The organism is Enterococcus sp. HMSC061C05, assembly GCF_001814765.1.
Lineage (GTDB): Bacteria > Bacillota > Bacilli > Lactobacillales > Enterococcaceae > Enterococcus_B > Enterococcus_B lactis.
The window spans coordinates 149,403-205,578 of record NZ_KV817733.1 but is presented as its reverse complement, the minus strand read 5'-3'; the positions used below and the strand labels follow the sequence as shown (position 1 = coordinate 205,578).

Annotated in this window: 57 protein-coding genes, 1 tRNA gene, 1 other RNA gene and 2 pseudogenes (1 of these 61 running past the window's edge); 43 read left to right on the top strand and 18 right to left on the bottom strand. The window is 37.9% G+C overall.

The window, feature by feature from the left end; genetic code table 11:
• The 3 genes from budA to HMPREF2988_RS04920 form a co-directional block, all read left to right on the top strand.
• Positions 1 to 544, top strand: partial view of an acetolactate decarboxylase gene (gene budA / locus HMPREF2988_RS04930; RefSeq protein ID WP_070770099.1) — the 3' portion only. Its footprint begins 167 nt before the window's first position; only the last 544 of its 711 coding nucleotides appear in the window; its start codon lies off the left edge, out of view; the stop codon is at positions 542 to 544.
• Between the two features lie 129 nt (positions 545 to 673).
• Positions 674 to 1,171 (top strand): GAF domain-containing protein, encoded by a 498-nt coding sequence (locus HMPREF2988_RS04925; RefSeq protein WP_070770098.1) that lies wholly within the window; start codon positions 674 to 676, stop codon positions 1,169 to 1,171.
• A 185-nt stretch (positions 1,172 to 1,356) separates the two neighbouring features.
• On the top strand, positions 1,357 to 1,617 hold the full coding sequence (locus HMPREF2988_RS04920; protein WP_002289617.1) for a hypothetical protein: 261 nt from the start codon (positions 1,357 to 1,359) through the stop codon (positions 1,615 to 1,617).
• A gap of 411 nt (positions 1,618 to 2,028) precedes the next feature.
• Here the strand turns inward: HMPREF2988_RS04920 and HMPREF2988_RS04915 are convergent, their stop codons facing one another.
• From HMPREF2988_RS04915 to HMPREF2988_RS04905, 3 genes are all read right to left on the bottom strand, one after another.
• The gene (locus HMPREF2988_RS04915; RefSeq protein WP_083314600.1) at positions 2,029 to 2,565 is read right to left on the bottom strand and encodes a VanZ family protein; all 537 of its coding nucleotides are present in this window, start codon (positions 2,563 to 2,565) and stop codon (positions 2,029 to 2,031) included.
• An 880-nt stretch (positions 2,566 to 3,445) separates the two neighbouring features.
• Positions 3,446 to 3,812: a transfer-messenger RNA gene (ssrA, locus tag HMPREF2988_RS04910) on the bottom strand.
• A gap of 170 nt (positions 3,813 to 3,982) precedes the next feature.
• Positions 3,983 to 4,756: a Cof-type HAD-IIB family hydrolase gene (locus HMPREF2988_RS04905; protein ID WP_070770096.1), complete on the bottom strand. Its 774-nt coding sequence runs from the start codon at positions 4,754 to 4,756 to the stop codon at positions 3,983 to 3,985.
• 143 nt (positions 4,757 to 4,899) lie between these two features.
• Here HMPREF2988_RS04905 and HMPREF2988_RS04900 point away from each other — a divergent pair, with 143 nt between their 5' ends.
• The 3 genes from HMPREF2988_RS04900 to HMPREF2988_RS04890 are packed head-to-tail and all read left to right on the top strand — an operon-like array spanning position 4,900 to position 7,395.
• Complete coding sequence (locus HMPREF2988_RS04900) at positions 4,900 to 5,250, top strand: SdpI family protein (RefSeq protein ID WP_002308810.1); 351 nt, start codon at positions 4,900 to 4,902, stop codon at positions 5,248 to 5,250.
• A complete protein-coding gene (locus HMPREF2988_RS04895) occupies positions 5,231 to 5,947 on the top strand; it encodes a response regulator transcription factor (RefSeq protein ID WP_002290404.1) in 717 nt (238 codons plus the stop codon). Before HMPREF2988_RS04900 ends, HMPREF2988_RS04895 begins: the two co-directional genes overlap by 20 nt.
• Positions 5,947 to 7,395 carry a sensor histidine kinase gene (locus tag HMPREF2988_RS04890; protein ID WP_070770095.1) on the top strand — a complete coding sequence of 483 codons (1,449 nt, stop codon included), beginning with the start codon at positions 5,947 to 5,949 and terminating at the stop codon, positions 7,393 to 7,395. Before HMPREF2988_RS04895 ends, HMPREF2988_RS04890 begins: the two co-directional genes overlap by 1 nt.
• 73 nt (positions 7,396 to 7,468) lie before the next feature.
• Here the strand turns inward: HMPREF2988_RS04890 and HMPREF2988_RS04885 are convergent, their stop codons facing one another.
• The 3 genes from HMPREF2988_RS04885 to HMPREF2988_RS04875 form a co-directional block, all read right to left on the bottom strand.
• Positions 7,469 to 7,978, bottom strand: coding sequence for a hypothetical protein (locus HMPREF2988_RS04885; RefSeq protein ID WP_070770094.1), 510 nt, complete (start codon positions 7,976 to 7,978; stop codon positions 7,469 to 7,471).
• Positions 7,968 to 8,693, bottom strand: coding sequence for an FtsX-like permease family protein (locus tag HMPREF2988_RS04880; RefSeq protein ID WP_070770093.1), 726 nt, complete (start codon positions 8,691 to 8,693; stop codon positions 7,968 to 7,970). Before HMPREF2988_RS04880 ends, HMPREF2988_RS04885 begins: the two co-directional genes overlap by 11 nt.
• Before the next feature lie 172 nt (positions 8,694 to 8,865).
• Entirely contained in the window at positions 8,866 to 10,986 is a 2,121-nt protein-coding gene (locus tag HMPREF2988_RS04875; protein WP_002338864.1) for an LTA synthase family protein, read from the bottom strand.
• A 228-nt stretch (positions 10,987 to 11,214) separates the two neighbouring features.
• Here HMPREF2988_RS04875 and HMPREF2988_RS04870 point away from each other — a divergent pair, with 228 nt between their 5' ends.
• The 3 genes from HMPREF2988_RS04870 to ybaK are packed head-to-tail and all read left to right on the top strand — an operon-like array spanning position 11,215 to position 13,675.
• Complete coding sequence (locus tag HMPREF2988_RS04870) at positions 11,215 to 12,393, top strand: class I SAM-dependent rRNA methyltransferase (RefSeq protein WP_002335832.1); 1,179 nt, start codon at positions 11,215 to 11,217, stop codon at positions 12,391 to 12,393.
• Between the two features lie 15 nt (positions 12,394 to 12,408).
• Positions 12,409 to 13,167 carry a type I 3-dehydroquinate dehydratase gene (gene aroD / locus HMPREF2988_RS04865; RefSeq protein ID WP_002290410.1) on the top strand — a complete coding sequence of 253 codons (759 nt, stop codon included), beginning with the start codon at positions 12,409 to 12,411 and terminating at the stop codon, positions 13,165 to 13,167.
• A 22-nt stretch (positions 13,168 to 13,189) separates the two neighbouring features.
• Positions 13,190 to 13,675 (top strand): Cys-tRNA(Pro) deacylase, encoded by a 486-nt coding sequence (gene ybaK / locus HMPREF2988_RS04860; protein ID WP_002290411.1) that lies wholly within the window; start codon positions 13,190 to 13,192, stop codon positions 13,673 to 13,675.
• A gap of 70 nt (positions 13,676 to 13,745) precedes the next feature.
• Here the strand turns inward: ybaK and HMPREF2988_RS04855 are convergent, their stop codons facing one another.
• Positions 13,746 to 14,999 (bottom strand): BaiN/RdsA family NAD(P)/FAD-dependent oxidoreductase, encoded by a 1,254-nt coding sequence (locus HMPREF2988_RS04855; RefSeq protein WP_070770092.1) that lies wholly within the window; start codon positions 14,997 to 14,999, stop codon positions 13,746 to 13,748.
• Positions 15,000 to 15,115: 116 nt separating this feature from the next.
• Here HMPREF2988_RS04855 and gdhA point away from each other — a divergent pair, with 116 nt between their 5' ends.
• Together gdhA and HMPREF2988_RS04845 are read left to right on the top strand one after the other, a co-directional pair.
• Positions 15,116 to 16,465: an NADP-specific glutamate dehydrogenase gene (gene gdhA, locus HMPREF2988_RS04850; protein WP_070770091.1), complete on the top strand. Its 1,350-nt coding sequence runs from the start codon at positions 15,116 to 15,118 to the stop codon at positions 16,463 to 16,465.
• A 111-nt stretch (positions 16,466 to 16,576) separates the two neighbouring features.
• On the top strand, positions 16,577 to 17,923 hold the full coding sequence (locus HMPREF2988_RS04845; protein WP_002290415.1) for a glucose-6-phosphate isomerase: 1,347 nt from the start codon (positions 16,577 to 16,579) through the stop codon (positions 17,921 to 17,923).
• Between the two features lie 292 nt (positions 17,924 to 18,215).
• On the opposite strand, the pseudogene HMPREF2988_RS04840 reads toward HMPREF2988_RS04845, so the two are convergent.
• The 3 genes and pseudogenes from HMPREF2988_RS04840 to HMPREF2988_RS13750 form a co-directional block, all read right to left on the bottom strand.
• Positions 18,216 to 19,433, bottom strand: a pseudogene (locus tag HMPREF2988_RS04840) (IS110 family transposase).
• Between the two features lie 412 nt (positions 19,434 to 19,845).
• Entirely contained in the window at positions 19,846 to 20,232 is a 387-nt protein-coding gene (locus tag HMPREF2988_RS04835) for a YxeA family protein (protein ID WP_010718161.1), read from the bottom strand.
• Positions 20,233 to 20,502: 270 nt separating this feature from the next.
• Entirely contained in the window at positions 20,503 to 20,652 is a 150-nt protein-coding gene (locus HMPREF2988_RS13750; protein ID WP_002293931.1) for a hypothetical protein, read from the bottom strand.
• A gap of 447 nt (positions 20,653 to 21,099) precedes the next feature.
• Between HMPREF2988_RS13750 and HMPREF2988_RS04825 the strand changes: the two genes are divergently transcribed.
• Entirely contained in the window at positions 21,100 to 21,312 is a 213-nt protein-coding gene (locus HMPREF2988_RS04825) for a hypothetical protein (protein WP_002329372.1), read from the top strand.
• 277 nt (positions 21,313 to 21,589) lie between these two features.
• On the opposite strand, the gene HMPREF2988_RS04820 is transcribed toward HMPREF2988_RS04825, so the two are convergent.
• Together HMPREF2988_RS04820 and HMPREF2988_RS04815 are read right to left on the bottom strand one after the other, a co-directional pair.
• The gene (locus HMPREF2988_RS04820; RefSeq protein WP_070770090.1) at positions 21,590 to 23,389 is read right to left on the bottom strand and encodes a glycerophosphoryl diester phosphodiesterase membrane domain-containing protein; all 1,800 of its coding nucleotides are present in this window, start codon (positions 23,387 to 23,389) and stop codon (positions 21,590 to 21,592) included.
• Positions 23,390 to 23,515: 126 nt separating this feature from the next.
• Entirely contained in the window at positions 23,516 to 24,112 is a 597-nt protein-coding gene (locus HMPREF2988_RS04815; RefSeq protein WP_002329369.1) for a TVP38/TMEM64 family protein, read from the bottom strand.
• Between the two features lie 369 nt (positions 24,113 to 24,481).
• Between HMPREF2988_RS04815 and HMPREF2988_RS04810 the strand changes: the two genes are divergently transcribed.
• On the top strand, positions 24,482 to 24,826 hold the full coding sequence (locus tag HMPREF2988_RS04810; protein WP_070770089.1) for a carboxymuconolactone decarboxylase family protein: 345 nt from the start codon (positions 24,482 to 24,484) through the stop codon (positions 24,824 to 24,826).
• On the top strand, positions 24,827 to 25,246 hold the full coding sequence (locus HMPREF2988_RS04805) for a cupin domain-containing protein (RefSeq protein ID WP_002338852.1): 420 nt from the start codon (positions 24,827 to 24,829) through the stop codon (positions 25,244 to 25,246).
• A gap of 89 nt (positions 25,247 to 25,335) precedes the next feature.
• On the opposite strand, the gene HMPREF2988_RS04800 is transcribed toward HMPREF2988_RS04805, so the two are convergent.
• Together HMPREF2988_RS04800 and HMPREF2988_RS04795 are read right to left on the bottom strand one after the other, a co-directional pair.
• On the bottom strand, positions 25,336 to 25,689 hold the full coding sequence (locus HMPREF2988_RS04800) for a hypothetical protein (protein WP_002338851.1): 354 nt from the start codon (positions 25,687 to 25,689) through the stop codon (positions 25,336 to 25,338).
• Positions 25,655 to 26,986 (bottom strand): DUF1576 domain-containing protein, encoded by a 1,332-nt coding sequence (locus tag HMPREF2988_RS04795; RefSeq protein ID WP_002338850.1) that lies wholly within the window; start codon positions 26,984 to 26,986, stop codon positions 25,655 to 25,657. Before HMPREF2988_RS04795 ends, HMPREF2988_RS04800 begins: the two co-directional genes overlap by 35 nt.
• A gap of 255 nt (positions 26,987 to 27,241) precedes the next feature.
• On the opposite strand from HMPREF2988_RS04795, the gene HMPREF2988_RS04790 reads away from it, so the two are divergent.
• The 4 genes and pseudogenes from HMPREF2988_RS04790 to asnB all read left to right on the top strand — a co-directional run bounded on the left by HMPREF2988_RS04790 (position 27,242) and on the right by asnB (position 30,586).
• Positions 27,242 to 27,808, top strand: a complete 567-nt coding sequence (locus tag HMPREF2988_RS04790; RefSeq protein ID WP_002308856.1) for a TetR/AcrR family transcriptional regulator — start codon at positions 27,242 to 27,244, stop codon at positions 27,806 to 27,808.
• 143 nt (positions 27,809 to 27,951) lie between these two features.
• Positions 27,952 to 28,039, top strand: a tRNA-Ser gene (locus HMPREF2988_RS04785).
• Between the two features lie 194 nt (positions 28,040 to 28,233).
• Positions 28,234 to 28,347: pseudogene (locus HMPREF2988_RS13620) on the top strand (linear amide C-N hydrolase); the annotation flags it as partial.
• A 343-nt stretch (positions 28,348 to 28,690) separates the two neighbouring features.
• Positions 28,691 to 30,586 carry an asparagine synthase (glutamine-hydrolyzing) gene (gene asnB, locus HMPREF2988_RS04780; RefSeq protein ID WP_002335776.1) on the top strand — a complete coding sequence of 632 codons (1,896 nt, stop codon included), beginning with the start codon at positions 28,691 to 28,693 and terminating at the stop codon, positions 30,584 to 30,586.
• 80 nt (positions 30,587 to 30,666) lie between these two features.
• Here the strand turns inward: asnB and HMPREF2988_RS04775 are convergent, their stop codons facing one another.
• Entirely contained in the window at positions 30,667 to 31,113 is a 447-nt protein-coding gene (locus HMPREF2988_RS04775) for a DUF2188 domain-containing protein (protein ID WP_002329361.1), read from the bottom strand.
• A 212-nt stretch (positions 31,114 to 31,325) separates the two neighbouring features.
• On the opposite strand from HMPREF2988_RS04775, the gene rpmG reads away from it, so the two are divergent.
• Both rpmG and HMPREF2988_RS04765 read left to right on the top strand, forming a co-directional pair.
• Positions 31,326 to 31,490, top strand: coding sequence for a 50S ribosomal protein L33 (gene rpmG, locus HMPREF2988_RS04770; RefSeq protein WP_002320810.1), 165 nt, complete (start codon positions 31,326 to 31,328; stop codon positions 31,488 to 31,490).
• 87 nt (positions 31,491 to 31,577) lie between these two features.
• Positions 31,578 to 32,096 (top strand): dihydrofolate reductase, encoded by a 519-nt coding sequence (locus HMPREF2988_RS04765; protein WP_070770088.1) that lies wholly within the window; start codon positions 31,578 to 31,580, stop codon positions 32,094 to 32,096.
• Between the two features lie 72 nt (positions 32,097 to 32,168).
• Here HMPREF2988_RS04765 and HMPREF2988_RS04760 read toward each other — a convergent pair whose 3' ends face one another.
• Complete coding sequence (locus HMPREF2988_RS04760; RefSeq protein ID WP_002338846.1) at positions 32,169 to 33,125, bottom strand: ABC transporter substrate-binding protein; 957 nt, start codon at positions 33,123 to 33,125, stop codon at positions 32,169 to 32,171.
• A 165-nt stretch (positions 33,126 to 33,290) separates the two neighbouring features.
• Here HMPREF2988_RS04760 and HMPREF2988_RS04755 point away from each other — a divergent pair, with 165 nt between their 5' ends.
• The 10 genes from HMPREF2988_RS04755 (at position 33,291) to HMPREF2988_RS04710 (ending at position 41,424) form a co-directional block, all read left to right on the top strand.
• Positions 33,291 to 34,097 (top strand): ABC transporter ATP-binding protein, encoded by an 807-nt coding sequence (locus HMPREF2988_RS04755; protein ID WP_070770087.1) that lies wholly within the window; start codon positions 33,291 to 33,293, stop codon positions 34,095 to 34,097.
• A complete protein-coding gene (locus HMPREF2988_RS04750; RefSeq protein WP_002329357.1) occupies positions 34,094 to 35,083 on the top strand; it encodes a FecCD family ABC transporter permease in 990 nt (329 codons plus the stop codon). Before HMPREF2988_RS04755 ends, HMPREF2988_RS04750 begins: the two co-directional genes overlap by 4 nt.
• Entirely contained in the window at positions 35,080 to 36,084 is a 1,005-nt protein-coding gene (locus HMPREF2988_RS04745) for a FecCD family ABC transporter permease (RefSeq protein WP_070770086.1), read from the top strand. The genes HMPREF2988_RS04750 and HMPREF2988_RS04745 overlap by 4 nt, the downstream gene beginning before the upstream one ends.
• A gap of 142 nt (positions 36,085 to 36,226) precedes the next feature.
• Entirely contained in the window at positions 36,227 to 36,760 is a 534-nt protein-coding gene (locus HMPREF2988_RS04740) for a 5-formyltetrahydrofolate cyclo-ligase (protein WP_373887764.1), read from the top strand.
• A 19-nt stretch (positions 36,761 to 36,779) separates the two neighbouring features.
• Complete coding sequence (locus HMPREF2988_RS04735; RefSeq protein WP_070770084.1) at positions 36,780 to 37,478, top strand: rhomboid family intramembrane serine protease; 699 nt, start codon at positions 36,780 to 36,782, stop codon at positions 37,476 to 37,478.
• Positions 37,479 to 37,498: 20 nt separating this feature from the next.
• Entirely contained in the window at positions 37,499 to 37,711 is a 213-nt protein-coding gene (locus tag HMPREF2988_RS04730; RefSeq protein WP_002293902.1) for a YqgQ family protein, read from the top strand.
• Positions 37,711 to 38,673 carry an ROK family glucokinase gene (locus tag HMPREF2988_RS04725; protein ID WP_070770083.1) on the top strand — a complete coding sequence of 321 codons (963 nt, stop codon included), beginning with the start codon at positions 37,711 to 37,713 and terminating at the stop codon, positions 38,671 to 38,673. Before HMPREF2988_RS04730 ends, HMPREF2988_RS04725 begins: the two co-directional genes overlap by 1 nt.
• Positions 38,674 to 38,690: 17 nt before the next feature.
• Positions 38,691 to 39,086 carry a rhodanese-like domain-containing protein gene (locus tag HMPREF2988_RS04720; RefSeq protein WP_002308872.1) on the top strand — a complete coding sequence of 132 codons (396 nt, stop codon included), beginning with the start codon at positions 38,691 to 38,693 and terminating at the stop codon, positions 39,084 to 39,086.
• Between the two features lie 164 nt (positions 39,087 to 39,250).
• Positions 39,251 to 39,616, top strand: a complete 366-nt coding sequence (locus tag HMPREF2988_RS04715) for a DUF488 domain-containing protein (RefSeq protein WP_002338839.1) — start codon at positions 39,251 to 39,253, stop codon at positions 39,614 to 39,616.
• Entirely contained in the window at positions 39,613 to 41,424 is a 1,812-nt protein-coding gene (locus HMPREF2988_RS04710) for an FAD/NAD(P)-binding protein (protein ID WP_070770082.1), read from the top strand. The genes HMPREF2988_RS04715 and HMPREF2988_RS04710 overlap by 4 nt, the downstream gene beginning before the upstream one ends.
• A gap of 62 nt (positions 41,425 to 41,486) precedes the next feature.
• Here the strand turns inward: HMPREF2988_RS04710 and HMPREF2988_RS04705 are convergent, their stop codons facing one another.
• On the bottom strand, positions 41,487 to 41,654 hold the full coding sequence (locus HMPREF2988_RS04705; protein ID WP_002288457.1) for a DUF3042 family protein: 168 nt from the start codon (positions 41,652 to 41,654) through the stop codon (positions 41,487 to 41,489).
• A 246-nt stretch (positions 41,655 to 41,900) separates the two neighbouring features.
• Here HMPREF2988_RS04705 and galE point away from each other — a divergent pair, with 246 nt between their 5' ends.
• The 8 genes from galE (at position 41,901) to HMPREF2988_RS04665 (ending at position 49,381) form a co-directional block, all read left to right on the top strand.
• Positions 41,901 to 42,890: a UDP-glucose 4-epimerase GalE gene (gene galE / locus HMPREF2988_RS04700; RefSeq protein WP_002329353.1), complete on the top strand. Its 990-nt coding sequence runs from the start codon at positions 41,901 to 41,903 to the stop codon at positions 42,888 to 42,890.
• Between the two features lie 11 nt (positions 42,891 to 42,901).
• Positions 42,902 to 44,386, top strand: a complete 1,485-nt coding sequence (gene galT, locus HMPREF2988_RS04695) for a UDP-glucose--hexose-1-phosphate uridylyltransferase (protein ID WP_002314797.1) — start codon at positions 42,902 to 42,904, stop codon at positions 44,384 to 44,386.
• Positions 44,387 to 44,409: 23 nt separating this feature from the next.
• Positions 44,410 to 45,390 (top strand): LacI family DNA-binding transcriptional regulator, encoded by a 981-nt coding sequence (locus tag HMPREF2988_RS04690; protein WP_070770081.1) that lies wholly within the window; start codon positions 44,410 to 44,412, stop codon positions 45,388 to 45,390.
• A 193-nt stretch (positions 45,391 to 45,583) separates the two neighbouring features.
• Complete coding sequence (gene tsaB / locus HMPREF2988_RS04685; protein WP_033603063.1) at positions 45,584 to 46,306, top strand: tRNA (adenosine(37)-N6)-threonylcarbamoyltransferase complex dimerization subunit type 1 TsaB; 723 nt, start codon at positions 45,584 to 45,586, stop codon at positions 46,304 to 46,306.
• Positions 46,290 to 46,832, top strand: coding sequence for a ribosomal protein S18-alanine N-acetyltransferase (rimI, locus tag HMPREF2988_RS04680; protein WP_002329349.1), 543 nt, complete (start codon positions 46,290 to 46,292; stop codon positions 46,830 to 46,832). Before tsaB ends, rimI (HMPREF2988_RS04680) begins: the two co-directional genes overlap by 17 nt.
• A 6-nt stretch (positions 46,833 to 46,838) precedes the next feature.
• Positions 46,839 to 47,303 carry a ribosomal protein S18-alanine N-acetyltransferase gene (rimI, locus tag HMPREF2988_RS04675; RefSeq protein ID WP_002308883.1) on the top strand — a complete coding sequence of 155 codons (465 nt, stop codon included), beginning with the start codon at positions 46,839 to 46,841 and terminating at the stop codon, positions 47,301 to 47,303.
• Positions 47,300 to 48,316 (top strand): tRNA (adenosine(37)-N6)-threonylcarbamoyltransferase complex transferase subunit TsaD, encoded by a 1,017-nt coding sequence (gene tsaD, locus HMPREF2988_RS04670; RefSeq protein WP_002308884.1) that lies wholly within the window; start codon positions 47,300 to 47,302, stop codon positions 48,314 to 48,316. Before rimI (HMPREF2988_RS04675) ends, tsaD begins: the two co-directional genes overlap by 4 nt.
• 375 nt (positions 48,317 to 48,691) lie before the next feature.
• Positions 48,692 to 49,381, top strand: coding sequence for a CpsD/CapB family tyrosine-protein kinase (locus HMPREF2988_RS04665; protein ID WP_070770112.1), 690 nt, complete (start codon positions 48,692 to 48,694; stop codon positions 49,379 to 49,381).
• Positions 49,382 to 49,442: 61 nt separating this feature from the next.
• Here the strand turns inward: HMPREF2988_RS04665 and HMPREF2988_RS04660 are convergent, their stop codons facing one another.
• Positions 49,443 to 50,144: a Crp/Fnr family transcriptional regulator gene (locus HMPREF2988_RS04660; RefSeq protein WP_002329347.1), complete on the bottom strand. Its 702-nt coding sequence runs from the start codon at positions 50,142 to 50,144 to the stop codon at positions 49,443 to 49,445.
• Between the two features lie 460 nt (positions 50,145 to 50,604).
• On the opposite strand from HMPREF2988_RS04660, the gene arcA reads away from it, so the two are divergent.
• From arcA to argS, 5 genes are all read left to right on the top strand, one after another.
• A complete protein-coding gene (gene arcA, locus HMPREF2988_RS04655) occupies positions 50,605 to 51,834 on the top strand; it encodes an arginine deiminase (RefSeq protein ID WP_002308888.1) in 1,230 nt (409 codons plus the stop codon).
• A gap of 90 nt (positions 51,835 to 51,924) precedes the next feature.
• On the top strand, positions 51,925 to 52,944 hold the full coding sequence (gene argF / locus HMPREF2988_RS04650; RefSeq protein ID WP_002288437.1) for an ornithine carbamoyltransferase: 1,020 nt from the start codon (positions 51,925 to 51,927) through the stop codon (positions 52,942 to 52,944).
• A 114-nt stretch (positions 52,945 to 53,058) separates the two neighbouring features.
• The gene (gene arcC / locus HMPREF2988_RS04645; RefSeq protein WP_002313642.1) at positions 53,059 to 54,006 is read left to right on the top strand and encodes a carbamate kinase; all 948 of its coding nucleotides are present in this window, start codon (positions 53,059 to 53,061) and stop codon (positions 54,004 to 54,006) included.
• 217 nt (positions 54,007 to 54,223) lie between these two features.
• A complete protein-coding gene (locus HMPREF2988_RS13860) occupies positions 54,224 to 54,352 on the top strand; it encodes a hypothetical protein (protein ID WP_257243300.1) in 129 nt (42 codons plus the stop codon).
• Positions 54,353 to 54,429: 77 nt separating this feature from the next.
• A complete protein-coding gene (gene argS / locus HMPREF2988_RS04640) occupies positions 54,430 to 56,121 on the top strand; it encodes an arginine--tRNA ligase (protein ID WP_002335772.1) in 1,692 nt (563 codons plus the stop codon).
• Positions 56,122 to 56,176 lie beyond the last annotated feature (55 nt).

The following is a 56,176-nucleotide window of genomic DNA, read 5'->3' as shown; positions in this document are numbered from 1 at the left end:
AGGAAGATCAGATGGCTCAGTTGTCCAATTAGATGGAAGTGAACTTACCCCCTATGCAGCAATTACAGATTTTACGCCAGATACTAGTTTTTCTGTTTCAGAATCTGCAGATGGAGAACAATTGAAAAAAGACATCTTAGTAAAAGAAGATGGGGAAAATCTATTTTTAGCAGTGAAGATAACTGGATTATTCAAAAACATGCATATCCGTATCATGCCGAAACAAGAAAAACCTTATCGAAGACTAGCAAAAATTTCAGAGTCTCAACCAGAATTCCATCAAAGCAACATTCATGGAACATTAGTCGGGTTCTTTACGCCTGAATTATTCCAAGGAGTTGCTGCAGCGGGATTTCATCTGCATTTTATCGATGATACACATACATTTGGCGGACATGTAATGGATTTTGAAGTAACTGAAGGAAAAGTTGAGATTAGCCGCATCTCGTCCCTTGTACAGCACTTTCCAGTTGATGATCCGACTTTTGTTCATGAAACGATTGATTATGCTGATTTAGCAGCAGAAATCCAACAAGCAGAATAGAAAAAGACAGCGAGATGCGTTCAAGGTGATCAACCTGACGTATCTCGTTTTTTTGAGGAGGAAACCTAGCGTTTACCAAAAAACTGAGCTATAATCTTCTCCATAGATCAAAAAGGAGCGGTTTTTATCATGTGGACAGAAAAACAGAAAAAAGATGCATACGAAATTCTATTATTACAGCAACAAGGATTATTAGAAGCAGAAGATAACTGGTTAGCAAATTTAGCAAATTCATCTGCATTGCTGAATGAAACTTTACCTGAGACCGTCTTTGCAGGATACTACTTATTTGATGGCAATGAATTGATTTTAGGACCGTTCCAAGGCCGAGTTTCCTGCACACGTATCAAGTTGGGAAAAGGAGTTTGTGGAGAGTCAGCTGAAAAACAAGCGACATTGATCGTTGACGATGTCAAAAAACATGAAAATTATATTTCCTGTGATTCAGCCGCACAATCAGAAATCGTTGTACCAATGGTAAAAGAAGGTCATTTAATCGGTGTTTTAGATATCGATTGCGGAGTAACGAAAGGGTATGATGAAATCGATCAAGCATTTCTAGAAAAATATGTAGATCTTTTATTAGCAAATTTTAATATAAATGCTTTTTCATTTATTAATAACTAAAATTGACTATTGAAACAAAAAAGAAGAGAAATCAAAAATAAAAAGAGCCGGAAAGACAGTGGGCATATCTGTTTTTCGGTTTTTTTATTTTTTTATAAAATCACAAGTGTTATTGGTTTTCATAATCATATTTTAATGGTATTATCATTTTAAATAATGAAAAACACATTAAGGATGGATGAAATATGAATAACGAAACTATCATTTTAGGAAAAAAATATATTTGCCAACCTATTGGCTTGAAACAAAAAGTGGTTGGAGAAGTAATCAGTAAATTAGAAAATTGTGTTGTGATCTGCGTAGACGAATATCATGACGTCGATCGCAATGAAATATTAGAAAAATGCGGAAAAGTAGTGGCAAAATACACTCACGTTTATGAGTTGGAAACGACAGAATATCTATATAATTACAGCAATAAATATGAACATACTTTAGTTTCATAAAGATTTTAAATAAAGTGCCTTCAAAAGCGAGGAGTCCAAGCTTTTGAAGGCACTTTATTTAGTTGGCGTTGTTTTTTATATGTCTCTTTTCTTTTTAAGTGGCACAATAATTGTAAATTTTCTTTAATTGATTCTCTATGCAACCTGAATCTAGTTCAGTATATAAAAACTAGTTTCGTTTGCTTCACTGTCAGAAATTCTCCTTCGCTTCTTTTAGATTATATACAAGGTATCTCTAAAGTCCTTTTAGTTGCCAAAATTTAATAACAAATAAAGTATAATGATTATAGCTTCTCTAATTTCACTTTATTTAATTGTAGACATTATTTTTAAATAACAAACATAATCATTAAAAAAGTTTTTGTCATATCCTCAAGTACTTGTTCTAGCTTCCAGTATATGTTTCTATTTTTATCTTATTTTTTTATTTAAACTAAAAGACGTAATTTCAAATGAAAATTTATTGAATAAAGATTCCATTATTATAGTGCCCACAACGAAACCAGCAGCATTTGCAATAATATCCCCTACATCAAATATTCCTAAATGAAAAACATATTGTGCTATTTCAATTAACCAGATACCCAAAACCACTATGCCTAGATGTTTTTTATTTAATGATAGTATCCAGCCTAATGGTATAAACATGATTATATTCAGCATCACGATTATCGCATCCCCATTGATAAAATCAGAAAGAAATGATAAAGGATTGGATTCTAGTCCTCTTATTCCAATGCTTTTTAAAAAGAGCAGATAAATTAATACTAAAAAATAAAGAATATAAAATCCAATGATTACTTCCTTATAAATTTTCTTTGTAAAAAAACTTAGTAAAAAAATATAGAGAAAAAAAGTAATAATTATTATTTGGATAAATGGAATCCAAAAATCAACATCTCCACTAGGAGGAAAAATAGAGAGTGAGTAAAAATAAAGATATTTCATGTAAAACCATCTGGAAAACAAAAACGATAAACATAGTAATGAAACATTTAAAAATAACAATTTTATTTTAATTTTTATGCTATTAATAGTAGAATTCTCCTTTCAAATTTGTTTCTATTATTATAACAAAAAAACATAAAGGAGCTATACTATGAAAAATATATGAAAAAAACTATCGCTCGCATTTTTAATACTAAGTTTTTTTTCTGCAACAGTTGTAAACGCTGCTACCGCTATGACATATAGTGGGACTGGTATTTGGTCATGGAGATCTGTCAACAGTGGTCTACTTCAACTACACGTTCGTATACTGTTAGGCATAATCTAACTAGACGGAGTGCTGGAGCATCTACTGTGTTGAATGTTGCTATTGCACGGCAGAATCTGATAGGCTCAACTATAGTTTCTTCTAGGAATTTTTCTGGAACTAGCAACGGTACTTTCACAAGTTCATTAACTTCTGGCACGTATTTTCTTCAATTTGAAAGTAATGAGCGGACCAAAACATTTGACATAAATGGAAGTGTCACGTATTAATAATATTCTATCTCCTTAAAAAAATTCTATAAATGACCAGTAAAAGTACAATTGGCCGTTCATTTTACTGGTTATTTCTAATGTTTTCTAGATAGATACTCATTATTTATGGTAATTTCTGATTGGTATTTTTTTATAGGAACTAATAAAGTTAAAACGGATAAATCTATAAAGAAAATTATTGAAGGAAAGACTGTTGACAAAGAAAAACTAAGTGTGACAATATACGCGAAATTCTAATTGTTAAATAAAAAGCAAAAAATTCAAATTTATTTTAAGCCAAAATAAAAAAACGTTGATTTATCAACGTTTTTTACAGTATCTATTAGTCTCAACCATACATATATGGAGACGGCGGGAGTCGAACCCGCGTCCAAACACATCGCCACTTAAAAATCTACGTTCATAGTCAACTCATTTGAGGTTTCGCTTTACAGCTTGCCGAGTGACAGGCATTCTGTATCGCTAGTCTGATATTCTCTTTTTCAACTTACAGACGGAAAGTTGAAACGTATCCCACTAAAGTTAGGACCCTTACTCGAGCACATGGGCGATGCCGAGAGGATCTACGCTAACTGTTTTTAGGCAGCTAAAGCGTAAGAGTTGTTTTCGTTTTTAGCAGTTATATTTAACTGTAACGTTTTTACGTAGACGTAACCTACGAAACGCAATTCAAGCTCGACTGTGCCTGTCGAATCCGTAACGTCCCCGTTAGCTAACAAGGGTTACGTGTATTTTTCATACAAAATCAGTATAGCACATCTTGGGATAAATTCAATAAAAAAGCGGATGATACCCCATTATTTATATAAAAACTGTCCCTTTCTTAAGAAAAAATAAGTGATTTTTTAAGAAAGGGTCCAGTTTCGAAAAAATATCCTTAAATCAGATCAAAATGCTTCAATGCGTGGACAATCCCGCCTTCTGTATTTTTCTTTGTGATGAAAGTAGAAAGCTCTTTTAATCCATCATAGGCATTGCCCATAGCGATTTTGTTGTCGCAAGCTTCCAACAAGGCAAAATCATTCGGACCATCGCCAAATCCAAAAGTAGGAACTTCTTCTAATTGAAGTTCTTTTTTCAGTCGTTTGACACCTGCGCCTTTTGAGATTCCTTTCTTCACTGTATCAATCGAGTAAGGACCATTCCGATAAAAAGTTAGCTCAGGAAAATGTTCATGATAGTATTCGTCACCCGATTGAGATAAGATAAGTAACATATTTACTGTATTGTCTTTAAAGCCTAGAGGATCTATTTTCGGCACATCTGAATGGATAAAGTCATAAGCATCAATCATTGTTTGGCTATGACCGGTACACCAGATTTTCTGGTCGTTATAGTAAGAAAGTTCGTGCCCATTCAACTGTACATGATCATACATTTTTTGACATTCTTCTGAAGAAAATGTCTGAGAGTAGATTTCTTCACCGTTTACTCGAATGAAAGAACCGTTCATGGTGACTGCAGAAGTAATGCCCGCATCTTCCATGATCGAGTGGATTTCTGCTTCTGTACGTCCTGTGGCGATGACGGGAAGAACGTTGTTTTCTTTTAATGCGTTCATAGCTTTTGCCACTTCGGGTGTGATTTTTGACTTCGCATCTAGTAATGTTCCATCAAGATCAAAGAAAGTGATTGCACGATAATTTGACACAAATAAAACTCCTTTTTTATTGGAATAAGTTTATCTTAACAAAGAATGAACAAAAGACAAACCTTTCGTGAAGAATTCCTGAACATATTGGTTCAGTCAACAATATAGAGTATACTATAAGAAGAGAATTTAGGAGGGAAAGAATGATTTTTTTCAGTATTGGTATCTTATTCTTAATAATTGGCAGTCTTTTTCGGATTCTGCCCTCAAAAGGAAACCTGCCTTTTTATGGGTACCATTCGCCTCTTGCCGCAAAAACAGACGCTCATTGGCGACTAGCACAAAAGACAAGCGGGAACTGGTTTTTCCTTATGGGCTTACTGATGACATTGATCGGTTATTATTTAAAGATATCTGGACATACGAATTATTTTTTGATCGAAATGCTATTATTGGTATTTCCAATTATGCCCATTTTTATTATGACAGAAAAAAAATTACAGAGATATGACCTGGAAACTGGAGGGAACGATAATGAATATTTTAATGATTGAAGATAATCAATCTGTTTCTGAAATGATGCAGATGTTTTTCTTAAATGAAGGTTGGGAAGCAACCTTCAAATATGATGGAAAAGAAGGGCTCGACGCCTTTTTAGAAAACCCCCAACACTGGGACATGATTACATTGGACTTGAATTTGCCTACAATGGACGGCATGCTAGTAGGAAGAGAGATCCGCAAAGTTTCAAGCACAGTGCCGATTATCATGCTGACAGCTAGAGATTCTGAAAGTGATCAGGTGATCGGCTTAGAGATGGGGGCAGATGATTATGTGACAAAACCTTTCAGTCCGCTGACGCTTATTGCTCGAATGAAAGCTTTACATCGCCGTAGCGAGTTGGCAGAAGCAAGAGAAGAAGCAGCGGTTTCAGATGACCATTTTGATATTGAGACCAGTCATTTCAAGATGAATACGAAAACACGAGAAGCATATCTGGACAATCGGCCCATCGAAGGCTTGACGCCTAAAGAATTCGATCTATTGTTTACTTTAGCAAAAAAACCACGACAAGTATTTTCTCGGGAACAGTTGCTTGAACTAGTCTGGGATTACCAGTATTTTGGTGATGAACGGACAGTAGATGCCCATATCAAGAAATTGCGTCAAAAAATTGAAAAGGTCGGACCACAAGTTATCCAAACTGTTTGGGGAGTCGGCTACAAATTTGATGATTCTGGTGTTGCCTAATGCGTTATTTGTATCAGCAACTCTTAGCTTTTTGCGGAATGGTCGCGTTGATCTTATTGATCGTCGGAGTTTCTTTTACGCAACTGACAAAACAGACGATTGAAGAAAACAATTATCAGCAACTGTTTGGATATGCTGAATCAGTTGAAAAGACAACGCAAACATATGCAAACAGAATGTCACAACCTAATCAAGATCTGGCATTTCAAAATGCATTGCTGTTGACGGAGCAAGTACTGACAGAACAAAATGTGAATTTTATATTCATCGATAAAAATGAACGAATCATTTATCCTATTGATACAGCGATGCTAGACTTTTCTCTGACAAGTGATCAATGGGAAAATCTAAGAAACAGTCGTCAAGAAAAGTTTACATCAGATAAAAATATCTTGGGGCAGAAGCAAGCAACCTCTTATGCACTGATTCCATTTTATTTAGATAATGAATTTTACGGAGCTTTAGTAGTTAGTCAACCCGCGCGGAATATCGATAACAGTGTTCGTCCAATTACACTGAATCTGTTCAAAGGTTTCATTTTTTCCAGTATTGTGGCGGTCATTGCTAGTTATGCTTTTGCAGCATTCCAAGTCAAGCGGATCAATCGTTTAAGGAATGCGACGAAAGAAGTGACGAATGGTAATTTTGATGTACAGCTTCCCGTACATGATAAAGATGAATTTGATGAGTTAGCAGATGATTTCAATAAAATGACGAATTCACTGAAAGAATCTCAAGCAGAAATCGAAGAACAGGAGAATCGTCGAAGACAATTCATGGCCGATGCTTCCCATGAGATGAGAACACCTCTTACAACGATCAACGGTCTTCTGGAAGGGTTGGAATACAATGCGATCCCTGAGAATCAGCGAGAAAACGCGATTAAATTGATGAAGAATGAAACAGAGCGTCTGATCCGTTTAGTGAATGAAAATTTGGATTATGAAAAAATCCGTACGAATCAAATCAGTATGGTCATTAAAAAATTCAATGGTACAGAAACATTGAGGAATATTGTTGCCCAGTTAGAAGCTAAAGCAGAGGCAGCAGGGGATACGTTGACACTGAAAGCCGATGATGATATCGATGTTTACGCGGATTATGACCGTTTTGTCCAAATCATGGTCAATATTATTCAAAACGCGATACAATTTACTGAAAACGGCCAAATCACAGTCACTCTGGAAAAAGGTTATCTTGAAACGATCATTACGATCGAAGATACGGGAATTGGAATGTCTGAGCAACAAATGAAAAGTATCTGGGATCGCTATTATAAAGTAGATCCTTCAAGAAAAAATACAAAATATGGTGAATCAGGATTAGGATTACCAATCGTGCAACAGCTTGTAAGATTGCATAAAGGTAAATTAGACGTAAAAAGTGAACTAGGAAAAGGAACGAAATTCACCGTCCGTTTGCCTGACGTAGAAATCAAAGAAGAGTAAAAAAAACAAGTGATATAAAAGATCATGAATCGATCTTCTATATCGCTTGTTTTCTTATAATAAAAGGACTGATTTAACCCGCAGGCTCTAAACGATCAATGTAAGGACTCTGGGCAATAGTAGCGTCATGCGTAAAGAGTAAGATACCTTGATTTTCTTCATGAGCTAAATAAGAAAGCAAGTGGAGCAGTTCTTGGATCTCCAATATGCTAAGTTCATCAAATGTATCTTCAATAACAATATTGTTTCGTTTGGAAAGCAACGCATGAAGCAATTGAAGCTTTACTTTCTCAAAAGGCGTAAGCTCAGTCGCCGCACAATTAAGTAACGAAGAAGAGATATCAAGTTTTTCTTGATAGGCTAAACGATCTTGTTTGATTCCCTTTTCTGGTAAATCTAACAGCACATGGTCTTTGAGCTTTAGGTAAGGAAACATTGGCCAATCTTTTTGAACGATGGCGAAATTTTCCAGATTAGCAACTAGAACTTCTCTTTTTAAATGTTCCAATATCTTATCCTGTTTTTCGAGGGGACACAAGATAACGGTCAAATGGTCAGCGTTAATCAAATATTCAGGTTTCATTACGTTTAGACCTCCTGCTTTGCAAGTGATGGATAAAAAAAGTGAATGGGAATAGGCTGAGAATCAGACAGCACCCGCTAAGTCCAACAAGTGTTTGGGCAAAGCCTCTAAGGATATCTGTGAAAAACAGATCATTTTGAAAATCGATAGTAAAGAAAGTCTGCTGATCCATCGGAATCGTAAGTCCGCTTACTGAAGTCAAGATATCACGGATATCTGGCAGCTCAGCAGTCTTTAAGACAAGAAAATTGATCCTTTGAAGCAGTGTTTCATAAACCGACTGGAAGCTGACGATCCACAATAAAACCAAGATACAACAAAGAAAGAGAGGAAAGAACAGCTGCCAAAAAATAAAAAGGAACAGTTTGGCTTTAGAAAGACCAGTCAGGCGCCAATTCATCAATTCTTGCTGGTTTTGCCTGAGTGAATAGTAAAAGAAAAAGATAAAAAAGAAGGCAAACAGAAAAAATAAACTGAATATGCCTTTTAGATAAAATCGGCTAGCTAATTCTAAAGCCGGAAGAAGCTCCGTAGATGCAGAAGCACCAATAAATGAAAGCCGATCTTGGACTTGATTCGCTAAAGCCGATTGCAAATGGTAGAGAGTCAGGCATGCTATCAATAAAAAAGCAGAAAAGCTTGAAAATAAACAATAGAGTATTGTCTGCTTTTTGTAATAAATTAATCGAGCAGTAGCATAGCGGATCATTTTCATACTTTTCACCTCTATAAAAAGTATAAAAAATGAATATGAATAAAGTATGAAATTCCTTTAGTAAAATCACGAATTAAAACCAAAACCAGAAAACCTCTTGCTTTTTGCAAGAGGTTGTGAAAAAAGGAGCTGCGACAAGATGTTTGTCGCAGCTCCTTTCAGATTTGTTTTATCATTCGGAAGAACTTGTGGTCGTTCCGTGAAGTTCTTGATACGTTTGTGTTTTATAAAGATCAACAGTTGATTGTCCGTTGTGTTGACTAAAGACACTAGTTGATTTGTCACCAAGAGATTTTTCAGCTTCTTTTAATTTTTCTAAGCCATTCTTGTAGTCATAATCACTGGTATCAATTGGGTCTAACCCACTGTTCGTATAGAACCGAAGAAGATCACCGTTATTGATTTGATCAGAAACAGCTAACTGTTTATCAACTTTTTCTTTGAGTGAATCAATTTCATTCTGTACTTCCTCAGTAGGTTCAGTAATGGCTTCACCAGTTTCGTTACTGTAGATGGTACCACCGTAGTAAGTATATTTTGGAGTAACAAAATCGCCATCACGGAAAGAAACAAGCTGTTCATGATCTTTCGAGAATAGATCTTGTCCTAACTGAATATAATTTTTTGTATCTACACCTAGTAAATGGAGCAGTGTAGGCAAAGCATCAACTTGGCCGCCATAAGTGTGATTGATCCCGCCTTGTGTTTGTCCAGGAATATGGATCATATAAGGGACACGCTGCATTTGTGCATTGTCATAATTTGTCCAAGTAGAACTTGTTTTTCCAACTAGTTCAGCTAGATTTTTATTTCTAGAATTCGAGACACCATAATGGTCACCGTAAAGAACGATAACTGAATTATCATACAAGCCGCTTTCTTTCAAATAGTTGAAGAATTCTTGTACGGCAGTGTCTAAATAATTGGCTGTCGCGAAGTAACCGTTAATCGTCTCATCGTTTGTATTGGCTAACGGGAATCCAGCTTCGTCATTGGTGAATTTCGAATAAGGATAATGGTTAGATACAGCAATGAATTTTGAATAAAATGGTTGTTGCAGACGTTCCAAGTATTGTACAGATTGTTGGAAAAATGGTTTATCATGCAAACCGTATTGGAACGAATTGTCATCATTAACGTCATAATAAGAAGAATCGAAGAAATAATCATATCCTAAATTCTTATAGGTCTCGTTTCGATTCCAGAATGTGCCGGCGTTCCCATGGAACACGGCACTCGTGTAGCCTTCTGTTTGACTTAAAATATCAGGTGCAGCTTGGAAAGTATTTTTTCCGCCTAATTGTGTGAACAAGGAGCCTTGATTCAAGCCAAACAATGAATTTTCCATCAGCGTTTCCGCATCACTTGTTTTTCCTGCTTTTACTTGATGGAAAAAGTTGTCAAAACTGAACGTGCTATTGCTGTGGTAAAGACTATTGATGAAAGGTGTAACTTCATGTTGGACACCATTCTCATCTGTCAATTTATAATCGATCAAGAATTGTTGGAAGCTTTCTAAATGGATATAAATCACATTTTTTCCTTTAGCGAGTCCAAACAAATCATCATTTGGTGCTGCGTAATGTTCTTTTACATAATTTTCTACTTCTTTCATATCATTGGGGCTTGCTTCTGCCCGCACTTGGTTTGTCTGGTAAGTTTGAACGCCGTCGTAAACCATGAAAGCATTCAAGCCAAGATATTTGACCAAATAATCCCGAGAGAATGTACGAGTCAATAATTCTGGACGATCAGCTTCCGCCATAAAAAGATTTCCTGAGAAAATCATAACGGCTAATGTAGAGATCGCAAAAGCCATTCTTGCTCGAATCGGACGAGGGTCCAACTTGATTTTTTTGGCGATCAGTAGAACAGTCAAGATAATGAAATCGATCCAATAGATCACGTCATATGGGCGAAACAGTCGAATGGCACTTTCTCCCAGACCACTTGCTACTTTCCCAGCACCTAAAATCGTGTTGATCGTAATGAAGTCCGTGAATTCTCGATAATAAGTGACATTCGAAAAAACAAGCAATGTCAAAAGAAAATAAATGACCATCATCGTGATATAAGCAACTCTAGGGCGTCTGATATAAAGAGCAATTCCAAGTAATAACAGTGTAGTTGCAATAGGATTGATAAACAAGATAAAGTATTGAATGCCACTTTCAATTCCGAGATGGAAATCGACCAAATAGGCAAAAATCGTTTTCAACCAAAGTAAAACGACTAGTAAAGAAAAAAATCCGAGCCTCTTATTCAAAAAGGCAGGTGTTTTTATATATTTCAAGATAATCTTCCTTTCTGCACTTCTTAATCACAGAAGTGTCATGAAACCATGTTACACAGCTCACTTATTCTCATTTATTTTACTAGTATGACAATATAGTGTCAATTGAAACCAGAACTTTGTGCTGTTTCATTAAGTTTTTCTTTAAGCTTGATGAAAAAGGAGCAGTAAGACAAGACCTATGTTTTTTGTTATACTTGAGAAGAGAAAGCTAAAGCAGGTGAAGGAATGAAAGTACAAGTAAAAAAAAGAGCAAGCAGTCGATTAAAAAAAGGATACCCACTGATCCAAAAAGAAGACCTTGCACATCCCCAAAAAGAAACCACGCAATGGGTGGAATTAGTTGATCCGCAAAACCAATTTATCGCAAAAGGATATCTAGGAAAGCAGAATAAAGGGATCGGTTGGGTATTGAGCCAGCAGGATATCCCATTTGATCAATCATTTTTTGAAGAACTTTTTGTGAAGTCAAAAGAAAAAAGAACTTTCTTTTTTTCAGATGATTCTACTACCGCTTTTCGTATATTCAATGGAGAAGGAGACGGAATCGGCGGTCTGATTATTGATTATTATGCAGGTTATGCTGTTTTTTCTTGGTATAACGAGACGTTATATACACATCGTGAATTATTGATTCAAGCTTTTCGTGAAATCTATCCGGAAATCATCGGCGGATATGAGAAAATTCGTTTTGAATCAGTGAATCTGCCTGAGAGCCAGTTCATTTACGGAAAAGAGGCACCGGAGCCCTTGGTCGTAAAAGAAAACGGAGTAAAATTTGCCGTTTATTTGAATGAAGGATTGATGACTGGTATCTTTCTAGACCAAAAAGAAGTACGGGGATCATTAGCAGAAGGTTTCGCTTCTGGGAAAACAGTTTTGAATATGTTTAGTTATACCGGCGCCTTTTCTGTTGCTGCCGCAATGGGAGGGGCAATCGAAACGACAAGTGTCGATCTAGCAAAACGCAGTTTGAAAAAAACACAGGAACAGTTTGAAGTGAATGGCCTGGATGTCGATCAGCAAAAAATCATTGTTATGGACGTATTCGAGTATTTCAAATACGCAAAAAGAAAACAATTTTTATATGACATGATTGTATTGGATCCACCAAGTTTTGCCAGAAACAAGAAAAAAGTCTTTCGCGTAGCAAAAGATTATGGGGAACTGATCAAGGATAGTCTGGATATTTTAGCAGAAGATGGGATACTTATTGCGTCTACAAATGCTGCGAATGTCTCGATCGAACAATTCCAAACAATGATCGAAGAGGAATTCCATGCCAAGAATGTTTCTTTTGAACAACTTGCTTTATATCGTCTGCCAAAAGATTTCCAGACGACGGATACCTTTTTAGAAGGCAATTATCTGAAAGTGTTTGTTTATCAAATTAAAAATAACCATTAGAAGGAGCGATGCAGAGTGGTTCGGATAAAGGGATTGAATATAGGAAGCGGTAGACCAAAGATTTGTGCGCCTCTTATCGGAGCCGTCCGAGAGGAAGTATTACGTGAAGCAGTTCTTGCACGTGAAGCAGGGGCCGACTTAGTCGAATGGCGAGTCGATCATTATCGTAAGGTTTTTTCTTTTGATGAAGTTGCAGAAACATTGGTTCTTATCCATGAGATGCTTGATGGATTGCCGTTATTATTTACGTTCCGTACCTTAGCTGAAGGCGGAGAACAAGACATATCGATCCGTCAGTATCGCGATCTTTATGAACATGTGATACACACTGGATTAGTAGATATGGTCGATATCGAGTTGTTCAAAGTTGAAAGTTTAGGGAAAGGACTGATAGAGGAAATCAAATCTTTAGATATCCCTTTGATCATCAGTAGTCATGATTTTAAAGAAACACCAGCTGACCCTGTCTTGCTTTACCGGTTGAATGTCATGGAACATTTTGGCGCTGATATCGGAAAGTTGGCAGTGACTCCCAACAATGAACGAGATGTTTTGCGGTTGATGGAGTTGACTAGACGGGCAAATGCTTTTGTCTCCATGCCTATCATTACGATGTCTATGGGCGATCTGGGGAAAATTTCTCGTCTGGCTGGCGGAACGACAGGATCTGTCATGACGTTTGGTTCCTTAAGCAGTGATTCTGTTTCTGCTCCAGGACAATTACCGGTCAAAGCATTGAAGCAAATTATCCAATTATTAAATGAACCGTTGTAGAACAAGTTTGAGGTGATATTTTTTGGCAAAGAAAAAAATAGTAAAAACGAATGCGATCCGTATGGTCGAACAAAAAAAGATTCCCTATACAGAACACGAATATGAATGGGACGAAAACCACCTAAGTGCGTCCTCTGTCGCCGAACAGCTCCCAGAGAGCCAATCTCGTATATTTAAAACACTGGTTGCTGTGGGCAATGTGACGGGGCCTCTTGTTGCTGTGATACCAGGAGAAGCCGAATTGAATCTAAAAAAATTAGCAAAAGTTTCAGGGAATAAAAAAGTAGAAATGCTTCATTTGAAAGATTTGGAAGCAACGACCGGATACATACGTGGTGGCTGCTCGCCTATAGGAATGAAAAAACTATTTCCTACTTATTTAGATCAAATCGCAGAAAACTATGATCAAATCATTGTATCAGCTGGCAGAAGAGGGCTGCAGATGGAATTAGCTCCTCAAGATATCTGTGCATTAACGAGCGGACAATTTGCAGATATAAAACAATAAATCATACGTATAAAAGAAAGAAGGAGGCCGGGATGTTGTTTGCCCAGTCTCCTTCTTTCTTTTTTATACATTATGCTCTTTGCCCAGCATTCATTCCTGCTACATGTCCTGTAGCGAAAGCCGCTGTGATATTAAAGCCGCCAGTATAACCATTGACATCCAGTAATTCTCCGGCAAAATACAGACCATCAATGATTTTACTCTCCAACGTTTTAGGATGAATTTCCTTTAGAGAAACCCCTCCGCCAGTTACAAATGATTTCTCAATAGGAAAAGTCTTGTTGATTGATAGCTTAAACTCTTTGCATAATTGAACGAAATCTTGAATTTGTTTTTGAGAGGCTTGTTGTCCTGTTAGGCTGTCCATTTCAAGCCGCTCAAGAAAGAAAACCAACAATCGCTCAGGTAATAGACCGTGCCAAGCATTTACTAAGTTCTTTTTGGTGGCTTTACTTTTTTCTGTCAATAAATGAATAAGCTCTTGTTTGGTTTGTGTAGGGAAACAATCCAGAGAAAGGGTCACTGGTTCTCCCGTTTTCTCTAATTCTTTATTGACAAAACTTGAACAACGCAGTGCAGCCGGACCAGAAATACCGAAATGGGTGAAAAGCAAATCCATCGTATGTTCAGTCAATACACGGCCTTTTTTATTTAGAACACGTAAAGTGATGTCCTGTAAAGAAAGCCCTTGAAGTGTTTTCTCTTGAATATACGGTTCATCCGATATCAAGGGGGACTCTGTCGCATAAAGAGGCGTCACCGTGTGACCTACTCGCTTCACGATCTTGTACCCATCTCCAGTAGAACCAGTAGAGGGATAAGTCCGACCACCAGTCGTTAAGATAACGGCAGGAGCATGGAACTCTTCGAATTCCGTGCGTATACCGTAAATTTTATGTTCTTTGTGGATCAATTTCTCTACTCGAGTAGAGAATAGGATCGTCACATCTAGTTCTTTCAGACGATTAAGTAATGCTTCGATAATCGTTTTTGATTTATTTGTCACAGGAAACATCCGTCCATGATCCTCTTCTTTTAAATGTACGCCTTGTGATTCAAAGAAGTTCATGATATCGAAATTATTCCATTGTGCAAATGTACTATATAAAAACTTTCCATTTCCAGGAATATGTGCGATTAAATCATCAACAGGACGATTATTCGTGACGTTGCACCGACCACCACCTGTCATCAGTAGTTTTTTCCCTGCTTTTTTGTTTTTTTCGATCAAAAGTACGCGTGCGCCTTGTTCAGCTGCACTGATCGCTGCCATCATCCCGCTTGTTCCAGCGCCGGCTACGATCACATCATACAGTTTTTCCATTCCCTCACCTCAAGGAAAGTGTAGCATATTTGAAGAAAGAAAACAGAAAAAAATGTTTTGAGCCAAAAGAGAAAATGAGCTAAAATGAGGGAAGATAAGCAAAGGAGCGTGGAACGATGACAAACGCAACAGAATATGTTCAAGCAATTCAAGAAAAGCTACATCAAAAGGATCAAGGACAAGAAGAATTTTTACAAGCAATCGATGAATTTATGCCCACAGTAATGTCTTTTTTGGACACTCATCCCGAATATATCGAAAAGAATATTTTAGAACTTTTAACAGAACCAGAAAGAATTATTCAATTTCGAGTACCTTGGCAAGATGATAAAGGAAACTGGCGAGTAAATAGAGGCTATCGTATCCAATACAATTCAGCTATCGGCCCTTATAAAGGTGGATTACGCTTCCATCCCAGTGTCAACCTAAGTATCTTAAAATTTTTGGCTTTTGAACAGATTTTCAAGAATAGTTTAACTGGTCTGCCAATCGGTGGAGGAAAAGGTGGGAGTGATTTCGATCCTAAAGGGAAATCTGATAATGAAATCATGCGTTTTTGTCAAAGTTTCATGTTGGAATTGTCAAAACATATCGGGCCATCGATTGATGTTCCTGCGGGAGATATCGGTGTAGGAGCTAGAGAAATCGGCTATTTGTTCGGCGAATATAAACGATTGAAAAAATATGATACTGGTGTGTTGACAGGTAAACCTCTAGATTTCTGGGGAAGCAAGATACGTACAGAAGCGACTGGATATGGATTAGTGTATTATGTCAAACATCTATTGAACGAAGAAAAAGATTCATTTAATCAAAAAATAGTTTTTGTTTCCGGAAGTGGGAATGTAGCCATTTATGCAATCGAAAAAGTGCAAGAACTAGGTGGAAAAGTGGTTACATGTTCAGATTCCAACGGGTATATCTATGATCCAGAAGGAATAGACGTGTCACTATTGAAAGAAATCAAAGAAATCAAGCGCCAACGTTTAACAGAATACGCGAACCAACGTCCTTCTGCTGTTTATCATGCTGGAGAATCTGTTTGGACATTGAAAGAAAAGGCGGATATCGCTTTGCCATGTGCCACTCAAAACGAAATAGACGAAAGCTTGGCTGAAATCTTAGTAGAAAATGGGATCAAAATCGTAGCAGAAGGCGCTAATATGCCATGTACAGTAAAAGCTGTTTCTGTTCTTCATGAAGCAGGCGTGTGGTATTGTCCAGGAAAAGCTGCTAATGCTGGAGGAGTGGCAGTATCTGCTTTAGAAATGAGTCAGAACGCCCAGCGATTGACTTGGGAAAGAGAACAAGTGGATGAGCAGCTGGATCAAATCATGGAAACGATTTACCATACGTGTCGCCAAACAGCCGCTGAGTATGGCGATGAAAAGAACTTGCTTCTTGGAGCAAATGTTGCTGGATTTGAAAAAGTTGCCAAAGCAATGGCAGCAGAAGGTTTAGTTTAAAAAATGAAACTTTCTTGGAAATATTGTCAGCATTTTGTTTATTTGCTTGAAAAATAATAAAAAAAAACGTAAAGTATTACCTGTAGAGTAAACCTATAAGGAGGAGAACAAATGGCACACATTCATTTTGACTATTCAAAAGTAGCACCGTTTGTCAATGAACATGAGTTAGGGTACATGCAAAGCCAAGTAACAGCAGCCCACAACGAATTACGGGAAGGAACTGGCGCAGGAAGCGACTTCCGCGGCTGGATCGATTTACCAACGAACTATGACAAAGAAGAATTTGCACGTATCAAAGAAGCAGCTAAAAAAATCCAATCTGATTCTGAAGTATTAGTTGTTATCGGTATCGGTGGTTCTTATTTAGGCGCTCGTGCAGCGATCGACTTCTTGAATCACACATTCTTCAATCTATTAGATAGCGACACACGCAAAGCACCACAAATCTTCTTTGCCGGAAATTCAATCAGTTCAACATATATCGCTGATTTGATCGAAGTAATCGGTGATCGCGACTTTTCAGTAAACGTTATTTCAAAATCTGGAACAACTACTGAACCAGCGATTGCTTTCCGTGTATTCAAAGAGCTTCTTGTTAAGAAATACGGACAAGAAGAAGCAAACAAACGTATCTACGCTACAACAGATAAAGCAAAAGGTGCAGTTAAAGTAGAAGCAGATGCAGAAGGTTGGGAAACTTTCGTGATTCCTGATGACATCGGCGGACGTTTCTCTGTATTAACGGCTGTTGGTTTGTTACCAATCGCTGTTAGTGGAGCAGATATTGACGCATTGATGCAAGGAGCTGCTGATGCAAGCAAAGCTTATTCAAGCGACAAACTAGAAGAAAACGAAGCTTACCAATACGCAGCAATGCGCAACATTCTTTACCGTAAAGGCAAAGTAACTGAGTTGTTGATCAATTATGAACCAGGAATGCAATACTTCTCAGAATGGTGGAAACAATTGTATGGCGAATCTGAAGGAAAAGACCAAAAAGGCATCTATCCTTCAAGCGCAAACTTCTCAACTGATTTGCACTCTTTAGGACAATTCATCCAAGAAGGACGCCGCAATATTTTTGAAACAGTTGTGAAAGTTGAAAAACCTCGTAAATCAATCACGATTCCTGAACAAGCAGAAGACTTAGACGGTCTAGGCTACTTGCAAGGAAAAGAAGTGGACTTCGTAAATACAAAAGCATTTGAAGGAACATTGCTTGCTCATACAGACGGTGACGTGCCTAACTTGCTAGTCAAAATTCCAGAAATGGATGCTTACACATTGGGTTACACAATGTACTTCTTTGAAATTGCTGTAGGTATTTCAGGTTACTTGAATGGAATCAACCCATTCGACCAACCAGGTGTAGAAGCTTACAAGAAAAACATGTTCGCACTTCTAGGCAAACCAGGCTTTGAAGATCTTGCTAAAGAATTGAACGAACGCCTGTAAGATAAGGGTTTCTCGCTAGATTTAAAAAATCAGTGATAGAAACATGTTGGCTTTGAAATAAAAGCTGGTACCCATTTAGGTGCTTAACACATATTAACACCGTTTATTCGGAAAAAGGGGGTTGTGACAAGAATTTTGTCACAGCCCCTTGTTCCTACGATTAGTCAAGTAAAAGATGTAATAAAAATAGCTCGTAAACAAAAGCGAAAAAATCAAGGCACACCAAATAAAGCCCCGTTCGTAAAAAAATTTTCGATCTGGGCAAAGAAGTGGTATACTGTAAGTGGTTTAGTTAATGGTCCACTGAGACCGCGTACGCATAGTCGTACTCTGTATGTGCCCTAACCATAGCGTGCATACATTTCAGAAGCTTGTTCATACAAGCAACTGTGGCAACCTTATCTTTCTTAGGGATAGGTTGCTTTTTTAATTTGTAGTAATAATCGACAATATGATTAGGAGCTGCGCGTTGCTGGCGAATCATATTTCGAATGGTGAAGAAAATAATTTTCCGTGCTTTGGGATTACCACGCTTATTGATGCGGTCTTGGCCAGTATACTTACCTGATTGATACCGTCGGATGTCGATTCCGACAAAGGCATTCAATTGTTTATGGGTTTCAAATCGTGTGATATCTCCTAATTCACCGAGCAATAAAGCGGCTGTGAGTGCGCCAATCCCAGGGAACGTTTGGTACAACAAAAAGCAAGGAGAGCCTTCGGCTTTTTTGATCATTTGTGTCGCCAGTGCTTCTTTTTGTTCGAGTAAATCTTGGAGAAGTTCGGCGTAATAGATCGTTTTTTGACAGTGGATACTGTCTTTTTCAACAGCTGGATAGGCACACTGTGCATAGTGGATGATTTGATCTGCCTTTTGCTCGGCACGATTCGCGGAGATTTTTTTCCGTGTTTCGTTGATCAGTTTATTTTTTATTTTTGTCCGAGTAGATGCCAATACAAAATCTGGATGGGGAAAAAGACGGATCAATGTCAATGCGTAAGGGGTCAGCCTGTTTGAAAAGAACTGTTCAAGCTCTGGAAAAGTCAACTGAAGGCAGTTGTGTAAATCCATGCGCAGACGAGTGATTTTCTTCTCAATTTCTTGATAAAAACGGGCTAAATCGCGCATCTCTAAGTAAAAATTGCTTTGTACTTCTTTTGGCTGACGTTGATTTTTAAGATGAGTCTGTGCGAGCCGATGGGCATCCGATTTATCTGTTTTCCAACTGCGTAAGGTGCTTTCTTCCATCTGTTTTTTCGCTTCTAACGGGTTTAACAAACAGTAAGAAAAGTGATGATCTTGAAAGAACTTTTCGACTGGTCTGGAATAAATCCCCGTTGCTTCAAAAACAATCAATGGACGTTCAGGCAAGTGCTGGATCTCTTCGAGTAATGCATGAAATCCTCTTTGAGTGTGTTCGATCTCGTCTTCAAATAAGCAGGTGTCGTCTTTGTATAGGACACTGTAGCTGTGTCACATTGAAACATCTAATGCAAGAATGTAAGGCATTTGTATTCCTCTTTTTTAAGTTTTGAAAGAACTTTACTGCTTCATTTCGATTCCAATTTCCTATACACGGGCTCATGGCCCCAACATACGTAAACCTGATTCTAAAATGACAGTAAAGAAGTTCGGTTTTTGATAGGGACTCGTAGTCCTCGGGACTTTGTTCGAACTTTCTTTCACTCTTCACTATAATCTAAAAATAGAAAATAGAGGGAGGGGAACATCATTCGTCAATGATGTTCCCCTCTAATCTTAGTATGTTTTGTATGGGAATCGATTCATTGCCTTGTTCTTTAGTTAAGGACTGGAAGAACAGGAAAGTGACTTCGAAGACCAATTCTATTTTTTTGTTTTCTAAAATCGACAAACAAAAAAGCACTTAAATCGAGTGCTTTTTTACGATAGTTTCTTAATCTTAAGATAGCCCTAATTTGTCTTTTACAGATGAAGGTACTTTATCGCTAGTGATTACTTTTTTCTCTATAATTCGCTTTTCGCTTGCTTTCAACTGCAAGATTGTTCCTTCGGGATAGGCAGAACCATTAGCAGAGTCGCCAGAAGTGATGACATCAAAATCCAATTGTCTTTTTTCACCGTTTTCAGCGTACGCATCTACGTTATATTTAAACCCTTTTCCAATTACTTCTCCATTATCTGCTTTAATATCAGTTTCTGGAGGCATCGGTGCTTTGATTACTGCATAATAATCTTTTCCTACATAAGTAGACTGATAGTAGTCCCAGCCTTTCCATCCTATAAAAGCAATCAATATGATAACGATCAACCCTAAAATTTTTTTCATGAAAGATCTCCTTTTTTATTTTTATTATATTAAATATTATACAGATAATAACGGAATATCATCATCGAAACAGCTAACAATATTGTCATAAAAAGCGACGATAATTGATATTAAAACTTATATTTTTGTTTAGGTCAAGAACCAATGACAGATATAATGACCAGATGTATGTAAAAAATACAAAAAGACGTCTGTCGCGGATCACCGTTACAAACGTCTTTTATTGATTTTCCGAGATCTCATCAGTCGCCATTTGGAATGGGTCACTCCTTATCTAGATTCATTTAATGCTCGGACTGCTTGTTCAATTGTAATACCAAACGCAACGTTATTTTCGTTTTGTGCATCAATCGCCATAAAACGGTTAGAAGTTGTATCAAAGGCTACGCGGTATTGCATATTTGTTTTTGTAAACGTCATAAAATTCATCTCCTTTGTAATGTAATTCAGTTCTTGAAAGTTTCCTTTAAACTTTCGAACCTATAACAAGTTTAGCATCGTCCGTTTTTTCATGCAATTAAAAAGCATTTATCACTTTTCTTGTTTACTTTTTCTTAAATCAATTAGCTGTTTTCTTTCAAGCCAATAAGTAGTCCAACCATCAACGTTACAAAGACTATTGCTTGGATATAGATCATATGCTCACCCCCTGTAAATAATTTAGCAGGATAATGAAAAGAACACACGAACAACATAGGAATATAAACAAACGTTTTTGTCACAACATCTAGAATTATGATAAGAAAATAGTTATCTAAAAAGTAAAAAATAAATCAAATAAAAATAAAAAAGCAAAATAAAACGTTTTCAAATGGAGGGAGATTTGTTATTATAAAATAAAGAAAAACAAAGAAAAGAGGGAATGAAATGGTAAAAGCGGAAGTAGGAAGAACTTATATATGCAAACCGATCGGCGTATCTCACGAACTAATCGGCTGTATTGAACGTACATATAACAACACGGCTGTCGTGTATGTTGAAAGTTATGACCAACGAGACCATCCAATCATCCATGAAAGCAAGTACCGCATGCTCGTAAAATTCTGTGATATTAGTGCACCTGCTGAATTGGTTTCTTAAACAGTATTTTTGAGAATTCGCAAGAACTCCCTTATAATATAAATAAAGACAGAAGGGAGCGAGAAGATATGCCAAAAAGAAAAAGTTCAGGGAAAATGGGAATTATTCTTGCAGTGATCTCTGCAATTCCTGCTATTTTATCTATTGTTCGTGCGATGAAGGAATCAAGAGAAAGTTAAGGACACGTTATGAATGTCAAACAAAAAACGCATATACCTGCGGTAACAGGTTATGCGTTTTTTGTTGTATAAAGGTTTATTTCATCAACTATTTTTGATTAGCCAACACCCAAAACAAAATTTAGTAGCTTGTCTGAATAAGTGATTTCTTCATCTGTTTGTTTCACACTTTCATTTAGTAGTCCCATCTCATCGGTTATGATACCATCCACACCATAAAACATCATGCGACTCATAGCATCTGAATCGTTGATTGTCCATACATATACTTTTTTTCCATCTTGATGGGCAGAATTAATGAAGTTACGATTGATCGTACTATACTCCATTGTCAAAAAATCAGCAGGCGTTACGGGTGGTCCAACGATATTGAAAGGCAAGATATAGCCCACATAAAAGTTTGGTTCTGCTTCTTTTAAATCAGAAACAGTTTGATACGTCAAACTTTGCAAAATATGATGATTCTCTAAGATCGCTTTGCGGTATTTCTGAACAAATCGTTCGACCAGGTCATCCGAATCTTTTTTAGAGGTCTTGATCTCAATAAGTAATTTTTGGTTCAATTCATGCGCTTTTTCTAAATAAGAATCAAAAGAACACACAGGGGCTTGGAACCCATTTTCAGTAACCGTAAGATTTGTCAATTCTTTCAATGTCAAATCCTGTGGTGTTCGATTTACCCCTGTTAAGTGGCGAAGATTTGCATCATGCATCACTACGAAACGGCCATCTTTTGTTTCCTGCACATCCATCTCTATATAATCAGGATGATAGTCTCTGCTTGTTTTTTCAAGTGCTTCTAAAGTATTTTGCGCCCCATTTTGCGTACTTACACCTCTGTGAGATACAGTCACTGGTTTTGTCTGAACTGCCGAAGTCAGATAATCCATATTGTAAAGACAAACGCCAATACCGAAAAAAACTGCAAAAAGGGTCAAACCAGTGTTTTTCAGCGCAGATAAACGCACGTTGGGTGTTTGAGGCGTAAACCACTTGGGAATCTCTGGTAAGAAACCTTCGTCATCCATGAAATCAACGATGATATAAAAAATTCCTACAGTAGACATCACGATATTGAATAATAAAATTCCTTGTAAAAGCGTCATCGCAAATACAGCGCTGATCAATGCGTAATTCGGGAAAAATTCTTCAACAACACTTTGTGCCAAAATAACAACGATATATCCCAAAGAAGAAAGAAGTAAAATCGTACCGCCAATCACGATAAATTGTCCTATGATGGCAAAAAGACGTGATTTGGTCAGCAACCAGCTTTCTCGAATGGATGCTCGAAAAGGTCGATCTCGTAAAATCATTTCAGGTAAAGCGAAAATCAAACGAATCCCAATATAGCCAAGAAAAATGTAAACGAGTAAAAAGGAACTGACGACGATCCAGCGGTTAGCAAAAATAAAATCCATGATAAAAGCAGGAATTTTTATTTTTGACAGTAAATCAGAATTGAAACTTAACCCGCTGATCGGTAGAATCAATAAAAAATAAGCAAGAAAAAACAAAAAAGTAATAGGTCTCACTTTTTTCAGTTGAAGTATCGTCAAGTGCAAGAGCTGCTTTAAAGAAACCGGTTCTTTCTTTTTAATAAAAAAGACGCTCATCAAAAGAAATGCAAATTCGAAATAAACCAATAGTAAAATCGTCAGTAAAACGGCGATTAACGACAGCAGAACTCCAGGATGCTGAGAGAAAATCAAAGGAATATTGTCATAAGATAAATAGTCAATTGCTCCTCGGTGCAAAATAAAACGAGTCGTACTGCTCAATAAGGGTAAACAAATAAATAAAATAAAGCCATGCATCAGCAAGACATCACGGAAATAAGCTTGTGTCCCTTTCAAAAAATCCCACGCGTTGCCTAAGCTACGTTTCAAATAATTCATCCTATCACCTACTTTCACATTGTAGCGCAAATCCAATGAAAAAGGAAAGGGCGCAATGTATCTTGCAGACCCTTTCCCAGAATTAACATTGGTAATCAATCAATAACTGATTTTGCAAAATAAATATTAACCAAGAAGACCACTTAGATATTGTCCTCCATAAATCAAAGCCATACTGTATAAAAAAATCGATAGTGGTTTAGCAATCAAAATAATCAGTGTATATCGTTTCACTGAAATGTTTGTCAATCCAGCCATTAAACATAACGCATCGTCCGGAGCAACAGGAAGAAAAATAGCTAGAGCAAACAGCTTTTCAAAGCGGTTTTGATTGTCTAACCAGCCAATATATTTGTTATAGGTCTTATCGCTGATCATGGAAAGAATGAATGGTTTTCCGTAACGTCTTCCTAGAAGAAAGATAATAATCGAACCAATACAGATTCCAACATAATTGTAAATAAAGCCAGCATAAGGACCAAATATCAGGACACCCGCTGCAGTGCTGATTCCTCCAGGAATGATTGGAATAACCACTTGCAAGATTTGGATGAAGATAAAAATGACCGGACCTAAAATGATCGAATCACCTACTAATCCTCTTAAAGCATTCAAATCTTTGAAAACACCTAAATTAATAAAATAAATCGTCAGCGCGATTGATAGACCTAATCCGATAATAGAAATGAAATTTATCAGTTTTCGAGAAGCAGCAATATTCATTATTCATCAACTCCTTAGAGGTTCTTTGATATCTATACTTTACTAGAAAAGCAACTGTCTGCGCCACTTTTTAAGATGACAGAAAACAAACAATTTTGTAAGTTCATCATACGTTCATTATAAGTATAAAAGAATAATCTCAAAAAAACATCCAACTAAAGACTTATTTAATCTCTTGTTTTTTCAAAAATAGAAAAAAGATAGAAAACGCTAACAATTATGCTTGGAAAGCATACTGATGGAATAAACTAAGCATTGGACAGGTTAAAAAATGGGGCTTAAAATAAAATGCGAAGAAACAATAGATAATGATGTAATTAAGAACAATGATCGAATCACCTAGCAATCACGAACGGAGGAAATAAAAAAATGGCAGAAAAACAAACCGCAGGAAGAGAACAATTGGGGGAGTTTGCACCAAAATTTGCAGAATTGAATGACGATGTTTTATTTGGACAAGTATGGTCAAGAGAAGAATTATCTCCTCATCAGCGTAGTATCATCACCCTATCTGCTTTGATCTCAGGAGGGAATTTTGAACAATTGCCAGCTCATCTGAAAATTGGCAAGCAAAATGGCATTACTAGTGAAGAAATAGCAGAAATCATTACCCATTTAGCTTTTTATGTAGGGTGGCCAAAAGCTTGGTCGGCTTTTAGTTTAGCAAAAGAAATCTATCTAGAAGAAAATAGCGAAGATAAGAAAGAGGCGTAAATGATGACAAAACACGAAGAAATACAAAAAGGCGTGATTTTTCCAGCAGGTAAAAAAAACGAAGCATACGCTCAAGTATTTACCGGGCAAAGCTATCTGAATATGTTAGTAAACGATCCCGAAGTTTCTGTTGGTGTAGGGAATGTAACTTTTGAACCAGGCTGTCGCAATCACTGGCATGTCCATACAGACGGCTATCAAATCTTACTTGTGACCGGAGGAGAAGGCTGGTATCAGGAAGAAGGAAAGCCAGCAAGACGATTAATGGCTGGAGATGTCGTCGTAACGCACAAAGGGATCAAACATTGGCATGGTGCGACAAAAGACAGTTGGTTTGAACATTTGGCGATCACTGCTGGTAATTCAGAGTTTTTAGAACCTGTAACAGATGAACTATACGAAGGATTGGAAAATCAATAATATCAAGCTTAGAACAGCTCCTAAAAGTAGATTTTTAATCGAACTTTCAGGAGCTGTTTTAGGTGGATGAAGCTGTTTTGTAAAATAGGTTAATAATAGGGGCGAGGAGAAGCACGCCGGAAAATCTTGATATTGATAATCGGCTGGGCATACATGATTTCCACATCGTCAATCAAACTACCTAGCAGATGATAATCTTCCCGATCATGTCGAGGATTACCTAATAGCTCCTGATAGTAGATTTCCATGCTAGGGTCTCGAGGATTGTTCAGCAAATCAGCAAGTACATCTAGATCTTCTGGCTGAGTTTCTGTTGTGCCCTGTATTTCTATGAAAAGTCCCTCCTCAGCAAATTCTACGCCAATACGTATTTCAGTTATTTCGTGGGAATATAGATAAGTAAGAAGCTCATCGATGATTCTTTTTGATAATTCTTTTTCCAAGTGTCTTTTTTTCCTTTCTGACAGCGGTAAAGTTATCTAGTATCGGTACAAGGATACCTGCAACGAATCCAGTTGAAAAACCACTGTTATATAAATTGAGTCCTCCGTGCAAAGTGCTGACGTTATGGACAAGAGCAATATGTAACATACCAGCTATTACACCGTAAAAACTTCCGTAAAAACCGCTTATGGGCGCGAGGCCTGTCCCAAACACAGCGGCAACGAGCATGCCGGTGCTGGTGATCTCATGAAACGTCCCAAACAAAGAAGCAAGAAAGATTCCGACTAGTATCGGAAAACTGTTTTTTAAATGACAACCAAAAGCACTGAAACCAACCGCAGATAAAATAGCACCGATGACAGGACCATTTAACTTACCACCAACCAGCAAAACATAAGAAGAAAGCATTAGACCAACTAGCCCCATGTTAATCAAAGTAGCACCGATACCAGAATTAGCAATGAAATCAGTTGTCAGTTTTCCAGATGAATCGAAAATCTCTCGAATACCCGAAAGTCGAAAGGAATTATAATAGAAACCAAAACCGACTGTCAGCAAAAAAAAGCCGAAAATGATCCAGACGAGAGGGGAATGGTATTCATTGGAAACCAATGTATTCTCGACGATCGAGTAGCTGAACAATCGCAAAACAGCAGTAAAAGCCATGGCAATCAAGCCTGAGGTAAATCCAATATTATAAAGCGTGAACCCGCGATGGAAAACTAAAGTTTGAGCAGCCAATGGCGGAAGAAGAAGACCAATTGCTATACCGGCCAAATTGCCCAGCAGAACACCTACTAGCAAAGGAAAGCGCATACCAAAAGTAATGTAACTAACGACCGGCGACAATGCGCTGCCGAACAGTCCTATCATAATATACTGAGAAAAAGGTTTATTGACAAATACAGCATACAGGTATACACCTAAAATGATCGAGATCGAATTATAAAGGTTTTTGCCAAAAAAAGAAAAACCGGTAACTGTTAAAATCGAAGCGAATAAGGGGCCATTTAAAATCACCTTTTGCCGGTAAGCCAAAAGCACAGAAAGTAAGGTCAAGATCCCAACGTTTATAAATGCGCTTCCAAAACCACCCAAAGCAAAATAATCTGTCAGAAGATTGCTTGGCGAGGTAAGAATAGTCAGTAGTCCACTCCAATTAGCGGCAGGTGTACCAGAAACTAAGCCAATAAAAAGAAAAAAAGCACCTGTAAAACTAAGATAAAAATATTTTCTTTTCTGTGAAACGATTCTTTTTTGAGGATGAATATAAATAACGTCAGTTTCGTTTTCCATTACACACCTTCTTTTTCGTTTTCTTTAACTATAACTTGAAATGAAAGATTTGGTCAACTATCATTTAGGTTAAAACTAAAAATGTAAGGGAACCCAGTGAATTTAACCAAATTTTTTTAATTTTGCAAAAAAAGTTAAAGAAGACTGAGAAAAAAATTTAAAATATAACGTTTTGAGTAAAATGTTTGCAAAAAATACTAAAAATAGGGTACAATAAAACAACATATACTGCAGTAAAGAAGTGGGGGAGTTTTAATGAGAAGAAAAGTCTATACCAAGGATCAAATTCTAAAAGCTGCTTATGATGTTGTTGCAAAGGAAGGGTTTAAAGGATTTACTGCGAGAAACATTGCGAAAAAGATGGGGATTTCGACTCAGCCAATTTATCTGGAATTCAAAAACATGGAAGATTTGAAAAATACGTTATTGGATTCAATCTTTGAACAACTAAAAGAAGATGTTTTCCCTATTGAGCGCACGGGTGATAAAATCATTGATCTCGGTTTGAACTATATCTACTTTGCAAAGAAACATCATAGTCTTTACATGGCATTGTACATTGATGAACATGGGGACGGAAAGAAAATGCATGATTTTTCTTACAACTATTTCCGTGAAATAGTCAAAGAAGATGAAAGATACAATCAATTATCGGATGATTATATCGATGCCTTGCATACTGGTACATGGGTAGCGGTGACTGGCTTAGCATCATTGATGTCATCAAACATCATGCATCCAACAGAAGAACAAATCATCGCACTGATCAAACGGACAATTGACTCGATTTTAGCACTAGATAATCCTGAAACAATCAGATAGTGTTCTATCATTATGAATTTGACCGGTAAGTCCGTTGGCTGTAAACTGTCAATGGACTTTTTTTGTAAAAAAACGGTTTCTGTTATTTATCTGTTAGAAATAGGCTTGACATTTCGTGGAAAAAGTTTAAAAATAGTACTTACGGAAGGTTGGCAGAGTGGTAATGCACCGGACTCGAAATCCGGCGAACCGGCTAATACCGGCGCGCAGGTTCAAATCCTGTACCTTCCTTATATATCAACGATTAGACACGATTTCGATCGTGTCTTTTTTGTTGTATGTTTAGCCCAAAATATTTTTTGATTTCCTCTGAGTACGATCTTTCATACATGCTAGGAAATAAATCTCCTTGGACTTTTCTTTTGATATAAAAATACCAGATGTAAGATAAAAGTGTAAAAACGATTTGGTTTAGGGGGAAAGCGATGTGCACCGCGATCACTTATGCAACGAAAGACCATTCTTTTGGAAGGAACTTTGATTATGAGATTTCTTATAATGAAGTAGTTACTATCATTCCAAGAAATCATAATTTCAATTCAACTATGTCGATGAGCGAATGAAGAGCTCTCTTTGGCTGCATATTTTCTTATATAGTCATAATTAGACACGATCTTTCGGTCGTGTCTTTTTGTCTGGAGGCTATTTTTTGAACAGCATCCACTAATATTTTTTTAACACGAAGAGAATAAGATAGCCTCAAAAAAGAAAACATGGTAAATTAGATATCGGGACTTTATTTTCTGTAAAAACAGAAACTTTCATCTTTTGTTTTCACGTGACGAAACTGTAAGAGAGAAAATATTCGTCCGCTATTTATTCTATGTTAAGATGCATATGGATGAAATAAACAGTAATTTTATATTAGGATGTGAAAGTTAAATGTGCGGTATTGTAGGTTTTGTTAACGACAAGGACAACAAAAAAACAATTATTAATACAATGATGGATCGAATCGTTCACCGTGGACCTAATAGTTCAGGGGAATATATCGATAAACACGTTGCTTTAGGATTCAGAAGATTAAGTATTATTGACTTAGAGGGCGGTACTCAGCCTATTTACAATGAAGATCGGACAAAGATCATTATTTTTAATGGCGAAATCTATAATTATCAGCCTTTGAGAGAAGAATTGATTGCAGCTGGTCACGTTTTTCAAACACATGCAGATACAGAAGTCCTTTTGCATGGTTACGAAGAATGGGGAACAGAATTATTGCAAAAAATCCGCGGAATGTTTGCTTTTGCTATTTGGGATAATGAAAAAAATGAGTTATTCGGTGCGAGAGACCATTTTGGGATCAAACCATACTATTATGCAGAAATGAACGGAACATTTATGTTTGGTTCAGAAATCAAAAGTTTTTTGCCTCATCCTGATTTTAATAAAGAATTGAATAAAGAAGCATTGAAACCTTATATGACTTTCCAATATTCTCCATTGAACGGTGAAACCTTCTTCAAAGGTGTCTATCGTTTGCCTGAAGGCCATTATTATACGTATAAAGACGGAAAACTGGACATTCAACAATATTGGGATGCAGATTTTGAAACAAAAGAAACGCATTCCCGACAAGAATGGATCGAAAAAATCGACGAAACTGTTCAAGCTTCTATTGAAGCACACACAATCAGCGATGTAGAAGTTGGTTCTTTCTTATCCAGCGGGGTCGATTCCAGTTATGTAACCTCTGTATTGAAACCAGATCATTCTTTCTCAATCGGGTTTGATGATAAAACCTATAATGAAGCGATTGAAGCCAGAAAACTAACAGAATTATTGGACTTAGACAATACGGCAGCAGTGATCGACGGAGACATGTCTTTTAAAGCATTCCCATTGATTCAGTATCACTTAGATGAACCAGACTCAAATCCTTCTTGCGTGCCGTTGTACTTTTTAGCAAATCTCGCTTCACAAAGTGTACGGGTGGTTCAATCAGGAGAAGGGGCAGATGAACTATTTGCGGGATACCAAACGTATGGATTCCACACGAATTCAAAATTTATCCGTGTGATTGCGCAAGGACTGAAAAAATTGCCAAAAGGGACACGCTATAATCTAGGACGTAAAATCGGAAAAATGAAAAATTTCCATGGACGTATCCATTTATATGAATCACTTGCGCCAGCAAAAGAATATTTTATCGGGCATGCTCGAGTGTTCGAAGAATCAGAAGCATCAGAAGTGTTGACGCCAAAATATCAAACAGCGCCGTCTGTGAATGAGATCATGACTGTTCATTACGAGAAAACAGAAGGAATCAAAGATGAAGTCAATAAGATGCAATACGTCGATCTTCATCAATGGATGCCAAAAGATATTTTGTTGAAGGCAGATAAACTTTCTATGGCTAGTTCTCTAGAAGTCCGAGTACCTTTACTGGATATCGAAGTCATGAAATTGGCTCAACAAATACCAAGTAAGTTCTTGTTGAATCAAAACAACACAAAAGATATTTTCAGACAAGCTGCGAACAAACATCTTCCAGAAGAGTGGTCGAATCGGGTGAAATTAGGATTCCCTGTGCCAATCAAAGCTTGGTTGAAAGAAGAACACGGCTACGAACAAGTCAAAGCATTATTCGAAGCAGATTTTGCAAAAGAATTTTTTGATCAAGAAAAAATCATGAAGTTGCTAGATGACCATCACGAAGGACGTAAAGAAGAACAACGTAAAATCTGGACGATCTTCAGTTTCTTGACATGGTATAAAGTTTACTTTGTCGATGAAACGATTCCGCAAGCAGAAGCAATCGACTATGTGACTGTTTGATAAAAAAGAAACAACAATATGAGAAGAAGCATAGAAACATGTGAGATGATCTCCTTGTCTCTATGCTTCTTTTTAAGCGCTTAGTAACTGATTTCTTTTTCTTTTGTCCCATCTTTTTTATAGATGATCAAAGTTGATTGTTTGTTTTGAGCTACTTGCTTTCCTTTTTCGATTGCTTCTTTTTTTGTATCAAAATGGTTGCTTGCCTTTTTTGCCCCTTTAGATTTCACGATCCATTGTTCTTCCTCATATTCTACGATCACATCTGAATCAAGCAGTTTTCCGGCACGAGGATTCGTATCGTGTTCATCCGTCTTGCTTGGATTTTTTTCTTTTTCGAAGGTTCGTTTTTCTGATTCACTAGCATCTTCATCCCATTTTTTTGCTTGATCAATGGCAATTGGGATCGCACGGCTATCAGGGTACCCTTCATCCAACAGTGCATTTGCGATGTCGATTGCTTTTTTTCTTGTCAGTTTATCTAAGTTTTTCATTGATGCAGGAAAGTCCTTCATGTTCCATGGCATATTAATATCCCCCTTTATTAAAAAACATAATCTATATAAACAAGTGTAAGGGTATTTATACAAAAAGAAAAAGATTTTGTTTGAGAAGTAAAACCGTTGTATTTATCGTCAAGTAGTTTTACTTAACAAAATCGTGAAAAACACTAGCAATCTAGAAAAAATCATGGTAAGATAATCAAGTCTGAGAGTCATCTTAGAGGATTCTTGTAAAAATGGGAGGGAAAAACATGCGCGTAAACATCACTTTAGAGTGTACTTCTTGTAAAGAACGTAACTACCTAACAAGCAAAAACAAACGTAACAATCCTGATCGTTTGGAAAAACAAAAATATTGCCCACGCGAACGCAAAGTTACTTTGCACCGTGAAACAAAATAATGTTTTTAAAGTTCTCAATTCCTTGCTGGTCAAAGAATTGAGACTTTTTTTATCTCAAACCATCTAAAATCATAAGGAGCGGATGATATGTTTATTTCAATGTGGGCACAAGATAGAAATGGTCTGATCGGCAAAAATGGATTGCTACCGTGGCGATTGCCAAATGACATGCGTTTTTTTCGTGAACATACAATGGATCGAATCTTAGTGATGGGAAGAAAGACCTATGAAGGAATGGGCGATCTCTCACTTCCTTATCGCCATATCATCGTGTTGACAACGCAACCGAACTTTCGCACGAAAGAAAATGCAGAAGTGATGCATTCAATCGATGAACTTTTGGCGTATAGTCAAACAATCTCAGAAGATATCTATGTTTCGGGTGGCAGTCGGATTTTTCAAGAACTTCTTCCTTACACCGGTCGAATCTGGCGGACATTGATTGATAGCACGTTTGAAGGAGATACGTATATTGGGGATATCGATTTTTCAGACTTCACTCTTATAGAGGAATACGAGGGAATAACGGATCAGGAAAATTTATATGCCCATCGTTTTCAAAAATGGGAAAGAGTAAAAAATAGGGTTGTTTCAAAAGAAGAATAATATCTGGTATTCAGTTTTTAATAATAAAAAAGCATCTCACGAATGAACGTGAAGATGCTTTTTTAGTTAAAATCAGTTTAGCTTTTCTTTGATATCATTGACCATTTCCTGACTGGCAATAGGTCCGTTATATAGCCAGCTAGATTCAGGGCCGAATTGCAGTACATGATCGTCCTTCACTGCTTTGAGATTTTTCCAGCTTGGTTCATTGAACATAGCGGCATCTTTATCACTGTTTACAAGAATGATGTAATCAGCATCTAATTCAGCTAGTTTTTCCGAAGAAACAGCAGACCAGTCAGAAGTGGCTTCTTTGGACACTTCTTCTACTAAATCAGGCACACCAAATTTTAGATCGTCATATACGATTCTACCGCTTGACCGATTTTTGCTGACCATGAAGGCGGAGTTATTGGTCACCCATAACACTGCAGCTGTCTTGTTCTCAATTTTATCTGCTAATTCTTCGCGAGTGCTCTTGACGGATTTTTGATAATCGGAAATGACTTTTTCCGCTTCTTTTTCTTTTGCTAAAGCCTTGCCGACATCTTTTAGTTGTTCTTCCCATGTGACGTCTGTTCCGTTTTTTACGACATAAGTTGGCGCGATTTTACTATATTGCTCGTATTTCCCACCTTCGACAGTAGCGGAAGAAGAAATCAACAGCAAGTCAGGTTCGAAGCTTAATACTTTCTCGTAAGGAAGATCATAAGAAATAGTTGGAACATCTTTCAAATCATCTTGCAGATAATCTTGGATAGAACCACTGCCCACTGTCCATTGGGCGATAGGTTTTTCTCCTAGGGAAATCAGATAGTCTTCTAAGTAACTACCGATGATCCGTTTAGGTGCGTTTGGAATGTCGACTTTATGTCCAAGCGTATCTGTGACTGTATGCGTGCTGGTGGATGAAGTCGTCGAATTGGTAGGTGTAGCTGTTTCTTTATCTGAAGAGGGGGAGCAAGCGCTCAATACTCCAGCCAACAGCAATATGCTAGATAATGTGAATACTTTTGTTTTTAAGTTCATTTCTTTCCTCCTGACATAATTGAGAATCTTTCTCATTGGTTATTATTCCTGATATTTCGAATGCTGTCAACCGCTTCATTTAGCTATAGATATGAAAGTAGCGCTTGACGAAATAGTGAAACAGCGTCATAATTGAGAATGATTTTCAGCGAAAGGATGGGTGAAATGACGAGACTAAGGGCAGCTGATATTGCAGCCGGCTACGAAAATAAAAAAATTATTGAAAACATGTCTGTTACGATTCCTGAAGGGAAAATCACGAGCTTGATTGGACCAAACGGAAGTGGAAAATCTACTTTATTGAAAAGCTTTACCCGCATAATACCTGTGAAATCAGGAAAGATCATTGTCAATGATTCTGATATATCTACATACAGTTCAAAAGAACTTGCAAAAAAAATTGCTTTATTAGCACAAACTAGTGAACATCCTATAGGTATGACAGTAGAAGAAGTAGTATCTTACGGACGATATCCCTATCAAAAACTGTTTAGCGGCATGGATGCACAAGATCATGAAGCAATCGAGTGGGCTTTGGATGCAACAGGTTTGTCTGGATATCGCACGCGAGATATCGCAACGTTGTCTGGTGGACAAACCCAGCGTGTCTGGATCGCTATGGCACTTGCTCAGGAAACAGATATCTTGATCTTGGACGAGCCGACGACGTTTTTAGATCCGTCACACCAATTAGAGATCCTACAGTTATTGACTCAAATCAATCAAATAAAACAAACAACGATCTTGATGTCGATCCATGACATTAATCTTGCTTCACGTTTTTCTGATTATTTACTAGGAATGAAAAACGGTGAATTGATCACGGAAGGTACACCTGAAGAAGTGATCACAAAAGAGTGTATGAAAAAAATATTTGAGATTGATGCAACGATTGTCACACTACCAAAAACGAATAAACCAGTTTTTCTGACGTATGATCTGTTGCCAAAAGAGCAGGAGGAGCAACTATGAAAGCTAGGAAGAAAAATAAACTCTTGCTTTTGATCTGTTTTGTTCTTTTGATCATTTTTTTTATTGCTCTTTCAAATGGCGCAGCGAGTGTGGGAAAAATAGCCTTTTGGCAGGCGTTGGTTGATTTTGATGGATCAAAACAAAGTCATCAAATCATAAGAAACATTCGCTTGCCTCGGGTCGCAGGGGCATTTCTCGTAGGGAGTTGTTTTGCATTGAGCGGTGCATTGATGCAAGGAGTGACAAGAAATCCGTTAGCAGATTCAGGTTTACTAGGAATCAACGCTGGTGCTTCATTGGCAATGGCTCTTAGTTTTGCTTTTTGGCCCAAAGCTTCTGGCTTTTCTGTGTTTCTGGTGTCATTGGCAGGTTCTTTTGCTGTGACTTTACTCGTATTTGGCTTTTTGCAGTTTTCGAAAATGGGCATGAATCCTTTACAGCTGATTTTAGCTGGCGTAGCTATTAGTTCTTTTTTTACTGCAATCAGTCAAGCACTTACCCAATTTTTTAATCTACAGCAGGATCTTGCTTTTTGGTTTGTAGGTGGAGCTGCCAATATCACATGGAAACAATTAACAGTGTTGTTCCCTGTATATGTGCTTGCTGTCTTGGTTTCTTTTTCATTAGGAAAAGCGATATCCTTGATTAGTTTGAGTGAAACCCATGCATTAGCTCTTGGAGGTCATCCTAAACGAACACGGTTGATTGTTTTCTGTCTAGTTGCAGTGTTAGCAGCCATTGCCGTTTCGTTAGTCGGACCTGTTTCATTTATTGGGCTGTTGGTTCCGCCGATTGTTCGCGGAATGGTTGGGACAGACTATCGTTATGTCCTACCTGTCTCTTTTTTAGTTGGAGGCGGACTGGTCATGTTGGCGGATTTTGCAGCAAGGATGATCAATCCACCTTTTGAGACACCTTTTGGATTAGTCATCGCATTGATTGGCGTTCCGTTTTTACTGATACAAGTAAGGAGGGAACAACGGTGAAAAGAATATATTGGACGTTGTACTTCTTGCTTTTTCTACTTATCGTCTTGTCTGTAGGTAGTTTGATGATTGGCACGCCTTTTATTTATCTTGATCAGCTTTTTGACACGTTCATAGGGAAAGGCTCCTCTTCTTTGGCGCTGATTGTTGGAGAGTTTCGTGTTCCTCGATTACTGATCAGTTTATTAGCAGGTGCTTGTCTTGGCGTCTCTGGTTATGTCTTGCAAGGAGTGACGAGAAATGAATTGGCAGATTCTAGCATATTGGGGATCAATGCGGGAGCTGGATTTCTAGTGATGCTTTATTTAGGTTTCTTTTCACAATATTCTCTGCCGTTTCTGTTGCTAGTCGTAGCCTTTATAGGTGGTATTCTCGCTGCTTGCTGTGTCTATCTTGCGGCCTATGATCGAAATGGATTTTTAGGGATGAATCGTATCTTATTGTCTGGTATTGCCGTTAATGCGGGTCTTTCTGCATTAACGTTGTTGTGCACCATCCAATTGTCAAAGGAAAATTATGGATTTGTCAATGCATGGTTGGCGGGATCGATTTGGGGTGCGAGCTGGTCCTATGTTTGGGCGCTTCTTCCATGGGCGATTATCTTGATTCCGCTAGGAGGATTTTATGCGCAGCGGATTGGCTTGCTATCATTTGGTCAAGAACGCGCGCAAGGATTAGGGCTAAATGTGGCTAAAAGTCAAAAAATCCTTTTGTTGTTAGCTGTTGCTTTAGCAAGCGGTAGCGTAGCGGTGACAGGGAGTTTATCCTTTGTAGGACTACTGGCTCCTCATGCTGCGAAGCTAGTCGTACGTAAAGAAAATCACTGGACCTTTATTCTAAGCAGTTTGTTTGGTTCCGTTTTTGTACTTAGCGCAGATATTGTTGCACGAGTGATTCTGCCAAGTGGGGAAATACCGACAGGGATTTTGATCGCCTTTTTTGGTGCGCCATATTTTCTGTATGTATTGTTTATCAGACAAAAACACGTGCTGAGCAGTTGAAGTTCATTAAAAGGCAAGAAGGCCGATCATTGTTAGGTCTTCTTTTTCTTTTATTTATACATTTATTTGAAAGTTCGATTGCTATTTTTCTTTTTTTCCTATACCATTTTATGAGAGAAGGAAGGGTGATTTTTTGGAGCAAATGAAAGAAAAATTACGCCGACAAGGAATCGAAAAGCTGAAAAATCTGGCCAAAAGTGGCAAGAAAAAGGACAAAGAACAGCGAATCTGTGAACAGCTATTCGCAAGCGAGTACTGGAAGTCGGCACAAGTGATAGGGACGACTTTGTCAAATGAATTTGAGCTGGATACACAGCGGATTATCCAACGGGCGAAAAAAGAACAAAAGAAGATAGTTGTTCCTAAAACTTTACCAAAACGTCAGATGGCGTTTTATGAAATGGATGAACACACCGTTTTTGAACGTTCGAGTTTTGGCGTTCTCGAGCCACAATCAGAGAAGCTTTATTTGCCGGAAATGATCGACCTCCTCATTGTACCAGGGATTATCTACAATAGAGCCGGTTATCGAATTGGTTTTGGCGGTGGTTATTACGACCGGTATTTAAAAAATTTCCATCGAAAAACATGCAGCCTCGTTTTTCGAGAACAATTGAATGAACAATGGCAACCGGAAAGTTTTGATCAGAAGATCCAACAATTATTTATTGACTAAAATGAAATGGGAGGTTTTCATGAATTATCAACAGCAAATAAAAATGCGTGCATGGTTGAGGCGACCGTTATGGACCTATGCTTTTTTGGGGATACAGACAATAGTCTTCATTATAATGGAGTTGTTTCCGCGTCTTGAAATTCCTTATTATACTGGAATGTATGGTCCTTATCTTGTTCACTTCAATGAATGGTGGCGCTTAGTGACACCAATCTTCATCCATTTTGGAGTGATGCATTTCGTCATGAACTCACTGATATTGTATTTTATGGGGCAACAAATCGAGGCAATATACGGTCACTGGCGTTTTTTCCTGATCTATATGTTCAGCGGGATAATGGGAAATACAGCAAGTTTTGCTTTCAACGAAGCGAATGTTTTGTCTGGTGGTGCAAGCACTTCGATATTCGGATTGTTTGGTGCGTTGTTTCTTTTAGGATTTCATTTTAAATATAATACGGCGATACAACAACTAGTCAGACATTTTCTTTTATTTATTGCGATGACATTTGTTTTTGGTCTTCTTGACACCTCTGTAGATGTTTGGGGACATGTCGGCGGACTGGTGGGCGGTTTAGTATTAGGGAACATTTTAGGGCTACCGAAACAGCAGACAAGCTATTCGATACACCAGAAGATTCTTTCTACACTAGTTTTTGTATTTCTTTTTGTAATATGTATTTTACTGGGTTTAAAAAAATATGGTTTACTTGTATAATATGAAGGAAGTGCTTAAAGATGGAGAGCTTATATGATGTACAGCAGCTGTTCAAAAAATTTGGCATCTTTATCTATGTGGGTGCACGCATCTATGATATTGAATTGATGACTATTGAATTGCGGAATCTGTATGATAGCCGTTTGATCGATCATGATACATACATGACAGCGTGGCGCATATTAAAAAGAGAGCACCGAATTGAAGAAAGCCGAAAGAAAGGAAATTTGTAATGGACAAGAAAATTATTGGGATTGATTTAGGTGGAACAACAGCAAAATTTGCAATTTTAACACCAGAAGGAGAGATTCAACAAAAATGGAGCATCGATACCAATATTTTGGATGATGGCAAACATATCGTTCCTGAAATCATCGAATCAATCAACCATCGATTGAATTTATATAATATGAAAGTCGAAGACTTTATTGGAATCGGTATGGGTACTCCAGGAAGCGTGGACAGTGACGCTGGAACAGTTATTGGTGCATATAACTTGAACTGGACAGAAGTACAATTTGTGAAAAAACTGATTGAAGCAGGGACCGGAATCAAATTCGCTATCGATAATGATGCGAATGTGGCTGCTTTAGGTGAACGATGGAAAGGTGCTGGAGAAAACGATCCAGACGTTGTATTCGTTACTCTAGGAACAGGTGTTGGCGGTGGTATCGTTGCTGGCGGGAATTTGATCCATGGCGTGAGCGGAGCAGGCGGAGAGATCGGCCATATCACTGTGGATCCTGAAGGGTTCGAATGTACTTGCGGTAAACGCGGATGTTTAGAAACTGTATCTAGCGCTACTGGTGTGGTACGTCTAGGACGTTACCTGGCAGAAGAATACGCAGGAGATTCAAAACTGAAAGCAATGTTAGATAACGGTGAAGAAGTAACAAGTAAAGATATCTTTGAAATGGCTCAAGAAGACGATCCGTTTGCATTGATGGTTGTTGATCGCGTATGCTTCTATTTAGGCTTAGCTTGCGCAAACTTGGGGAATACATTGAATCCGTCAAGTATTGTGTTAGGCGGCGGAGTATCGGCGGCAGGAGAATTTTTACGCAGCCGTGTAGAGAAATATTTTAAAGAATTCACTTTCCCGCAAGTAAGAGAATCAACAAAAATCAAATTAGCAGAGCTTGGAAATGAAGCTGGTGTCATTGGCGCTGCCTCATTAGCCTTGAAATTTGCTTAAAAAAACGGAGGCATTACATGGTTTTATGGGTAATTAATATCATTTTGCTATTGATTGTGCTTGCAATCATCTTTTGGGAAGTCTATCTACGAGTAATGGCCAAGCGTTCAGCAACGACTTTGACAGAAGAAGAGTTTCGAGAAGGAATGAGAAAAGCACAAGTAATCGATGTTCGCGAAAAAGATGTGTTTGATGCAGGGCATATCTTAGGTGCAAGAAACATCCCTTACACTGTTTTGAAAGATTCACTAGGATCGATTCGAAAAGACCAACCTGTCTATATCTATGATCAAAAGAAAAGCTTGAGTATCCGCACGGCAAATAAATTACGTAAAGCAGGTTATAAAGAGATTTATTTGCTTAAGGGTGGATATGACGGCTGGTCTGGAAAAATCAAAAGCAAAAAAGTATAAAGCAGATATTTTTATGACAGCTTTGGAAAAACTAGATCAATAATCAGGTATTGACTAAGAAAAAATGAACGACACGAGGGATAGTTGTGTCGTTCATTTTTTATTTTGTGCTATTATCTACATATAAAATATAAAAGAAAAAAGGCAGAAAGAAGGAAACAACTATGATCAAATTAAAGCGTGTTTACCTTGATGCTGAAGAAGAGGATGGCTTTCGGATACTCGTGGATAGGCTCTGGCCACGAGGGATTTCAAAAGAAAAAGCACACTTAGATCTATGGTTGAAAGAAATTGCGCCTAGTAATGAAGCACGCAAAGCTTTTGACCACGTACCAGAACGTTTTGCTTTATTTGCAAAGAAATATCAGCAAGAATTGTCTTTTGAAGAAGAAAAGACGCGAGCTGTTTCCGAACTCACCCAACTTATGAAAGAACATCCAGTCATTACTTTCGTTTATGGTGCAAAAAACGAGCACCAGAACCATGCCGTTGTGTTAAAAGAATTTATCGAAAAGGAGGTGTACAAATGAAAATAGGGATCATTGGTGCCGGACCTAGAGGATTAAGTGTAGCAGAAAGGATTCTGTATAATAATCAGGGCAGACATTCTCTTGAACTTATTCTTTTTGATCCAGAAGGTCCAGGCGGTCGAGTTTGGCGGTTGAATCAGCCGCCAGAATTATTAATGAACTCTGTTTCTCAACAAGTGACGCTTTTTACAGACGAGACGTTGTCCAGTGGGGGAACGGTAATGCTGGGACCTAATTTGTTTCAATGGAGTAAAGGACCTGCTACAGATTATATCGAACAGACGGTAACCAAAAATAAGCAACTATTTATAGAAGAAATTAACCGTCTGGAAAAAGACCAACAATCTACTCGTTGCCTATACGGGCTTTATCAACGCTGGTTTTTCTCAAAGTTGCAAGAAGAATTTCCAGCTTCTACTCAGCTTGTCTATTCTTTAGTGAAAAAGGTCAGCAAAGAAAAAGACGGTTTTCTTTTACAGGCAGATCAGCAAAGCTATCCTGTCGATCAGCTCATTTTAGCGAGTGGTCATTGGGAAAATGATCAGACAGAAGAGGAAAGAGCCTGGGTAGACTATGCAAAGAAAAATGATTTACTGTATCAGCTTCCTTCTAATCCTGCAGATGTCGATCTTTCAAAGATACCGCCAAAAGAAAATGTCTTTCTAAGAGGGCTTGGTTTAAGCTTTTTTGATTATGTCGGATTGTTTACGGTATCAAGAGGAGGGCGCTTCGAAAACAAAAAGGGAAAACTAGTCTATCATCCATCTGGCAAGGAACCGATTGTATACAGCGGATCAAGAAGAGGTCTGCCTTACTATCCTCGAGGGAGAAATCAAAAGCAAGGCGGAGCAATGGCATGGCCACGGCTACTTACAAAAGAGAACCTTGAGCAATGGCATCGATCGGGACTTTTGACTGGCGAAACATTTTTTGACTATCTGAAAAAAGACGCTGAGTTGTTTTATTACAAGAAAATCATCGAAGAACATCACTTGCCGATTTCAAGGAAAACTTTTGAGCATGATTTTCTTTCCCTCTCTTCAGAAGAGTGTCTTGGAAAGTATCCAGCATTACTTCCATACAAATGGTCTTGGTCGTATCTAGAAACTCCTCTTACCTATCAGGATGAGTCCTTTGCAGAAGCTAGCCGAGTATTTATTGAAGGGCAGATAAAAGAAGCGGAAAAAGGCAATTGCACAGGGGCATTGACTTCGACATTTGATGCATTGAAAGACTGGCGTGATCCAATCCGACAGGCTATTGAATGGCACGTTTTTTCTGCTAAGGAATACAAAGAAATACTGTGGGGATGGTTTACTCATCTAAACAGCTTTTTAACGATTGGTCCGCCAGTTATTCGGACGAAAGAGTTAGCAGCACTGATAGATGCAGGTATTTTTCATTTGATCGAACCGCCACTTGATATTCAGCAAAAGCAAAACCGCTATGTTATTTCTCTACAAGATAAAGAAATCAGCAGTCGCTATTTGATCGAAGCTCGTTTGCCACAAACAAGCTTTTCTCATTCAAGTAATCCTGTCATAAAAAATTTGAAGGAAAATAAACTTGTTCGCCCTTTTTCGTTTTCAGATAATACAGGAAGTTATCATTCAGAAGCTATAGATGTTGAGCGAGGTACGAATCGCGTGATTGATGCTTCCGGGAAAATCCAGTCTGGCTTTTATTGCTATGGAATACCAGTTGAAGGTGTGGATTGGTTAACTGCAGCAGCAGCTAGACCTTATACAGATCCATGGAATTTGAGACAAGCAGATAAAATAGCACAACTTATATTGACTGACAAATAAAAATACGCATGATGACTTATCTGTTCTTTCACAAGTCTTCATGCGTATTTTTTAAATAATTATTAACGAGAAACGCGTTTGCGCATTGCTTTTTTACGATTTTCTTCGATCATTGCTTCTTTTTCGTCAATCGGATCGATCACTGTTTTTTTCACAGAAGCGACCAAACCAGCAACGGCAGCGGCTGTTGCCAAGCTACCTACTAATATTCCAGATACAAATTTTTTCATTGAATCCACCTCATTTATTATTTGTTATATCTATTATGGAACAAAAGAGAAAAAAAGGCTAGTTTTACGTTTGTTTGTAAACCTTTGCAAAAAATCCTTGAAAATGTTTACTAAATGTTTTATTATAAATTTACCAGATAAATTTACGAAATTTTACTTTCTTCTTTTCTACCATAAAGTAGACTTCGTTTTTTAAATTATATAGAATCAACAAACACAATTTCACTAATCAAAGGAGTGTTTTTTATGACAATTTTAGTACTAGGCGGAGCCGGTTATATCGGTTCGCACGCTGTAGACCAGCTAGTTCAAAAGGGGTATCAAGTCGCTGTGGTAGATAATTTACTCACAGGTCACAAACAAGCAGTACATCCAGATGCTCATTTTTATGAAGGAGATATTCGGGATAAAGAATTTCTACGTTCCGTATTTGAAAAGGAACCGATTGAAGGAGTAATCCATTTTGCTGCAAGCTCTTTAGTAGGAGAATCTGTCGAAAAACCATTGATGTATTTTAACAACAATGTATACGGTATGCAAATCTTGCTTGAAGTCATGCACGAGTTCAACGTGAATAAAATCGTATTCTCTTCTACTGCAGCAACTTATGGAGAGCCGAAAGAGTCTCCAATCACGGAAAATACACCAACTAATCCTAAAAATCCGTATGGTGAAAGCAAATTGATGATGGAAAAAATGATGAAGTGGTGTGATCAAGCGTATGGCATGCGCTATGTCGCTTTGCGCTACTTCAATGTAGCCGGAGCAAAAGCAGATGCATCTATCGGAGAAGATCATACACCAGAAACGCATCTTGTCCCAATCATTTTACAAGTAGCTCTTGGTCAAAGAAAAGCATTGGCTGTTTATGGAGACGATTACGATACACCAGACGGAACATGTATTAGAGATTATGTTCAAGTAGAAGACTTGATTGCCGCACATATTTTAGCTTTGGAATACTTGAAAGAAGGAAACGAAAGCAACTTCTTCAATTTAGGCAGTAATAAAGGGTACTCGGTCAAGGAAATGTTAGAAGCAGCGAGAGAAGTGACAGGGAAAGAAATCCCGGCAGAAATAGCACCAAGAAGAGCTGGAGATCCTAGCCGATTAGTCGCTTCAAGTGAAAAAGCGAGAGAGATTCTGGGCTGGAAACCTGAATACACAGATATCAAAGAAATTATCAAAACAGCATGGGATTGGCATGTCAGCCATCCAAATGGTTATGAAGAATAGGGGAATGAGATATGTCAATCAGTCAAACGATTTGTGATTTTGCCACACTTGCGATCGAAGCTGGCGGATGGATGGAAATGGACCGCTTATATTTACAGAATCGTCTTTTAGGGATGGTAGGAGAAGACGCTCTAGAAAGCGTCGAAGTAAGACCAGTTAAGGAAGAATCAGTAGACTTATTGGATCAGCTTGTCGCTAAGGCAAGAGAAAATGGTGTTCTTTCAGAATTACCAGCAGAACAAGAGATTTTTGAAGCACAATTGATGGATTTTCTTACACCGCCGCCTTCCGTTGTCAATGCATTCTTTGCACAGCATTATTCGAAAAGTCCAGAGGAAGCAACTGATTATTTCTTTGATTTAAGTAAGAAAAATGATTACATCAAAACAAGAGCCATCGCTAAAAATATCAAATTTCCAGCAGAGTCAGCATATGGTGAATTGGAAATCACGATCAATTTATCTAAACCAGAAAAAGATCCAAAACAAATTGCGGCAGAACGCGAGGCAGCCAAAGTAGATTATCCTACATGTATGCTGTGCATGGAAAATGAAGGATATAGAGGACGCTTGAATTATCCAGCCCGCACCAATCATCGAATCATTCGAATGAATCTAGATGGTGAAAGCTGGGGATTCCAATATTCTCCTTATGCTTATTACAATGAGCATTCGATCATTTTATCAGAGCAGCACCGTCCAATGAAAATTTCAAAGGAAACATTTGTTAGACTGCTTCGGATTACTGAAGTCTTGCCTCATTACTTTGTTGGTTCAAATGCTGACTTGCCGATTGTTGGAGGATCGATTCTTTCTCATGATCATTATCAGGCAGGACGTCATGAATTTCCTATGGCAAAAGCACCGATAGAAAAACTCATCAAATTAGCAGATTATCCGCAAGTCATCGCAGGAGTTGTGAAATGGCCGATGTCTGTGATCCGTTTGCAATCAACAGATAAAGAGTTGCTGATTGAAGCAGCTAATTCAGTGTTGGAAAAGTGGAAAGGATATTCGGATGAAACTGTAGAAATCCGGGCTTTTTCAGCAGATGGTACACCACACCACACGATTACGCCAATTGCACGAAGAAGGGACAATTATTTTGAGCTGGATCTTGTCCTTCGAGACAATAATGTTTCAGATGAGCATCCTGATGGTATTTTTCATCCGCATAAAGATGTCCAACATATCAAGAAAGAGAACATTGGATTGATCGAAGTAATGGGACTTGCTGTTTTACCACCTCGTTTGAAATCGGAACTAGCAGAAGTAGAGCGGTTCTTATTGGGAGAAGAGAACCAGATGGCTGAATATCATCGTCCATGGGCAGAACAGTTGAAAAAAGAGCATCCTGATTTGACGAAAGACGCGGTCACTGATGTTGTACAAAAAGCTGTAGGTCAGGTTTTTGCTCGTGTCCTAGAAGATGCCGGGGTGTTCAAGCGAGATGAAAAAGGACAAGCAGCGTTTGAACGGTTTACTGCGATTTTATAAACGGAAAAAAGGAGGAGAGACAAATGGCAACAATTAAAGACATTGCTCAGTTGGCAGGAGTTTCTCCTGCTACTGTTTCAAGAGTGCTCAACTACGATCCTGAACTTTCCGTCGGCTTAGCCACAAAGCAAAAAATTTTTGAAGCAGCGGAACGCTTGAATTATACGAAGCACCGCAAAAATGCAGCAAATGCTAAGCAAACCCTTCGTCTGATCCAATGGTACGATGATACAGAAGAACTTGAAGATCTTTATTATTTGTCTATTCGTTTAGGAATCGAAAAAAAGGCAGAAGAAGCAAACATTACTTTGTTGAAAGAAACGTGGGATTCCATTAGTGAGCTTCCAGCAGATGGAACGATCGCATTAGGGAAATTCGATGAAGCTCAGCTGTTGGATTTGAAACAATCCCAACAAGCCTTGCTTCTGGTAGATTCTGATGGCACTTCTCAAGGAATCGATTCTATAGTTGTCGATTTTAAGTCGAGTGTTCAAAAAGTCATTGAGCACTTTGTTTCCCAGAATGCACAACATATCGCTATGCTTGCTGGAACAGAATATACAAAGAAAAACCATCAGCGACTAAGGGATCCTAGAATCATGGCATTCCAACAAGTTTTAGCAGAAAAAGGCTACGACGAAGGTTCAATTATCGAAGCAGATTTTTCTGTCGAGTCAGGCTATCAAGCGGTTAAAAAATATTTAAAAACAAACGAGCAGATTCCTGACGCACTTTTTGCGGCTAATGATGCATTAGCGATTGGCGCGCTGAAAGCGATTCAAGAAACAGGTTTAGCGGTGCCAGAAGATATTTCCGTGATGGGTTTCAACGATGTCAGTGTAGCGAAATATGTAACACCCTCTCTTTCTACTGTGAAAGTTTATACGGAATGGATGGGAGAGCTAGCAGTGGAGACGATCCTTCAACTAAGTAGTTCCAAAGCACCAGTTTCAAGAAAAATCATTGTGGAAACAGAGTTGATTGTTCGAGAGTCGACGAAATAAAAAAAGAAAAAGTTGTGGTAAAGTGTCGTGATACCGCAACTTTTTTTGTGTATGTAAGGAAGAAACTAGATTTGCCGGTCAGCAGATAATCATGTATCATTGTACTAGTTTTGCCTTTGATATTTTCATCATTGGAATAAAAAAGTATGCTACAATGGAAGGCGAGAATGTTATAGCAGAAAGGATCAAATATATGATTACATTAGGAATAGATACTGCAAATCAAACTTTGGCGATCGGTGTGGTGGAAGATAAACAAATTCTTGGGCAAATACAGACAAATATCAAACGCAACCACAGTGTGACGCTGATGCCTGCCATTGACCAATTGTTTGCAGATCTTCAAATGAGTCCCCAAGACATTGACCGAATCGCGGTTTCTGATGGTCCTGGTTCTTATACCGGACTTCGTATAGGTGTAACGACAGCAAAAACGATTGCTTATACACTAGATAAAGATCTAATAGGAGTATCTAGCCTGAAAGCCATCGCGGCTAATTGTGTCGGGGTGAATAAAATGATTGTGCCCATGTTTGATGCTCGAAGAAAAAATGTCTATGCTGGGGCATACCGCTGGAAAGAAAATAGATTAGAAACTGTACTTGAAGATGTACATATTGCTGCTTCTGATTTGTTTGCACAACTACAAGAGCTGAATGAAGCTATTTATTTTGTTGGGAGTGATTGTCATAAATTCATCTCTGAAATAAAAGAAATGCTACCTGATGCGATGATTAATACAGTTCCAGCATGGGATATCCCAAGTGGTGTGACTGTGGCTCAATTAGGTGCGTTGGATGAACCAGTTGCAGATAAACAAGCTTTTCTCCCTCGTTATTTAAAACGAGTAGAAGCTGAAGAGAAATGGTTAGAGACGCACACGCCTGGAGACGAAAGCTATGTTGAAAAAATTTAAAGCATATGCTAGAAGCCTTTTTCAAGATAAAATGATCTATGCAGAAAAAACAATCGAACAAATCGATCGTCGCTATATACTAAGAGAATTGACTACAGAAGATATCAAAGAGCTGTTGGATGTCGAACGAGAAGTCTATAATGGCGAATTGCCATGGACCAAAAGTGCCTTTATGTCAGAATTGAAGTCACCACTTCCTCATCTATATTTAGGGATCTTTGATAATGGAAGAATGATCGGGTTTGTCGGTTCAAGGGCGTTCGGTTTAGATTGTCATATCACGAATATTGCTGTTCGACCGGCATATCAGCGTAAACGAATCGGTTCGCTGCTTATTGACGAAATCGAGAACTTTGCTATAATGAATCGCTGTGAGACGATGTCATTGGAAGTACGCATGAGTAATCAGGATGCGCAAAGACTTTATCGGAAATTAGGGTTTCAAGCAACGACGATCAAAAAAAGATATTACACTGAAACAAAAGAAGATGCGTTAGATATGATAAAAATTTTAGAAAATGAGTGAGATTAGTTGATTTGCAGAAAAAAAGATTTTGATGAAGCATATTTGGCAGAATGCGTATGGGCAATTAGCGAAAATGCTTATCCATATGGCTCACCTTGGACGAAGATGCAGTTTTTGACAGATATCCAACAGCCCCACACAGATTATCTTCTTTTAGTTGAAGATAATCAGATCTGTGGTTTTGTCGGGTATTCGAAAGTAATGGATGAAGTCGAAATCACGAATATCGCTGTTGCAGTTTCAGAACAAGGAAAAGGCTATGCACGGCATTTGCTACATCTGCTGATTGCGGAACAAATAAAAGATTCGCTGCATGTTTTTTTAGAAGTACGTCTGTCTAATGAAGCAGCAAGAAAACTTTATGAATCAGAAAAGTTCCGTATATTAGGTAAACGGAAATCATATTATCGCAATCCGACAGAAGATGCGATTATTATGAGCAGAAAGTTAAAAACGGAGACGATGAAATGAATGAAGAATTGATTCTGGCAATTGAATCAAGTTGTGATGAAACGAGTGTAGCGGTCGTTAGAAATGGAACAGAGATCTTATCTAACATCGTTGCTTCCCAAATAAACAGTCATAAACGTTTTGGCGGAGTGGTGCCTGAAGTAGCTAGCCGCCATCATGTAGAACAAATAACCTTATGCTTGGAAGATGCACTGGTAGAAGCTGGTGTATCGGCAGAAGATTTATCGGCAGTCGCTGTCACTTATGGGCCTGGACTCGTCGGCTCTTTGTTGATTGGTATTTCTGCAGCTAAGGCTTTTGCTTGGGCACACCAATTGCCGCTGATTCCTGTGAACCATATGGCAGGTCATATTTATGCCGCACGTCTGGTCAAACCATTCCAGTTTCCATTGATGGCACTTCTTGTTAGCGGAGGACATACAGAATTAGTCTATATGCAAGAAGATGGATCATATGAAATCATTGGGGAGACAAGAGACGATGCAGCAGGAGAAGCTTATGACAAAGTTGGAAGAGTCTTAGGTCTTTCTTATCCAAGCGGAAAAGAAATCGATCAGCTAGCTCATCAAGGAAAAGATAATTATCATTTTCCACGAGCAATGATCCATGAAGATAATTATGATTTCAGTTTTAGTGGATTAAAAAGTGCATTTATCAATTTGGTGCATAATGCACAACAGCGTGGAGAAGATCTAGACAAAAATGATTTAGCAGCTAGCTTTCAAGCAAGTGTGATCGATGTATTGATTACTAAAACACTTCGAGCTTGTCAAAATTATCCAGTCAAGCAACTGGTTGTAGCTGGAGGTGTAGCGGCCAATCAAGGGTTGCGTGAAGGATTGCAAGCTGCTCTGTCAGCTAAACTCCCTGAAGTAGAATTAGTGATTCCGCCTCTGAGACTTTGTGGAGATAATGCTGCAATGATTGGAGCAGCAGCACATGTGGAAATGCAAAAAAGAAATTTTGCCAGCTATCAGTTGAATGCTGATCCAAGCTTGGTTTTATCTGAATAAATGAAAGAGAGTGTGAAAAAGCTGCCTTGCATCAAGTTATAAGAACAGCAAAGAAAAAACAGCTTCACATGTTTTTGACTTGGTTGAACTTATTACCGTAGATGCAAGCTTTTGAACACTATTTATTGTAATAAGGGTTGTGACAGATTTTTGTCACAACCCTATTTTTTGCCTATTTTTAATTGAATGTGTTATTTAAATTTATGAGATAACTTGTTTTAAAAATGTTTTATGCTGATATCTGTAATAAAAAATAGTTATTATATAAATTGTGTTCGTTTTTTTCCTGTGCTATGATTAATTCAATAAATCATAGGATTTATTCGTGTACATAGAAAGTCTGAATATAAAATGAAAAAAGAAAGTAGAGAGAATATGAAGAAAAAGAAAATAGCTGCCTCTCCGGTTCCTTTAGTTGCACTAGCTGATCAATCGATTACTGCCGAGAAATATCGAACGATCCGGTCCAATATCCAGTTTGCAGCGATTGATCGTGAATTGAATACATTGGTCATCACTTCTTCCGGCCCAGATGAAGGGAAATCTATTACTGCCGCTAATCTAGCAGTAGTTTTTGCAAATAGTGGAAAACAGGTCTTACTTGTAGATGCCGATTTGAGGAAACCAACTGTAGCATTGTCTTTTCAATTGCCGCATAATGAAGGATTGAGTAATTTACTTAGTGAGCGTGAACGGATAGCGGACGATTACATAACTGAAACACATATAGAAAATCTTTGGATCTTGCCCATTGGCCCAAAGCCGCCCAACCCTTCGGAAGTTTTAGGGACGAAAAGAATGGAAGAGATAATAGAGGAACTGATACTTGACTTTGATCTGGTCATCTTTGATATGCCTCCGGTAGCGACTGTAACGGATGCTCAAATCCTTGCAGCAAAAACGGATGGAACGCTACTTGTTGTCAGAGAAAGAAAGACAAAGAAACAAGAGTTGTTAAAAGCGAAAGAACTGTTGCAGATTGCAAAAGCAAATATATTAGGTGTAGTTTACAATGGAACAAAAAAAGAGAGTGATCTCACTTATTATTACCAATCATTTGAATAGACGAAACAAAAAGAAACAGCGCCCCCGATAAATATCAGGATCGCTGTTTCTTTTTGTCGCGTTATTCTCTCAAAGCTGGAGTAGTAGCGGTCTTACAGAAAGTAAAATGCTTTTTGTGATAATCTAACAGTCCTGAATCACGTAGTTGTTTGATTACTTGTCCAGCAGTTTCACGTGTCGTACCGCTATTCACTGCTAATTCTTTTAAGGTAATTGGATAAGGAATGGTGATATGGCCGTCTTCTGTTGGTACGCCAAGTTCTTCTTTCAAAATGAATAGATTTTGTTTCACTCGATCAAAAGCACTGGAGGTTAATCCAATTTGGATACGTAACTCATGTATTTCGACTACTTTAGAAATTTTTTGGATCATATAGATCAGTTGTTCAGGATTTTTTCGTGCTAATTTTTCATAGTAGGAAACAGGAAGATAGAAAGTTTCGATATCAGTCATCGCTTGAGCTGTATAAGTGTAGGTCTCTTCTCCAAACATTCCTGACATAGGAAAAAGGTTATTGGTAGTCACGTAATCATAATAATAATAGGTGGCACTTTCATCGTAACGTTCTAAACGAACAAGTCCTTTGGTCAAGATATATAACCGTTGTCTAGGATCTCCATCATCAAAAAGGATTTGTCCTTTCTTATAGGAACGAAGAACAGTATGTTCCTTGATCTGTTGGAACTCTTCATCCGAGAAATGTTCAAAATCAGGTTGATATCTGAGTTTTGAAAAGTGAAAATCGATTTTATTAACACGCATTAAAAAGTCCTCTCCTTATTGTTCACTATAGTTATTGTTACTTTTTTTAAAGAATTTGTAAAGTTTTAACACATCTGGATTAAACATAAGTTTTAATACTTTACAAATAAAATTTGTTATTATGTAAAAAATATACATCTACATTGAATAATTTATTTTGAAGATAAGTATTTGTGTATAAAAAACAATAATAATACATATAGCAAACGCTAACAATGTTAGTATAGTTTATTTTTTTGATTTATTCAAAAAAATTTTTTAGATGAATAAATATTTTTTTGGAAGTGTATACAGAATAAAAAATGAATAAATTACGCTTAAAATTAGAAAAACGTTTAATTATTTAATTATCGAATATTAATGTGAGGGATGTCTCATTTTGAATGAGACAAAATTATGAAAGTGATTACAAAAGGAGGCTATCCTATACATGTAATCAAAAAGAAGGAGGCAACACAACATGGATAAACCTATTCACGTTTTCTCTGAAATAGGGAAATTAAAGACAGTTTTACTGAAACGGCCTGGACAAGAAGTGGAAAATTTGACACCAGATATCATGGATCGTCTGTTGTTCGATGATATTCCATATCTTCCGATTGCTCAAGAAGAGCATGACAACTTTGCAAAGACCTTGCAAAACGAAGGCGTCGAAACTCTTTACTTGGAAAAATTAGCAGCAGAAGCGATTGACGCAGGCAACGTCAAAGAACAATTCTTGAATAAAATGTTGGATGAATCTCATATCGCATCGAATGCAGTAAGAGATGGTCTTCATGAGTTCCTTCTATCAATGGAAACACAAGAAATGGTAGATAAAATCATGGCTGGGGTTCGTACAAAAGATATCGAAGTACGTTCTAGCAGCTTGTATGATCTTTCTGCAGACGACGACTATCCATTTTACATGGACCCAATGCCAAACTTGTACTTTACACGCGACCCTTCCGCATCAATGGGAAATGGAATGACCGTCAATAAGATGACTTTTGAAGCACGTCGTCGTGAATCGATGTTTACAGAATATATTTTGAAACATCATCCAAGATTTGCCAATAAAGGGATTGAAGTATGGTTGGATCGTGAAAATCCAGATCATATCGAAGGTGGAGACGAATTAATCTTAAGCGACAAAGTAGTAGCAGTTGGGATTTCTCAACGAACTAATGCAAAAGCTTTAGAAAAATTAGCACGCCATCTATTCGCAAAAAATTCAGGATTTGAAAAAGTATTAGCAATCAAAATCCCGAACAACCGTGCAATGATGCATCTGGACACCGTATTCACAATGGTAGATCATGACAAATTCACTATCCATCCAGCAATCCAAAGTAAAGACGGTAAGATGGATGTCTTTACGATCGAACCCGATGGTGATGATATCAAGATCACTCATTCAGATAACTTACACGAAACGATGAAAGCTGCTCTTGGATTAGATGATCTTGTATTGATTCCAACTGGTAATGGGGATGAGATCGTTGCCCCTAGAGAACAATGGAATGACGGATCCAATACATTGGCAATCGCTCCAGGTGTCGTAGTCACTTACAATCGGAATTACGTATCGAACGAATTGCTTCGTAGCTATGGTATCAAAGTGTTGGAAATCAATTCTAGTGAATTGTCACGAGGTCGTGGCGGTCCACGTTGTATGAGCCAACCACTTGTCCGTGAAGACTTGAAGTAGTTTATAACCTGACGACAGTCTTACTGTCAGCTGTCGTCAGGATTTCCTCTTTAATCTTAAATAAAAACAATCTAAAGGAGAATGTTTAATATGAAAGAATCAGTATTCCAAGGAAGAAGTTTATTAGCAGAAAAAGATTTTACAAAAGAAGAGTTACAATATTTGATCGATTTTTCAGAACACTTGAAAGACTTGAAAAAACGTGGGATCCCACATCACTATCTAGAAGGAAAAAATATCGCACTTTTATTTGAAAAAACATCTACACGTACTCGTTCTGCATTTACCACTGCAGCAATCGATCTAGGCGCACATCCTGAATACCTAGGTGCAAATGACATCCAATTAGGTAAAAAAGAATCAACAGAAGATACAGCTAAAGTGTTAGGTCGTATGTTTGACGGAATCGAATTCCGTGGATTCAGTCAAAAAATGGTAGAGGAACTAGCAGAATTCTCTGGCGTTCCAGTTTGGAATGGCTTGACTGACGAATGGCATCCAACACAAATGATCGCTGACTTTTTAACTATCCAAGAAAACTTTGGAACTGTAGAAGGTATCACTGTTGCATACTGTGGAGATGGTCGAAACAATATGGCTAACTCTTTATTAGTAACAGGTGCAATTTTGGGAGCAAACATGCGTATCGTTGCACCAAAAGAATTACAACCTGAAGAAGAAATCGTCAAAATGGCAGAAGGTTTTGCTGAAAAATCAGGGGCACAATTGATGATTACCGACGATGTTGATAAAGGTGTAGACGGAGCAGACGTGCTTTATTCTGATGTATGGGTATCAATGGGTGAAGAAGATAAATTTGAAGAACGGATCAAATTGTTGAAACCTTACCAAATCAATATGGAAATGGTAGAAAAAACACACAATACAGATCGTTTGATCTTCTTGCACTGCTTACCAGCTTTCCATGATACAAACACTGTTTACGGTGAACAAATGAAAGAACGCTTTGGCATCACTGAAATGGAAGTAACAGATGAAGTCTTCCGCAGCAAATATGCTCGTCAATTTGACCAAGCAGAAAATCGTATGCATTCAATCAAAGCGATCATGGCAGCAACATTAGGTAACTTGTTTATCCCTCGCGTTTAAGCATAACCACATTCATCTCACGAAAAAACGAGTCAGCATTGAGGGAAAATCACAAAACGCTGGCTCGTTTTGTTATCTAGAAAATTCAGGAGAACTGAAGAAAGGACGAATGAAATGGCCAAACGAAAAGTAGTTGTCGCTTTAGGAGGCAATGCCATCTTGTCTACGGATGCAAGTGCAAAAGCCCAACAAGAAGCGTTAATGGAAACAGCAAAGTATTTAGTGAAATTTATCGAACAAGGAGATGAACTAATCATCTCTCACGGAAATGGTCCGCAAGTCGGCAACCTATTGATTCAGCAGCAAGCTGCTGATTCTGAGAAAACACCAGCAATGCCTTTAGATACATGTGTCGCAATGACGGAAGGGTCAATCGGCTACTGGCTCCAAAACGCGATGGGTGAAGTACTGAAGGAAAAAGGAATCGATAAAGATGTAGTTTCTTTAGTCACTCAAGTTATTGTGGATGAAAATGATCCTTCCTTCAAAAATCCAAGTAAACCAGTCGGCCCATTCTACACGGAAGAAGAAGCGAAAGAACAAATGAATGCTGATTCTACTGTGACATTCAAAGAAGACGCTGGACGTGGATGGAGAAAAGTAGTCGCTTCCCCTAAACCAATCTCGATCAAAGAAGCACGTGTCATCGAAACGCTAGTCGAACAAGGAGTTATCACGGTGTCTGTCGGCGGTGGCGGGATTCCTGTTGTAGAAACAGCGACCGGATTAGAAGGGCGAGAAGCCGTGATCGATAAAGATTTTGCTTCAGAAAAATTAGCCGAAATCATCGACGCGGATTTGCTGATCGTTTTGACAGGTGTAGACAATGTGTATGTCAATTACCAAAAACCGGATCAAAAGAAACTAGAAACTGTTACTGTTTCAGAAATGAAACAATACATTGATGAAAAACAGTTCGCTCCAGGAAGCATGCTTCCGAAAGTAGAAGCAGCCATTGCATTTGTTGAAGCAAAACCGAACGCTAAGGCAATCATCACTTCTTTAGAAAATATCGAAAATCTTTTAGCTTCTGAAGAAGGAACGATTATCGTAGCTGATTAATTTGTTAAGTCTTTCGTATTTACGAAATGATTTATAACTATCCAGGTGGTATTTCTTCTCCTTTAGGCCATCTGGATTGTTTTTTTTATTAGAAACGACTAGCCTTTCGTTTTTTTTTCTGATATAATTCAAGAAAGTTTAATAAGATTAAGATTTGTTGAACAAGAGAGTACTTGTATCATTCTTGGCTAGCGAATTCGGAAGTGGTGGAAGCCGAATGAAGGAGATACAACGAAGCGCACTTGGAGAATTCTGTTTTAAACAGACGGTCGTCTACCGATATCAGATGGAGCTGGTCTTTTTTTTAGGACAATTGGAGTGGTACCGCGGGAAATCTCGTCTCTAATGATGGCATACTAAGTATGTCGTCATTAGAGATTTTTTTTGTTGAACAAATAAGAGAGTATTTTAGGAGGAATAAAGATGAATAATAAAGATCTTGTCGCAAAAGCCGTCTATGACATTGTCAAAGACGATTTGACACTTGAACAAGTCGAACAATTACTAGAAAATCCAAAATCAGCCGAACACGGGGATGTGGCATTTCCAGCCTTTTCATTAGCAAAAGTTTACCGAAAAGCGCCACAGCAAATCGCTGCAGATTTAGCAGAAAAAATCGACTCTGCCAACTTTGAAAAAATCGAAGTGGTTGGACCTTACTTGAACTTTTTCATGAATAAAGAACTTATCAGCAAAAAAGTTTTGCAAACAGTAGTGAAAGAAAAAGAACATTATGGAGACAGCAATATCGGGAATCAAGGAACCGTACCGATCGATATGTCTTCTCCAAATATTGCAAAACCAATCTCAATGGGACATTTACGTTCGACAGTTATCGGTAATTCGATTGGCTTCATTATGGAAAAAATCGGATACCAGCCAATCCGCATCAATCATTTAGGTGACTGGGGCACGCAATTCGGAAAACTGATTGTTGCTTACAAAAAATGGGGTTCAGAAGAAGCGGTCAAAGCAGAGCCAATCAATGAACTGCTTCGTTTGTATGTCCAATTCCATGAAGTAGCTGAAACAGAACCGGAATTAAATGAAGAAGCTCGTGCTTGGTTCAAACGTCTAGAAGAAGGCGATGAAGAAGCTATCCAATTGTGGCAATGGTTCCGTGATGAATCGATGAAAGAATTCAACAAAATCTATGATCTACTGGAAGTACAGTTTGATTCATTGAACGGTGAAGCTTTTTATAATGACAAAATGGATGAAATCGTCGAACTTTTAGAAGAAAAACATTTGCTGAACGAAGATAAAGGTGCGGAGATCGTTGACCTTTCTGCTTACGACTTGAATCCAGCATTAATCAAGAAATCAGATGGCGCGACACTATACATCACACGTGACTTAGCTGCCGCATTGTATCGTAAACGTACCTATGACTTCAAACAATCTCTATATGTAGTAGGGAATGAACAAAGTTATCATTTCAAACAATTGAAAGCTGTCTTGAAGGAAATGGGCTTTGACTGGTCTGACGACATGCACCATATCCCATTTGGTTTGATCACACAAGGTGGTAAAAAATTATCAACTCGTAAAGGAAAAATCGTCTTACTAGAAGAAGTATTGAATGAAGCAATCCAATCTGCTAAAGAGCAGATCAGCGAGAAAAACCCTGATTTAGAAAACAAAGATGTTGTAGCTAAACAAGTAGGGGTTGGGGCAGTCATCTTCCATGATTTGAAAAACGATCGTCTCAATACATTTGACTTCAACTTAGAAGAAGTTGTTCGTTTTGAAGGAGAAACTGGACCTTATGTGCAATATACACATGCTCGTGCAGTCAGTCTGTTGGAAAAAGCAGGATTCGTCCCTTCAGAAACAGCAGACTATGCGTTGAATGACGATATCAGCTGGGAAGTAGTCAAATTGGTTCAAAAATATCCTGAAACAGTCTTATCCGCTGGGGAAAAATATGAACCTTCAGTGATTGCGAAACATGCAATCAAATTAGCACAGGCATTCAACAAATACTATGCTCATACGAAGATTTTAGCTGACGATGAACAAAAAGAAGCACGCTTAGCTTTAGTGTATGCAGTGACTGTATTATTGAAAGAAGATCTTCGTTTGCTAGGACTTCATGCACCAGATAAGATGTAAGAAAAAAAGAATGTGAAATCAGTGCTCAGCTCCGAGTCACAAGGAACAATTTCAA

What these genes read in the sequence shown, in the direction of transcription:
- HMPREF2988_RS04885 (WP_070770094.1), bottom strand. Translation starts at nt 7,978, where the DNA reads ATGAAACCTGAATATTTGATTAACGCTGACCATTTGACCGTTATCTTG.
- HMPREF2988_RS04790 (WP_002308856.1), top strand. Translation starts at nt 27,242, where the DNA reads ATGAGAAGAAAAGTCTATACCAAGGATCAAATTCTAAAAGCTGCTTAT.
- argF (WP_002288437.1), top strand. Translation starts at nt 51,925, where the DNA reads ATGAAAGAATCAGTATTCCAAGGAAGAAGTTTATTAGCAGAAAAAGAT.
- HMPREF2988_RS04665 (WP_070770112.1), top strand. Translation starts at nt 48,692, where the DNA reads ATGAAGAAAAAGAAAATAGCTGCCTCTCCGGTTCCTTTAGTTGCACTA.
- HMPREF2988_RS04900 (WP_002308810.1), top strand. Translation starts at nt 4,900, where the DNA reads ATGATTTTTTTCAGTATTGGTATCTTATTCTTAATAATTGGCAGTCTT.
- HMPREF2988_RS04750 (WP_002329357.1), top strand. Translation starts at nt 34,094, where the DNA reads ATGAAAGCTAGGAAGAAAAATAAACTCTTGCTTTTGATCTGTTTTGTT.
- HMPREF2988_RS04725 (WP_070770083.1), top strand. Translation starts at nt 37,711, where the DNA reads ATGGACAAGAAAATTATTGGGATTGATTTAGGTGGAACAACAGCAAAA.
- tsaD (WP_002308884.1), top strand. Translation starts at nt 47,300, where the DNA reads ATGAATGAAGAATTGATTCTGGCAATTGAATCAAGTTGTGATGAAACG.
- HMPREF2988_RS04690 (WP_070770081.1), top strand. Translation starts at nt 44,410, where the DNA reads ATGGCAACAATTAAAGACATTGCTCAGTTGGCAGGAGTTTCTCCTGCT.
- HMPREF2988_RS04825 (WP_002329372.1), top strand. Translation starts at nt 21,100, where the DNA reads ATGGTAAAAGCGGAAGTAGGAAGAACTTATATATGCAAACCGATCGGC.
- HMPREF2988_RS04880 (WP_070770093.1), bottom strand. Translation starts at nt 8,693, where the DNA reads ATGAAAATGATCCGCTATGCTACTGCTCGATTAATTTATTACAAAAAG.
- HMPREF2988_RS04775 (WP_002329361.1), bottom strand. Translation starts at nt 31,113, where the DNA reads ATGCCATGGAACATGAAGGACTTTCCTGCATCAATGAAAAACTTAGAT.
- HMPREF2988_RS04805 (WP_002338852.1), top strand. Translation starts at nt 24,827, where the DNA reads ATGATGACAAAACACGAAGAAATACAAAAAGGCGTGATTTTTCCAGCA.
- HMPREF2988_RS04715 (WP_002338839.1), top strand. Translation starts at nt 39,251, where the DNA reads ATGATCAAATTAAAGCGTGTTTACCTTGATGCTGAAGAAGAGGATGGC.
- HMPREF2988_RS04820 (WP_070770090.1), bottom strand. Translation starts at nt 23,389, where the DNA reads ATGAATTATTTGAAACGTAGCTTAGGCAACGCGTGGGATTTTTTGAAA.
- argS (WP_002335772.1), top strand. Translation starts at nt 54,430, where the DNA reads ATGAATAATAAAGATCTTGTCGCAAAAGCCGTCTATGACATTGTCAAA.
- HMPREF2988_RS04870 (WP_002335832.1), top strand. Translation starts at nt 11,215, where the DNA reads ATGAAAGTACAAGTAAAAAAAAGAGCAAGCAGTCGATTAAAAAAAGGA.
- rimI (WP_002329349.1), top strand. Translation starts at nt 46,290, where the DNA reads ATGTTGAAAAAATTTAAAGCATATGCTAGAAGCCTTTTTCAAGATAAA.
- asnB (WP_002335776.1), top strand. Translation starts at nt 28,691, where the DNA reads ATGTGCGGTATTGTAGGTTTTGTTAACGACAAGGACAACAAAAAAACA.
- HMPREF2988_RS04855 (WP_070770092.1), bottom strand. Translation starts at nt 14,999, where the DNA reads ATGGAAAAACTGTATGATGTGATCGTAGCCGGCGCTGGAACAAGCGGG.
- HMPREF2988_RS04765 (WP_070770088.1), top strand. Translation starts at nt 31,578, where the DNA reads ATGTTTATTTCAATGTGGGCACAAGATAGAAATGGTCTGATCGGCAAA.
- HMPREF2988_RS04810 (WP_070770089.1), top strand. Translation starts at nt 24,482, where the DNA reads ATGGCAGAAAAACAAACCGCAGGAAGAGAACAATTGGGGGAGTTTGCA.
- gdhA (WP_070770091.1), top strand. Translation starts at nt 15,116, where the DNA reads ATGACAAACGCAACAGAATATGTTCAAGCAATTCAAGAAAAGCTACAT.
- HMPREF2988_RS04720 (WP_002308872.1), top strand. Translation starts at nt 38,691, where the DNA reads ATGGTTTTATGGGTAATTAATATCATTTTGCTATTGATTGTGCTTGCA.
- arcC (WP_002313642.1), top strand. Translation starts at nt 53,059, where the DNA reads ATGGCCAAACGAAAAGTAGTTGTCGCTTTAGGAGGCAATGCCATCTTG.
- HMPREF2988_RS04740 (WP_373887764.1), top strand. Translation starts at nt 36,227, where the DNA reads ATGAAAGAAAAATTACGCCGACAAGGAATCGAAAAGCTGAAAAATCTG.
- HMPREF2988_RS04815 (WP_002329369.1), bottom strand. Translation starts at nt 24,112, where the DNA reads ATGAATATTGCTGCTTCTCGAAAACTGATAAATTTCATTTCTATTATC.
- HMPREF2988_RS04735 (WP_070770084.1), top strand. Translation starts at nt 36,780, where the DNA reads ATGAATTATCAACAGCAAATAAAAATGCGTGCATGGTTGAGGCGACCG.
- HMPREF2988_RS04710 (WP_070770082.1), top strand. Translation starts at nt 39,613, where the DNA reads ATGAAAATAGGGATCATTGGTGCCGGACCTAGAGGATTAAGTGTAGCA.
- galT (WP_002314797.1), top strand. Translation starts at nt 42,902, where the DNA reads ATGTCAATCAGTCAAACGATTTGTGATTTTGCCACACTTGCGATCGAA.
- HMPREF2988_RS04660 (WP_002329347.1), bottom strand. Translation starts at nt 50,144, where the DNA reads ATGCGTGTTAATAAAATCGATTTTCACTTTTCAAAACTCAGATATCAA.
- HMPREF2988_RS04915 (WP_083314600.1), bottom strand. Translation starts at nt 2,565, where the DNA reads ATGAAATATCTTTATTTTTACTCACTCTCTATTTTTCCTCCTAGTGGA.
- HMPREF2988_RS04755 (WP_070770087.1), top strand. Translation starts at nt 33,291, where the DNA reads ATGACGAGACTAAGGGCAGCTGATATTGCAGCCGGCTACGAAAATAAA.
- HMPREF2988_RS04835 (WP_010718161.1), bottom strand. Translation starts at nt 20,232, where the DNA reads ATGAAAAAAATTTTAGGGTTGATCGTTATCATATTGATTGCTTTTATA.
- HMPREF2988_RS04705 (WP_002288457.1), bottom strand. Translation starts at nt 41,654, where the DNA reads ATGAAAAAATTTGTATCTGGAATATTAGTAGGTAGCTTGGCAACAGCC.
- HMPREF2988_RS04920 (WP_002289617.1), top strand. Translation starts at nt 1,357, where the DNA reads ATGAATAACGAAACTATCATTTTAGGAAAAAAATATATTTGCCAACCT.
- HMPREF2988_RS04795 (WP_002338850.1), bottom strand. Translation starts at nt 26,986, where the DNA reads ATGGAAAACGAAACTGACGTTATTTATATTCATCCTCAAAAAAGAATC.
- HMPREF2988_RS13860 (WP_257243300.1), top strand. Translation starts at nt 54,224, where the DNA reads ATGAAGGAGATACAACGAAGCGCACTTGGAGAATTCTGTTTTAAACAG.
- HMPREF2988_RS04895 (WP_002290404.1), top strand. Translation starts at nt 5,231, where the DNA reads ATGAATATTTTAATGATTGAAGATAATCAATCTGTTTCTGAAATGATG.
- HMPREF2988_RS04760 (WP_002338846.1), bottom strand. Translation starts at nt 33,125, where the DNA reads ATGAACTTAAAAACAAAAGTATTCACATTATCTAGCATATTGCTGTTG.
- HMPREF2988_RS04925 (WP_070770098.1), top strand. Translation starts at nt 674, where the DNA reads ATGTGGACAGAAAAACAGAAAAAAGATGCATACGAAATTCTATTATTA.
- HMPREF2988_RS04730 (WP_002293902.1), top strand. Translation starts at nt 37,499, where the DNA reads ATGGAGAGCTTATATGATGTACAGCAGCTGTTCAAAAAATTTGGCATC.
- arcA (WP_002308888.1), top strand. Translation starts at nt 50,605, where the DNA reads ATGGATAAACCTATTCACGTTTTCTCTGAAATAGGGAAATTAAAGACA.
- HMPREF2988_RS04845 (WP_002290415.1), top strand. Translation starts at nt 16,577, where the DNA reads ATGGCACACATTCATTTTGACTATTCAAAAGTAGCACCGTTTGTCAAT.
- tsaB (WP_033603063.1), top strand. Translation starts at nt 45,584, where the DNA reads ATGATTACATTAGGAATAGATACTGCAAATCAAACTTTGGCGATCGGT.
- HMPREF2988_RS04890 (WP_070770095.1), top strand. Translation starts at nt 5,947, where the DNA reads ATGCGTTATTTGTATCAGCAACTCTTAGCTTTTTGCGGAATGGTCGCG.
- galE (WP_002329353.1), top strand. Translation starts at nt 41,901, where the DNA reads ATGACAATTTTAGTACTAGGCGGAGCCGGTTATATCGGTTCGCACGCT.
- rpmG (WP_002320810.1), top strand. Translation starts at nt 31,326, where the DNA reads ATGGGAGGGAAAAACATGCGCGTAAACATCACTTTAGAGTGTACTTCT.
- HMPREF2988_RS13750 (WP_002293931.1), bottom strand. Translation starts at nt 20,652, where the DNA reads ATGACGTTTACAAAAACAAATATGCAATACCGCGTAGCCTTTGATACA.